57 protein-coding genes and 2 tRNA genes (1 of these 59 running past the window's edge) are annotated in these 57,671 nt (G+C 41.9%); 17 read left to right on the top strand and 42 right to left on the bottom strand.

The window, feature by feature from the left end:
* From BSAG_RS00110 to BSAG_RS00120, 3 genes are all read left to right on the top strand, one after another.
* Positions 1-455: the 3' portion of an enoyl-ACP reductase gene (locus BSAG_RS00110; protein ID WP_004301687.1), read on the top strand. 403 nt of this gene lie to the left of the window's left edge; only the last 455 of its 858 coding nucleotides appear in the window; the start codon falls outside the window, past its left edge; the stop codon is at positions 453-455.
* Between the two features lie 6 nt (positions 456-461).
* Positions 462-1,469 (top strand): hypothetical protein, encoded by a 1,008-nt coding sequence (locus BSAG_RS00115; RefSeq protein ID WP_004315694.1) that lies wholly within the window; start codon positions 462-464, stop codon positions 1,467-1,469.
* 91 nt (positions 1,470-1,560) lie between these two features.
* Entirely contained in the window at positions 1,561-2,265 is a 705-nt protein-coding gene (locus BSAG_RS00120; RefSeq protein WP_004315693.1) for an SAM-dependent methyltransferase, read from the top strand.
* On the opposite strand, the gene BSAG_RS00125 is transcribed toward BSAG_RS00120, so the two are convergent.
* The 3 genes from BSAG_RS00125 to BSAG_RS00135 all read right to left on the bottom strand — a co-directional run bounded on the left by BSAG_RS00125 (position 2,231) and on the right by BSAG_RS00135 (position 6,471).
* A complete protein-coding gene (locus tag BSAG_RS00125) occupies positions 2,231-3,349 on the bottom strand; it encodes a hypothetical protein (RefSeq protein WP_004315692.1) in 1,119 nt (372 codons plus the stop codon). The two genes, BSAG_RS00120 and BSAG_RS00125, sit on opposite strands and share 35 nt — an antisense overlap.
* Positions 3,350-3,412: 63 nt before the next feature.
* Entirely contained in the window at positions 3,413-4,261 is an 849-nt protein-coding gene (lipA, locus tag BSAG_RS00130; protein ID WP_004315691.1) for a lipoyl synthase, read from the bottom strand.
* Positions 4,261-6,471, bottom strand: coding sequence for a S9 family peptidase (locus BSAG_RS00135; protein ID WP_004315690.1), 2,211 nt, complete (start codon positions 6,469-6,471; stop codon positions 4,261-4,263). The genes lipA and BSAG_RS00135 overlap by 1 nt, the downstream gene beginning before the upstream one ends.
* Positions 6,472-6,625: 154 nt before the next feature.
* On the opposite strand from BSAG_RS00135, the gene BSAG_RS00140 reads away from it, so the two are divergent.
* Complete coding sequence (locus BSAG_RS00140) at positions 6,626-6,928, top strand: hypothetical protein (RefSeq protein ID WP_008017215.1); 303 nt, start codon at positions 6,626-6,628, stop codon at positions 6,926-6,928.
* A gap of 61 nt (positions 6,929-6,989) precedes the next feature.
* On the opposite strand, the gene miaA is transcribed toward BSAG_RS00140, so the two are convergent.
* The 20 genes from miaA to BSAG_RS00240 all read right to left on the bottom strand — a co-directional run bounded on the left by miaA (position 6,990) and on the right by BSAG_RS00240 (position 25,166).
* Complete coding sequence (miaA, locus tag BSAG_RS00145; protein ID WP_004315688.1) at positions 6,990-7,886, bottom strand: tRNA (adenosine(37)-N6)-dimethylallyltransferase MiaA; 897 nt, start codon at positions 7,884-7,886, stop codon at positions 6,990-6,992.
* Between the two features lie 121 nt (positions 7,887-8,007).
* A complete protein-coding gene (locus BSAG_RS00150) occupies positions 8,008-8,562 on the bottom strand; it encodes an IS1096 element passenger TnpR family protein (RefSeq protein WP_004308535.1) in 555 nt (184 codons plus the stop codon).
* 21 nt (positions 8,563-8,583) lie between these two features.
* Positions 8,584-9,351: an acyl-ACP--UDP-N-acetylglucosamine O-acyltransferase gene (gene lpxA, locus BSAG_RS00155; RefSeq protein ID WP_004320906.1), complete on the bottom strand. Its 768-nt coding sequence runs from the start codon at positions 9,349-9,351 to the stop codon at positions 8,584-8,586.
* A gap of 18 nt (positions 9,352-9,369) precedes the next feature.
* Positions 9,370-10,755: a bifunctional UDP-3-O-[3-hydroxymyristoyl] N-acetylglucosamine deacetylase/3-hydroxyacyl-ACP dehydratase gene (locus tag BSAG_RS00160; protein ID WP_004301699.1), complete on the bottom strand. Its 1,386-nt coding sequence runs from the start codon at positions 10,753-10,755 to the stop codon at positions 9,370-9,372.
* An 11-nt stretch (positions 10,756-10,766) separates the two neighbouring features.
* The gene (gene lpxD / locus BSAG_RS00165; protein WP_004315687.1) at positions 10,767-11,807 is read right to left on the bottom strand and encodes a UDP-3-O-(3-hydroxymyristoyl)glucosamine N-acyltransferase; all 1,041 of its coding nucleotides are present in this window, start codon (positions 11,805-11,807) and stop codon (positions 10,767-10,769) included.
* A gap of 82 nt (positions 11,808-11,889) precedes the next feature.
* Positions 11,890-13,119 (bottom strand): HD domain-containing protein, encoded by a 1,230-nt coding sequence (locus BSAG_RS00170; RefSeq protein WP_004308539.1) that lies wholly within the window; start codon positions 13,117-13,119, stop codon positions 11,890-11,892.
* 30 nt (positions 13,120-13,149) lie between these two features.
* Positions 13,150-13,974 (bottom strand): orotidine-5'-phosphate decarboxylase, encoded by an 825-nt coding sequence (gene pyrF / locus BSAG_RS00175; protein ID WP_004315686.1) that lies wholly within the window; start codon positions 13,972-13,974, stop codon positions 13,150-13,152.
* Between the two features lie 82 nt (positions 13,975-14,056).
* Positions 14,057-15,169, bottom strand: a complete 1,113-nt coding sequence (gene prfA, locus BSAG_RS00180) for a peptide chain release factor 1 (protein ID WP_004301709.1) — start codon at positions 15,167-15,169, stop codon at positions 14,057-14,059.
* A 3-nt stretch (positions 15,170-15,172) separates the two neighbouring features.
* Positions 15,173-16,339 (bottom strand): AIR synthase-related protein, encoded by a 1,167-nt coding sequence (locus tag BSAG_RS00185; RefSeq protein WP_008997792.1) that lies wholly within the window; start codon positions 16,337-16,339, stop codon positions 15,173-15,175.
* Positions 16,340-16,609: 270 nt separating this feature from the next.
* Positions 16,610-17,191 carry a LemA family protein gene (locus BSAG_RS00190; RefSeq protein WP_004315685.1) on the bottom strand — a complete coding sequence of 194 codons (582 nt, stop codon included), beginning with the start codon at positions 17,189-17,191 and terminating at the stop codon, positions 16,610-16,612.
* A gap of 8 nt (positions 17,192-17,199) precedes the next feature.
* Complete coding sequence (locus tag BSAG_RS00195) at positions 17,200-17,520, bottom strand: type II toxin-antitoxin system RelE/ParE family toxin (protein WP_008645477.1); 321 nt, start codon at positions 17,518-17,520, stop codon at positions 17,200-17,202.
* A complete protein-coding gene (locus tag BSAG_RS00200; protein ID WP_004315684.1) occupies positions 17,517-17,816 on the bottom strand; it encodes a hypothetical protein in 300 nt (99 codons plus the stop codon). The genes BSAG_RS00195 and BSAG_RS00200 overlap by 4 nt, the downstream gene beginning before the upstream one ends.
* 71 nt (positions 17,817-17,887) lie before the next feature.
* Positions 17,888-18,811: a TPM domain-containing protein gene (locus BSAG_RS00205; RefSeq protein ID WP_004315683.1), complete on the bottom strand. Its 924-nt coding sequence runs from the start codon at positions 18,809-18,811 to the stop codon at positions 17,888-17,890.
* A 72-nt stretch (positions 18,812-18,883) separates the two neighbouring features.
* The gene (locus tag BSAG_RS00210) at positions 18,884-19,834 is read right to left on the bottom strand and encodes an alpha/beta hydrolase (RefSeq protein WP_008017214.1); all 951 of its coding nucleotides are present in this window, start codon (positions 19,832-19,834) and stop codon (positions 18,884-18,886) included.
* Between the two features lie 19 nt (positions 19,835-19,853).
* Positions 19,854-20,600: a shikimate dehydrogenase family protein gene (locus tag BSAG_RS00215; RefSeq protein WP_004315681.1), complete on the bottom strand. Its 747-nt coding sequence runs from the start codon at positions 20,598-20,600 to the stop codon at positions 19,854-19,856.
* A gap of 39 nt (positions 20,601-20,639) precedes the next feature.
* On the bottom strand, positions 20,640-21,377 hold the full coding sequence (gene ubiE, locus BSAG_RS00220; protein WP_004315680.1) for a bifunctional demethylmenaquinone methyltransferase/2-methoxy-6-polyprenyl-1,4-benzoquinol methylase UbiE: 738 nt from the start codon (positions 21,375-21,377) through the stop codon (positions 20,640-20,642).
* Between the two features lie 161 nt (positions 21,378-21,538).
* The gene (locus BSAG_RS00225) at positions 21,539-22,483 is read right to left on the bottom strand and encodes a phosphoribosylaminoimidazolesuccinocarboxamide synthase (RefSeq protein ID WP_004315679.1); all 945 of its coding nucleotides are present in this window, start codon (positions 22,481-22,483) and stop codon (positions 21,539-21,541) included.
* Positions 22,484-22,496: 13 nt separating this feature from the next.
* The gene (locus BSAG_RS00230; RefSeq protein WP_004315678.1) at positions 22,497-23,444 is read right to left on the bottom strand and encodes a PhoH family protein; all 948 of its coding nucleotides are present in this window, start codon (positions 23,442-23,444) and stop codon (positions 22,497-22,499) included.
* A gap of 101 nt (positions 23,445-23,545) precedes the next feature.
* Entirely contained in the window at positions 23,546-24,223 is a 678-nt protein-coding gene (locus BSAG_RS00235; RefSeq protein ID WP_008020814.1) for a DUF5715 family protein, read from the bottom strand.
* An 82-nt stretch (positions 24,224-24,305) separates the two neighbouring features.
* The gene (locus BSAG_RS00240; RefSeq protein WP_004315676.1) at positions 24,306-25,166 is read right to left on the bottom strand and encodes a hypothetical protein; all 861 of its coding nucleotides are present in this window, start codon (positions 25,164-25,166) and stop codon (positions 24,306-24,308) included.
* A gap of 191 nt (positions 25,167-25,357) precedes the next feature.
* Between BSAG_RS00240 and BSAG_RS00245 the strand changes: the two genes are divergently transcribed.
* The 4 genes from BSAG_RS00245 (at position 25,358) to tnpC (ending at position 28,505) form a co-directional block, all read left to right on the top strand.
* On the top strand, positions 25,358-25,795 hold the full coding sequence (locus tag BSAG_RS00245) for a DUF6078 family protein (RefSeq protein WP_008020821.1): 438 nt from the start codon (positions 25,358-25,360) through the stop codon (positions 25,793-25,795).
* Between the two features lie 286 nt (positions 25,796-26,081).
* A complete protein-coding gene (locus tag BSAG_RS00250) occupies positions 26,082-26,471 on the top strand; it encodes a hypothetical protein (RefSeq protein WP_008771132.1) in 390 nt (129 codons plus the stop codon).
* Entirely contained in the window at positions 26,459-26,809 is a 351-nt protein-coding gene (tnpB, locus tag BSAG_RS00255; RefSeq protein ID WP_004315673.1) for an IS66 family insertion sequence element accessory protein TnpB, read from the top strand. The genes BSAG_RS00250 and tnpB overlap by 13 nt, the downstream gene beginning before the upstream one ends.
* Positions 26,810-26,903: 94 nt before the next feature.
* Positions 26,904-28,505, top strand: a complete 1,602-nt coding sequence (gene tnpC, locus BSAG_RS00260; RefSeq protein ID WP_004315672.1) for an IS66 family transposase — start codon at positions 26,904-26,906, stop codon at positions 28,503-28,505.
* A 457-nt stretch (positions 28,506-28,962) separates the two neighbouring features.
* On the opposite strand, the gene BSAG_RS00265 is transcribed toward tnpC, so the two are convergent.
* The 3 genes from BSAG_RS00265 to BSAG_RS00275 all read right to left on the bottom strand — a co-directional run bounded on the left by BSAG_RS00265 (position 28,963) and on the right by BSAG_RS00275 (position 32,421).
* Positions 28,963-30,093 carry an AAA family ATPase gene (locus BSAG_RS00265; RefSeq protein ID WP_004314175.1) on the bottom strand — a complete coding sequence of 377 codons (1,131 nt, stop codon included), beginning with the start codon at positions 30,091-30,093 and terminating at the stop codon, positions 28,963-28,965.
* 157 nt (positions 30,094-30,250) lie between these two features.
* Complete coding sequence (locus BSAG_RS00270) at positions 30,251-31,903, bottom strand: flotillin family protein (RefSeq protein ID WP_008645467.1); 1,653 nt, start codon at positions 31,901-31,903, stop codon at positions 30,251-30,253.
* Between the two features lie 20 nt (positions 31,904-31,923).
* Positions 31,924-32,421, bottom strand: a complete 498-nt coding sequence (locus BSAG_RS00275; protein ID WP_004314172.1) for a hypothetical protein — start codon at positions 32,419-32,421, stop codon at positions 31,924-31,926.
* Between the two features lie 128 nt (positions 32,422-32,549).
* On the opposite strand from BSAG_RS00275, the gene truA reads away from it, so the two are divergent.
* From truA to BSAG_RS00290, 3 genes are read left to right on the top strand one after another with little or no spacing between them, the layout of a single operon-like run.
* Positions 32,550-33,299 carry a tRNA pseudouridine(38-40) synthase TruA gene (truA, locus tag BSAG_RS00280; protein WP_004312668.1) on the top strand — a complete coding sequence of 250 codons (750 nt, stop codon included), beginning with the start codon at positions 32,550-32,552 and terminating at the stop codon, positions 33,297-33,299.
* 18 nt (positions 33,300-33,317) lie between these two features.
* Positions 33,318-34,220 carry a DMT family transporter gene (locus BSAG_RS00285; protein WP_004312667.1) on the top strand — a complete coding sequence of 301 codons (903 nt, stop codon included), beginning with the start codon at positions 33,318-33,320 and terminating at the stop codon, positions 34,218-34,220.
* Positions 34,221-34,265: 45 nt separating this feature from the next.
* Entirely contained in the window at positions 34,266-34,916 is a 651-nt protein-coding gene (locus BSAG_RS00290; RefSeq protein WP_004312666.1) for a DUF3256 family protein, read from the top strand.
* Positions 34,917-34,947: 31 nt separating this feature from the next.
* On the opposite strand, the gene BSAG_RS00295 is transcribed toward BSAG_RS00290, so the two are convergent.
* The 8 genes from BSAG_RS00295 to BSAG_RS00330 all read right to left on the bottom strand — a co-directional run bounded on the left by BSAG_RS00295 (position 34,948) and on the right by BSAG_RS00330 (position 44,659).
* Complete coding sequence (locus BSAG_RS00295; protein ID WP_004312665.1) at positions 34,948-36,036, bottom strand: phosphotransferase enzyme family protein; 1,089 nt, start codon at positions 36,034-36,036, stop codon at positions 34,948-34,950.
* Between the two features lie 30 nt (positions 36,037-36,066).
* Positions 36,067-39,408 (bottom strand): glycoside hydrolase family 2 TIM barrel-domain containing protein, encoded by a 3,342-nt coding sequence (locus BSAG_RS00300; protein ID WP_004312664.1) that lies wholly within the window; start codon positions 39,406-39,408, stop codon positions 36,067-36,069.
* A gap of 72 nt (positions 39,409-39,480) precedes the next feature.
* Positions 39,481-40,371, bottom strand: a complete 891-nt coding sequence (locus BSAG_RS00305) for a YitT family protein (protein WP_004312663.1) — start codon at positions 40,369-40,371, stop codon at positions 39,481-39,483.
* A gap of 114 nt (positions 40,372-40,485) precedes the next feature.
* Positions 40,486-41,895 carry a Gfo/Idh/MocA family protein gene (locus BSAG_RS00310; protein WP_008771134.1) on the bottom strand — a complete coding sequence of 470 codons (1,410 nt, stop codon included), beginning with the start codon at positions 41,893-41,895 and terminating at the stop codon, positions 40,486-40,488.
* A gap of 1,220 nt (positions 41,896-43,115) precedes the next feature.
* A tRNA-Gly gene (locus tag BSAG_RS00315) sits at positions 43,116-43,188 on the bottom strand.
* Between the two features lie 8 nt (positions 43,189-43,196).
* Positions 43,197-43,279 (bottom strand) — tRNA-Tyr (locus BSAG_RS00320).
* A gap of 51 nt (positions 43,280-43,330) precedes the next feature.
* Positions 43,331-43,825, bottom strand: a complete 495-nt coding sequence (gene ribH, locus BSAG_RS00325; RefSeq protein ID WP_004301766.1) for a 6,7-dimethyl-8-ribityllumazine synthase — start codon at positions 43,823-43,825, stop codon at positions 43,331-43,333.
* Positions 43,826-43,975: 150 nt separating this feature from the next.
* Positions 43,976-44,659: a tetratricopeptide repeat protein gene (locus BSAG_RS00330; protein ID WP_004316163.1), complete on the bottom strand. Its 684-nt coding sequence runs from the start codon at positions 44,657-44,659 to the stop codon at positions 43,976-43,978.
* Between the two features lie 160 nt (positions 44,660-44,819).
* On the opposite strand from BSAG_RS00330, the gene recF reads away from it, so the two are divergent.
* Both recF and BSAG_RS00340 read left to right on the top strand, forming a co-directional pair.
* The gene (gene recF / locus BSAG_RS00335) at positions 44,820-45,938 is read left to right on the top strand and encodes a DNA replication/repair protein RecF (protein WP_008771136.1); all 1,119 of its coding nucleotides are present in this window, start codon (positions 44,820-44,822) and stop codon (positions 45,936-45,938) included.
* Entirely contained in the window at positions 45,925-46,212 is a 288-nt protein-coding gene (locus tag BSAG_RS00340) for a DUF721 domain-containing protein (protein WP_004316165.1), read from the top strand. Before recF ends, BSAG_RS00340 begins: the two co-directional genes overlap by 14 nt.
* Here BSAG_RS00340 and BSAG_RS00345 read toward each other — a convergent pair.
* The 7 genes from BSAG_RS00345 to gap form a co-directional block, all read right to left on the bottom strand.
* Positions 46,199-46,990 (bottom strand): histidinol-phosphatase, encoded by a 792-nt coding sequence (locus BSAG_RS00345; protein ID WP_008771137.1) that lies wholly within the window; start codon positions 46,988-46,990, stop codon positions 46,199-46,201. The genes BSAG_RS00340 and BSAG_RS00345 overlap by 14 nt on opposite strands.
* Positions 46,935-47,462 (bottom strand): 5-formyltetrahydrofolate cyclo-ligase, encoded by a 528-nt coding sequence (locus BSAG_RS00350; RefSeq protein ID WP_004316167.1) that lies wholly within the window; start codon positions 47,460-47,462, stop codon positions 46,935-46,937. Before BSAG_RS00350 ends, BSAG_RS00345 begins: the two co-directional genes overlap by 56 nt.
* The gene (locus BSAG_RS00355) at positions 47,440-49,191 is read right to left on the bottom strand and encodes a S41 family peptidase (RefSeq protein WP_004316168.1); all 1,752 of its coding nucleotides are present in this window, start codon (positions 49,189-49,191) and stop codon (positions 47,440-47,442) included. Before BSAG_RS00355 ends, BSAG_RS00350 begins: the two co-directional genes overlap by 23 nt.
* A gap of 30 nt (positions 49,192-49,221) precedes the next feature.
* Entirely contained in the window at positions 49,222-49,671 is a 450-nt protein-coding gene (locus BSAG_RS00360) for a dCMP deaminase family protein (RefSeq protein ID WP_004316169.1), read from the bottom strand.
* A 15-nt stretch (positions 49,672-49,686) separates the two neighbouring features.
* The gene (locus tag BSAG_RS00365; RefSeq protein ID WP_004316170.1) at positions 49,687-50,178 is read right to left on the bottom strand and encodes a DUF4847 family protein; all 492 of its coding nucleotides are present in this window, start codon (positions 50,176-50,178) and stop codon (positions 49,687-49,689) included.
* Positions 50,179-50,202: 24 nt separating this feature from the next.
* On the bottom strand, positions 50,203-52,263 hold the full coding sequence (locus BSAG_RS00370) for a M3 family metallopeptidase (protein WP_004316171.1): 2,061 nt from the start codon (positions 52,261-52,263) through the stop codon (positions 50,203-50,205).
* Between the two features lie 173 nt (positions 52,264-52,436).
* Positions 52,437-53,447 carry a type I glyceraldehyde-3-phosphate dehydrogenase gene (gene gap, locus BSAG_RS00375; protein ID WP_004316172.1) on the bottom strand — a complete coding sequence of 337 codons (1,011 nt, stop codon included), beginning with the start codon at positions 53,445-53,447 and terminating at the stop codon, positions 52,437-52,439.
* Positions 53,448-53,589: 142 nt separating this feature from the next.
* On the opposite strand from gap, the gene mscL reads away from it, so the two are divergent.
* Together mscL and guaA are read left to right on the top strand one after the other, a co-directional pair.
* Positions 53,590-54,036 carry a large-conductance mechanosensitive channel protein MscL gene (mscL, locus tag BSAG_RS00380; protein ID WP_004316173.1) on the top strand — a complete coding sequence of 149 codons (447 nt, stop codon included), beginning with the start codon at positions 53,590-53,592 and terminating at the stop codon, positions 54,034-54,036.
* 131 nt (positions 54,037-54,167) lie between these two features.
* Positions 54,168-55,691, top strand: coding sequence for a glutamine-hydrolyzing GMP synthase (gene guaA / locus BSAG_RS00385; protein WP_004316174.1), 1,524 nt, complete (start codon positions 54,168-54,170; stop codon positions 55,689-55,691).
* A 93-nt stretch (positions 55,692-55,784) separates the two neighbouring features.
* On the opposite strand, the gene BSAG_RS00390 is transcribed toward guaA, so the two are convergent.
* A complete protein-coding gene (locus tag BSAG_RS00390) occupies positions 55,785-56,453 on the bottom strand; it encodes a Crp/Fnr family transcriptional regulator (RefSeq protein ID WP_004316175.1) in 669 nt (222 codons plus the stop codon).
* 137 nt (positions 56,454-56,590) lie between these two features.
* On the opposite strand from BSAG_RS00390, the gene BSAG_RS00395 reads away from it, so the two are divergent.
* Together BSAG_RS00395 and BSAG_RS24705 are read left to right on the top strand one after the other, a co-directional pair.
* Positions 56,591-57,190 (top strand): MarC family protein, encoded by a 600-nt coding sequence (locus tag BSAG_RS00395; RefSeq protein WP_004316176.1) that lies wholly within the window; start codon positions 56,591-56,593, stop codon positions 57,188-57,190.
* A 352-nt stretch (positions 57,191-57,542) separates the two neighbouring features.
* The coding region (locus BSAG_RS24705) for an ISAs1 family transposase (RefSeq protein ID WP_008997791.1) at positions 57,543-57,671 on the top strand (129 nt) is incomplete at its 3' end.

Below are 57,671 nucleotides of genomic sequence, written 5' to 3'. Positions count from 1 at the left end.
AATTGAACGCTATTGCTGATTATGGTTCTATCGTTGCTTTGAGCTACGTGGCCGCGCAGCGTACTTTCTACGGCTACAATGATATGGCAGATGCAAAGGCATTGCTGGAATCTATTGCACGTAGCTTTGGTTACATCTACGGACGCGAACATAGCGTACGTGTGAACACTATCTCGCAGTCTCCTACATTTACTACTGCCGGTTCGGGCGTGAAGGGTATGGATAAACTGTTTGATTTCTCCAACCGTATGTCTCCTCTCGGAAATGCTACGGCTGACGAATGTGCCGATTATTGTATCGTGATGTTCTCCGATCTTACCCGTAAGGTAACTATGCAGAACTTATTCCATGACGGTGGATTCTCCAGTGTAGGTATGAGTCTTCGTGCCATGGCTACTTACGAGAAAGGACTCGATGAGTATATGGACGAAAATGGTAACATCATTTACGGATAAAAGATTATGAAACTACGGATCTCTCTTCTTATTATTTTAATTAGTATGCTTTTCGCCTCCTGCGGGATAAGCACGGGAAAGGGTATGGAGCAGAAGGAAGAGGAGATTTCTGTTCTAAGATATGATAAGCTGTTGAGCGAATACGTTCGCTCCAACAGCTTTTCTGCTATGCAGAAGTTGACGATGGACTATCGTATGCCGACGAAAATCCTGATTGAGGATGTATTGTCTATCGGTACGGTGAAAGATGATACCATTTCGCAACGTCTGCAGAAATTCTATTCGGATACGACTTTAGTCCGTTTGCTTAGCGACGTAGAAGCAAAGTATCCTAATCTGGATGAGGTGGAAAAAGGACTTAACAAAGGATTCCGGAAACTGAAGAAGGAAGTGCCTGATACGAAAGTGCCCTTTATCTATTCGCAAGTGTCTGCCTTCAACGAATCTATTATTTTGGTGGATTCTTTATTAGGGATCAGTCTTGATAAATATATGGGGGAAGATTATCCTCTTTATAAGCGTTTCTATTACGATTATCAATGTCGCTCGATGCGTCCGGAACGGATTGTGCCGGATTGTTTTGCTTTTTATCTTTTGAGCCGTTACGGAATGAACTATCATGAGGGTACTTGTTTGATTGACTTGATGATGCACTCCGGAAAAATCAACTACGTCGTGCAAAACTTATTAGGATATAGTGATATCGGCGAAGCGATGGGATATTCTAAGGAGGAAAACGACTGGTGTAAGGAGAATGAAAAGGAGATATGGAATTATATCTGTACCAACGATCATCTGCATGCACGAGACCCGATGGTGATCCGCTATTATATGAAGCCTGCCCCTGCTGTCGATATGTTGGGTGCTCAAGCTCCGGCATTAATCGGAACATGGATGGGAGCAAGAATCATCGCTTCTTATATGAAAAAGCATAAGGACATGAAACTGAAAGATCTCCTGGAGTTTACTGATTATCATGTGATGTTAAGTGAATCCAACTATCTGGCTTCCTAAACTGTTGCATTTTTCAATTTTTAATTAGCGTCGCTCAAAACCTTATTTGATTTTTAATATTAAAGTATAGTCTTAATTCTCAATTTAAAAAGTGGAAACTGCCCTCTATTTGTTGCCCGTGACGTTAGGTGATACGTCTATTGAAAAGGTATTGCCTTCTTATAATAAGGAGATCATTTCTGGTATCCGGTATTTTATAGTCGAAGATGTTCGTTCTGCCCGGCGTTTCCTGAAAAAGGTGGACCGGGAGATTGATATTGATGCATTGACATTTTACCCGTTGAACAAGCATACTTCTCCTGATGATATTTCCGGTTATCTGCAACCTTTGGTGGGTGGAGCTTCAATGGGGGTTATCTCCGAAGCTGGTTGTCCGGCAGTAGCTGACCCGGGAGCGGATGTGGTTGCTATCGCACAACGTAAAAAGCTGAAAGTGGTTCCTTTGGTCGGACCTTCTTCCATTATCCTTTCCGTGATGGCTTCCGGCTTTAACGGACAGAGTTTTGCGTTTCACGGTTATTTGCCGATTGAACCGGGAGAACGTGCCAAGAAACTAAAAGCACTGGAGCAGCGTGTGTATGTTGAAAATCAGACGCAACTTTTCATTGAGACGCCTTACCGGAATCATAAGATGGTAGAGGATATTTTGTTGAATTGCCGTCCTCAAACAAAGCTCTGTATCGCTGCCAATATTACTTGTGAAGGAGAATATATACAGACGCGTACAGTGAAGGACTGGAAAGGACACGTGCCCGATTTATCTAAGATTCCCTGTATTTTTCTCTTATATAAATAACGCCTTTCAGGTGTTCATATTCATCTTCGAAGCAGCTGCTGAAGAAGCCTTTTCCTAAGTTTTCCTCTATCTGTTTGAAATTCCACAGCTTACTGTTTTTAAAGCGGGGGGTACAAAGGATGGAATCATCTTTGATATCGACAATGAATAGATAGATAAGACGGTTGGTCACTTCATTCTCGAAGTGATAAACGATGTTGAATTCAGGTTTGATACCTTTTTCATGAGGAAAAGCATTGTTGATTAAACGAGTGGCGCCTGCTTCCAGAGATTCTCCGTAGCGGAGATAACATTCCATGGGAATATCTGCTTTTCCTCTATCAAGAATGGCTGTTGATGGCCTGTCGCAAAGGAATAACATTCCGTGAGTGGATATGGCTATTCTTATCACCGGATTGATGTATGCGTTTTTGTAATTAACAGCTTCTATTGCAGGTGTTTTCCCGATCACGTCTCCTTTGGTATTCACAATAGGAACATATTCCGTGTGTGACATTAAATGATTGAAGAAACGGATGGCGATCTGATTGAACAGGATACTCATCAGAAAGACAGTAGGAGGTAACACTTTATAGAGTACAAACATGCTCGTCTTGCTCAACGGGTCTTGGAAAACGATGGTAATGCTGATTATAATAAAATGCAATATACCGAAGATCAAAGCGATACGGGCAGATACAACGGCTGCTTCTGCTCCCTGCGCATATAAACGTTTGTTGCAAGAACCTATCTGTTTTAAGAAATGGTTGATAAACCTTTTCTTATGCATGTAAAGACTTAGCATCGGAATGAGAATACTGACTTCCAGCGTAAGTGGAAGTGCACCGGGTGGAACGTAATCACCAGGAATGAGAGCTGCTACGGATAATAGTGCTAACACTCCGGTTGCTATATAGAGGATAAAATTAGGAATTAACAATCCCTTACGTCGATAAGAAAGGTATATACCTATAATACCTATGCCTGTACCGATGTAAATAGCCGTGTCTTGCGTTATAAGTTCACACAATAAAATGGAAATAATAACGGGGATAAAACCCAGCGACATGTTAAATGCGGAAGAAAGTGTTCCTTTATGAGCCATCTCTATATTTATGTTTATTTGTCGGTTCTATCAATAAAACAAATAGGGGATATGTTTTGTTTGCTAACGAATATGTTTCTCTGCATGGTAGGAGGAACGAACAAGGGGAGCGCTTTCTACGATGTTGAATCCTTTCTCTAAACCTACAGTTTTATATTCTGCAAATTGCTGCGGAGTGATGTATGCTGCAACGGGATAATGCCGGTGACTCGGTTGAAGGTATTGGCCTATGGTAAGAATCTGGCAACCGGTTGCTAACAGATCATCCATCAATGTTTCGACTTCCTCCGGGGTCTCACCCAGTCCGACCATAATGCCGCTTTTAGACTTAACTCCCTTCTCGGAAATGTGTTTGATAACTTGCAGACTTGTATCATAATTTGTCGCACTGCGCACTAGCGGACTAATGCGGCGTACGGTTTCCATATTGTGTGAAATAATGTCGGGACGGGCTTCGATTACCAAATCTAACAACTCCATCCTGCCTTGAAAATCAGGAATGAGCACTTCGATTGTTGTTTGTGGATTCAGCCGTTTTATTTCCTGGATGGTACGTGCCCAATGTGTTGCTCCCAAATCCGGCAGATCATCTCTGTCTACGGAAGTGATGACAGCATGATCCAGTTTCATCAGTGCGATGGATTCTGCGACATGGGTAGGTTCGTTTGCATCTAGCGGGTGCGGGCGGCCGGTTTGTGTGTTGCAGAATTTGCAACTGCGCGTGCAGATGTCACCGCCAATCATAAAGGTAGCAGTTCCTTTTCCCCAGCATTCTCCCATATTAGGGCAACGCCCACTGCTGCATATAGTATGCAAGCAGTGGGAGTCGACAATCCGTTTGGTTTCGGTGTATCGTTCGTTGGCACCAATATTAATTTTCAGCCATTCGGGCTTACGTACTCTGTCCGTCATTATAAATTGTTCAAGAAAAAGTTGGTCAACCGTGTGTATAGGTGTTGGCGGGTATTGCCACCATATATTCCATGATTGCGGTTTGTATACACTTGCATATCAAATTGTTTTCCAAGCTGAACCAACTGCTCGGCATATTCCGCACAATTTTGGAAGTGCACATTATCGTCTGCCATGCCATGCACCAACAACAAGTTTCCATGTAGTTTGTCAGCGCGGGTGAAGGCTGATGATTCCTTATATCCTTCCGCGTTCTCTTTCGGAGTACGCATGAAGCGTTCGGTATAAATCGTATCATAGAAACGCCAGTCGGTGGGTGCAGCTACTGCTACTCCTGCTTTGAATACGGGAGTTCCTTCGCTCATGCTCATAAGAGTCATGTATCCGCCGTAGCTCCAGCCCCAGATTCCGATGCGATCTTTATCCACGTATGGCTGTTTGCCGAGATACAAGGCAGTCTCTACCTGATCTTTGGCTTCTTTGACTCCGATTTTCAGATAAGTGCATTTCTCGAAAGCTTCTCCACGACCTCCTGTGCCGCGACCGTCCACGCATACCACGATATAACCGAGGCTTGCCATGTATGTTTCCCAACTGATTCCCCAGGTATCCAATACTTGTTGAGAGCCCGGACCGCTATATTGATACATCAGTACCGGATATTTTTTAGATGCGGAAAAATTAACCGGTTTCATCATCCAGCCGTTCAACTTCACGCCATCTGTGGTTTGGAAAGTGAAGAACTCTTTTTGTGGCACAGCATATCTGGACAATGTTTGTTTCAATCCGTCATTGGTAATAAGCGTTTTGAGTGTTTTGCCCGAATTATCATTCAGTGTAACCAGCATCGGAGTATTCAAGTTGGAGAACTTGTTCATGTAATACTTCATTGATTTACTGAAGAGCGGTGTATTGGTTCCTACCTGTTGGGATAGTTTGAGCTTCTTGCCTTTCTTGTCTATTTTATAGACAGCTTTGCGCAGAGGGCTTTCTTCATTGCTGGTGTAATAGAAAGAACCGTCTTCTTCATCATATCCCAGAAAATCTTTCACCTCAAACTTACCGTTAGTAACTTTTTTAATCAGATTACCTCCCATGCTATACCAATAGAGGTGACTGTAACCGTCACGTTCGCTAAGCAGGCTGAAATATTCCGGATAGAACTGGATATTATCGAAAATATTCTCCTTGATATAATAAGGAGACTCATCACGAAGTATAAGTTTGCAAAGTGTGGAACGAGGATCGGCAAAGTAAAGATCAAAACGGTCTTGATGGCGGTTCAATGTCATGATAGCCAGTTTATTGGCATCCTTTGTGAAACGGATACGCGGAATATATCCGTCTGCATCCAATGGGAGTTTCATTGTACGGGTGACATGTGATTTGATGTCATACGTGCGTACCTCTACTTTCGAATTCGGATATCCGGCTTTCGGATACTTGTATGTATATTCGCCCGGATAATCTTTTAAAGCATCAATGCGGGGTGCTTGTCCGGCAAATACCGGGAAAGAGTAGGAGGGAACTTCCGACTCGTCGAAACGGATAAAAGCAATCAGCGTATTGTCGGCGCTGAATTCCAAAGCACGGTCGAAGCCGAACTCTTCTTCATACACCCAGTCAGGAATACCGTTGATTACTGAATTCTGTTTGCCATCTTCTGTGACCTGGCTTTCGCTGTTGCCGTAAAGCAACTTAACAAGAAATATGTTATTGTTGCGTACAAATGCAATCATGGTACCGTCCGGAGAAAAGACGGGGACCTGTTGAGGTCCACCGTCAGACAGCCGTTCAATAATGTTGTTTGTCGTAACGCCCTTATCATTTCGTTTCAAAGGGTAAATGTAATGTACAGCTGTGTATGAATGCCTGTAAATAGGTGTTGTTTTAGTAGCAATCAGCAATTTCTGACCGTCGGGCGAGAATTGGTAACTGTCGAAGTTCTTGAAGTCACATTCGCGTGTGGTATTTACATCGAAAATCACTTCTACTTTCTCGCCTGTCTTGAAAGAGTATTTAATGATTTGCGTGCCGTCAGCGTTCATCTGTGTGTAGTGTTCGCCATCAGGCATAGGGATTACTCCCTGAATATTTTCCGGGCGGAAACGTCCGGAGGTAATATCTTTTAAATCGAGTGCCTTTTGTCCTTGTGCCATTCCGGTCAGACAGAGAAGGCAGAGTAATAAAGTGATGCTGATCTTTTTCATCTGCGTTTATAATCGGTTTTGGTTTTAATTCGTACTTGCAAAAGTAACAATAAACTTAGATTCAACAAAGCCTGACCGATTTTTATATAGATTTGATAAGGATTATTGGGTGAGATTCAATATCTTTGTGAAAAGGACTTTAAACATTACCACTATGAATTCAAAAAGAAAAGACTTGCAATATGCTTCTGTCTTCTTATTGGCCGTGGCATTGACGTTCCTGATGGGGAAGGGTGATAATCTGTGGTTGGTGTCATGGGGTGACTTGATACCGAGTTTGTTTGTACTGTTCATAGCAGGTGATTGTTTACATAGTTCCCTGCTTCGTATCAAACGTGGCGAAGAGGAGGGAGGAGCCCGGTGGAGTACTTGTTTCACTTTTCTGGTATTCAGCATTATTTTTATGGGCGACTTATTCTTTATCGGCAACTTTGTTGTCAATAAACTGTGGAGTTAAAAGAGATGTAAATGTTTTGTTCCATAGGTGTTTAATAGTGGACTCTTCTTCTTAACTATAATTATAAAGATTGACGGAGGCACGCTAGTATCTCCGTTTCTTGTTCCGGGTGGAACCATTTTATTTCTTCATCTCTTTTGAACCAGGTCATCTGTTTACGCGAATAAATGCGGGAGTTTTGCTTGATTTTGTCTATAGCAAAGGAGAGTTCCCATTCTCCGTCCAGATATTTGAACAGTTCTTTATAGCCTACTGTATTGAGTGAATTGAGGTGACGATAGGGAAGTACGGAACGTACTTCTTCCAATAATCCTTCCTCCATCATCTGGTCTACCCGACGGTTGATACGGTCATAAAGTTCTTCCCGATCACGAGTCAGGCCGACTTTCAGAATACGGAAAGGACGCTGTTTTTTTTGTTGGGTGCGAAAAGAAGTATAAGTGCGTCCGGTCATATAGCAAATCTCCAACGCATGAATCACCCGCTTGGGATTCTTTAGGTCTACAATCCGGTAATATTCCGGATCTAACAAGCGAAGTTCTGCGCAGAGTTGTTCAAGGCCTTCCTCTTCATACTTTTGTAACATGAGTTGACGGGTTTCCGCATCAACGGTAGGAATATCGTCAATTCCCTTACAGATAGCGTCTACATACATCATTGAGCCACCAGTGAGAATCACGACTTCGTGTTGCGTGAATAATTTCTCCAGAATTTCCAGTGCTTCTGTTTCGTATTGGGCAGCGCTGTAATAGTCTGTGAGGTGGAGCGTGCCGACCAGTTGATGGGGGACACGTTTAAGTTGATCGGGAGTCGGAGCTGCCGTACCTATTTTTAATTCGGCATAAAGCTGTCTCGAATCGGCAGATACAATGCTTGTCTGAAATGTTTCTGCCAAGCGCAGGCTCAACTCTGTTTTCCCCACACCTGTAGGACCTATAAGAACAATGAGAGTAGGCATAGATTTTTAAGTATTAAGTATAGAAGTATTAAGTATTAAAGCGTACGGGACTAAAAAAATATTAGGTATTAACTGCCTGACACTACATAGCAATTAATACCTAATACTTGATATTTAATACTTAAAATTTTTCTTCTTCGTATGGGCTGCTAGTGTCACCACCTATGTCAAATCCTTCCTGATCGAAATCTTCCATGTCGAAGTCCTGGTCTCCATAGAAGTTTTCATCCAGATCAAGAGAACCTCCCGCAGCGGTCATTTCTTCAAAATCTACCGTTTGTTTAGGAGCATCTCCTGATTTCTTGGTACATTTGGCACCATTCATATCTTTTCCGGTAATAATTTCGGATAGTTCGATGAAGAAACAACGTTCTGTTATGTAATCGAATACATATAGCAGTTTCTGTTTTTCGTCTTCTACCAGTTCACTGATAGCAGTGTCTTTCATTACCCAGCTATCTATTTCCGGATTGTCGTCCATTTCTTCTAAGGTTACTTCTTTTCCTTTTTCCCAGTCGTCATCGCAGATAAAGAAAGAAGTCATCTGGTCGTTTGCGTACCCTACTGATTTCAGTATTGCTTCATGGAAGTCATAAAAAGTTGCTTCCGGATCAATTTGTATTTCTCTGACAAAATCGTCAACTTCATCAGATATGATAGTAAATCTGTATATCATAATATGACTATTTTGAACTGTTTATTTAATAATACCACGTTCTGAATTACGGATAAAATTGACTATATAGTCAATCTCCGGGCTCTTTTCGAATTCATCTTCTATTTTTTTCAATGCTTCTGTCGTGTTCAAACCACTTTGGTAGATGATACGATATGCATTGTGAATACTTTCGATCACTTCATTGGAGAAGCCACGACGGCGCAAGCCGATGATATTGATTCCGCTGAAAGCGATCGGTTCGCGTCCTGCAATGATGTAAGGAGGAATATCTTTACTGAAACGGCATCCGCCCTGAATCATTACATGACTGCCTACATGACAGAATTGATGCATCAATACATTGGCGCTGACAATCGCGTTATCATCAATGACGATTTCGCCTGCCATCTTGGTAGAGTTACCGATGATACATCCGTTACCAACCAATGCGTCGTGTGCTACGTGTACACCTTCCATCAATAAATTGTTATTTCCCACAATCGTGCGCCCTTTAGCTGCCGTACCACGGTTGATTGTTACATTTTCACGAATCAGATTATTATCTCCGATTTCGGCTGTCGATTCTTCACCGCGAAACTTGAGGTCCTGCGGAATGGCTCCGATAACGGCACCCGGAAAAATCGTGTTTCCGTTACCAATACGTGAACCGTATAAAATATTGGCGTTAGCCATAATTTTATTGTTGTCGCCGATAACTACGTTCTTATCTATAAATACAAAAGGCGCAATTTCTACATTTTCTCCGATCTTAGCTTCGGGATGGATATACGCTAAAGGACTTATCATGCTTTTAAATATCAATTATTACTTATTTTTTACTATTTGTGCCATGAATTCTGCTTCGCAAACAACTTTCTCGCCGACAAACGCATATCCTTTCATGGTAGAAATGCCACGGCGGATAGGTGCCAGCAGTTCTACACGAAAGATGATTGTATCTCCCGGCACTACTTTCTGACGGAATTTCACTCCATCTATTTTCATGAAATAGGTAGAATAACGTTCAGGATCATCTACGGAATTCAAGACGAGCAAGCCTCCGACTTGTGCCATTGCTTCCACTTGAAGTACTCCCGGCATAACGGGCTCCTGTGGAAAATGTCCCTGGAAGAAAGGTTCGTTGGCTGTGATATTTTTAATACCTACAATGTAGTTGGCACCAATTTCAATCACTTTGTCCACCAGTTGGAAAGGATAGCGGTGCGGTAACAATTCGCGGATACGGTTTACATCCATTATTGGTTCACGGTTACAGTCGTAACTTGGTGCCTGTATTTCGTGCAGACGGATTTCTTTCCGCATCTGACGGGCAAATTTATTGTTGATGGTGTGTCCCGGACGGGTAGCGATGATACGACCTTTAATCGGTTTTCCAATTAGAGCGAGGTCACCGATGACATCAAGCAGTTTGTGACGGGCACATTCATTGGGCCAAACTAACGGTTTGTGATTGATATAGCCTAACTGATCGGCATCCATGTGAGGTACTCCCATCACATCTGCCAACTTATCGAAGCTTTCCTGTGACATCTTGCGTTCGTAGATTACGATCGCATTGTCCAGGTCGCCACCTTTAATCAATCCGGCGGAGAGCAACGGCTCTATTTCACGAACAAAGACGAAAGTACGGCTGGCAGCCACTTCGTCTTTGAAATTATGCATATCTTCAAGGGTAGCAAACTGATTCGGGATAATAGTCGAATCGTAAGAAACCAGTACATTCAGACTGAAATTCTCGTCAGGTAGTACAATGATAGAAGAACCAGTCGTTTCATCCCGGAACTCAATTTTAGACTTGATAATATAAAAGTCTTTGACGGCATTTTGTTCTACTGTTCCTACACGTTCTATTTCTTGTACGTAATATTGTGCACTACCATCTAAAATAGGAAATTCCGGTCCGTTAACTTGGATCAGGCAGTTATCAATGCCCAATGCGTAAAGGGCTGCCATACCATGTTCAATGGTGCTTACTTTGACTCCATTTTTCGACAATACAGTACCACGGGTGGTTTCTGTTACATTGTCGGCTACTGCGTCGATAGTTGGTTGTCCTTCTACGTCAATGCGTTGGATTTTATATCCGTGATTGTCCGGAGCTGGATTGAATGTTACAGTGAGATCAAGTCCAGTGTGAAGACCTTTCCCGCTCAGTGAAAAGCTATCTTTCAGCGTTTTTTGTTTCAGCATTGGTTACTTATTTACTTATTTAATAGTTGTTTTAATTCTTCTACTTCTTTGCGCAAGTTACGCAGTTCTTTCTGCATATCCGGCAGGCTTCTTTGTGCAATGGATGATTTGAAATATTGCTTCAGTTCCATAGGAGGAGTTCCGATAAGCTGGCTACCGGACTTGATGTCTCCCGGCACACCTGATTGTGCGCCTAATCCAACTTTATCTCCTATTTTAGCATGTCCTGCAATACCTACCTGGCCACCGATCATACACCATTCACCCACTTTGGTAGAACCGGCAATTCCGGCTTGCGCAGCCATAACGGTATGCGAACCTATTTCATCATTGTGTGCTATTTGTATCAGATTGTCTAACTTGACACCGCTGTGTACTACCGTAGCTCCCATTGTAGCACGGTCTACACACGTATTAGCACCTATATCTACTTTATCTTCCAGAATAACAATTCCGATTTGCGGAATCTTATCATATCCGTTCGGAGTGGGAGCAAAACCAAATCCGTCAGCTCCGATCACTGCACCCGAATGAAGGATACATTCATTACCTATGCGGCAATCATGATAAACATTTACATTGGAGTAAAGCAGGCAACTGTTGCCTATCTTCACGCCGTCTCCAACGAAAGTGTGCGGGTAAATTTGAGTATTATCTCCAATCACGGTATTTTCACCGATATAGGCAAAAGCACCGATGTATACATTCTCACCAATTTTGGCGCTGGGTGCAACGAAAGCTAATGAATCTATCCCTTGTTTCTTAGGCTTGCTCATCTCATAAAGATTGAGCAATTTAGCCAGACTTTCGTATGCATTGTCTACTCTGATAAGAGTAGCTTTAATTTCGTGTTCGGGAGTGAAGTCCTTATTAACCAAGACAATGCTTGATTGTGTTTCGTAGATGTAAGGTGTATATTTGGGATTTGACAGGAAAGAAATTGCTCCGGGCATTCCCTCTTCAATTTTAGCGAATGTGTGTACCGTAGCGTTTTCGTCTCCAATGATTTCCCCTTGGATAAATGCTGCAATTTGCTTAGCCGAGAACTCCATGTCTTTTATTTAAAATTTAATTAGTTCACAAATAACGGATTTTTTTTTCAGATTTCCGTGTTATTGCATGAATATTTTATACTTATCTGTGTAATCTCTGATAGCAGAGATAGTATTTCTTTACCTTTTTGGACAATAATGAGATGTTCAGCATGTCCGATGCTTCGGCAATATTTTTGATAGTGCCGTCTTTGTAGATAATATCAATACTGTCATCTGCCGGGTCATACATATTCTTTTCGATGCTGGGGGTAGAGACAAAATAGTTCGCTTCGGAAAGGGTTATGCCTAGTTGCTGGCTGATGTGCAAAGTTAATTCTTTTTTTCTGTCCTCACTAATAGGTTCCGACGAAATTTCCACTTTAAAGATATTTCGGTTTATCATTCCCGTGCTTAAAGTGGAAAGTACCTTATCTGTGTGGGTGCTCCACACTTTCAAGGCTGTCCATATATCGTTGTCGTCCAGCTGGATGAAATTCTCCAGACAGTCGGGGTTGTTATAGAATTCCGTTGGATTGATATCATTGTAAAGGAAAAAACGTAATGCAGGAGATGCAAACAGTTCCACTCCTTGTGAAGCCAGTTCTTTGGCACGCAAGAGAGTACTAATCAGCATCTTTTCGTATGCCACAGACGTCTTATGCAGGTATACTTGCCAGTACATCAGGCGACGTGCCGTGAGGAAATTCTCGATAGAATAGATCCCTTTGGATTCGACAACCAAACGGTCATCCGCTACATCAAGCATTTTGATAATTCGGGCGGAGCCGATGTTACCTTCCGTTACGCCTGTATAAAAGCTGTCGCGGCGAAGATAATCAAGCCGGTCCATATCCAACTGACCACTTACGAGTTGATGCAGAAAGCGTTTCGGGTATTCGTCCTTGAAGATTTGAATGGCAAGACTCAGCTGGCCGTTCATCTCTTTGTTCATCCGTTCCATCAACATAAGAGAAATCTCTTCGTGCGAGACTCCTTTTACAATCGTGTCTTCCAGTACATGCGAGAAAGGACCGTGTCCTATATCATGCAACAGGATGGCGGCCTGCACGGCTTCCGCTTCACTATCAAAGATAAAATTGCCTTTGGAGGCCAGTTGGGTGATAGCTTCACTCATCAGGTGAAAAGCGCCTAAGGAGTGTTGGAAGCGGGTATGTTGTGCACCGGGGTACACAACAGATGACAATCCTACTTGCTTGATGCGGGTAAGACGCTGTAAAAGGGGATGCCGTACTATATCGTACAGTAACCCCTTTGGAATATTGATGAACCCGAATACGGGGTCGTTAATTATCTTTCTTTCGTAAGGCATTCGTTTTCTTTAGAGATCCTTTTTCCCTTTTCAGAGAATTGCTTTGAGTTGTTCAGCCATTTGTGCTTGTACTTCTTGTGCGGCGGTGCGGGCAGCTTCTGCAAATTTCTCTGTTTTATCTACGTAGATAATACCACGCGACGAGTTAACAATCAATCCGCATGTACTGTTCATACCATATTTGCAAACTTCTTCGAGTGAACCGCCTTGTGCTCCCACGCCTGGTACGAGAAGGAAATGGTTCGGGACAATCTTGCGGATGTCCTCAAAAGCACGTCCTTGAGTAGCACCTACCACATACATCATGCGGTCATCGCCAGCCCATTCCTGTGATTTGCGTAATACTTTCTCGAACAGACGTTCGCCGTTTACGTCTTCTGTCAATTGGAAGTCATGAGATCCTTTGTTGGAAGTCAATGCCAACAGTATAACCCATTTGCCTTCGTAGGTAAGGAACGGAGTAACGCTGTCTTCACCCATGTAGGGGGCTACTGTTACAGAGTCGATATCCAATTCTTCAAAGAATGTGCGGGCATACATTGCAGAAGTATTTCCGATGTCACCACGCTTTGCGTCAGCAATGATGAATTGATCCGGATAGTTATCTTTGATATATTTTACTGTCTTTTCAAATGCGATCCATCCTTTTACACCCATGCTTTCATAGAAAGCCAGATTGGGTTTGTAGGCGATACACAAATCAGCTGTCGCGTCAATGATTGCTTCGTTGAATGCGAAGATCGGATCTTCTTCTTTCAACAGATGTTCCGGGATTTTCTTGATGTCAGTATCAAGTCCTACACAAAGGAATGATTTCTTGCGCTTTATGTTTTCAAATAATTGTTGCTTATCCATCTTGTTATTTACTATTTTGCAATTTACAATTTACTATTTTAAGAAACCGTTCTCAACTCTCAATTCTCAACTCTCCACTTCTCTAAAGTTCGCTTTCTTTCAGGCGTTCTGCATTTTCCGCTACGATCAGATGGTCGATACAATCCTGGATATCCCCGTCCATGAAGGCTGCCAGATTATAGATTGTATAGTTGATGCGGTGGTCGGTGATACGTCCCTGGGGATAGTTGTAAGTTCGTATTTTGGCTGAACGGTCTCCGGTAGATACCATTGTCTTACGTTTGGAGGCAATGTCATCGATATATTTCTGATGTTCTTTGTCGTAGATAAAAGTACGGAGACGGGCCAAGGCGCGTTCTTTGTTTTTCGGCTGGTCGCGTGTCTCGGTACATTCGATAAGGATTTCTTCGGCAATACCGGTGTTCGGGTTCTTCCAGATATAGCGCAGACGTACTCCGGATTCTACCTTGTTTACATTCTGTCCGCCGGCACCGCCGCTTCGGAAAGTGTCCCATTTGATTTCTCCTTCGTTGATGACTACATCGAATTCTTCAGCTTCGGGAAGCACGGCCACGGATGCGGCTGAAGTGTGAACACGTCCTTGCGTTTCCGTCGCAGGAACACGCTGTACGCGGTGTACTCCCGATTCGTATTTTAAAATTCCGTATACATTATCGCCTGTCACACTACAAACAATTTCTTTGAATCCACCGGCTGTCCCTTCGTTCGCATTGGAGACTTCCATTTTCCAACCTTTGGTTTCACAGAATTTGGCATACATACGGAAGAGGTCGCCGGCAAAGATAGCTGCTTCGTCGCCTCCTGCACCTCCGCGGATTTCGAGAATAGCGTTCTTGCTGTCTTGCGGATCGGCAGGGACAAGCATCAGTTTGATTTCTTCTTCCAATACCGGAAGGCGCTCTTGACTATTGTCCATTTCTTCTTTCGCCATTTCGCGCATTTCAGCGTCCGATTCATTGGCAAGGATATTTTTAGCTTCTTCAATATTACCCAGTAATTGGATATATTCTTTCCTTGCTTTCATCAAGTCGTCTAATTCCTTATATTCTTTAGTCAACTTGACATAACGTTTCTGGTCGGCAATCACTGCCGGGTCTGTGATAAGGGTAGATATTTCTTCAAAACGGGCTACGAGTCCGTCTAATTTTTCTAGTATGGTACTATTGTCTGCCATTCTTTAATATCTAAATTCTCCGAATTCGCTCTTAATGATTAATTCTGTTTGCTCGCATGCTTCAACACGTCCTACAATCTGTGCCGGGATACCGAATGACTCGGAGATAGCTATCACTTTTTCTGCATGTTCCGGTGACAGGTAGACTTCAAGACGATGTCCCATATTGAATACCTTGTACATTTCTGCCCAGTCCGTACCGCTTTGTTCCTGGATCGTTTTGAATAAAGGAGGAACAGGGAAAAGATTATCTTTTACTACGCGTACGTTTTCTACAAAATGCAGAACTTTAGTTTGTGCACCACCGGAGCAGTGTACCATTCCGTGGATTTCCGGACGCAATGCATCAAGCAATTTTTTGACTACCGGTGCGTATGTACGAGTAGGAGAGAGTACTAACTTACCTGCATTAATTGGAGAATCTTCCACGCTGTCTGTTAGTTTTAATTTACCGGAATAAACTAACTCTTCAGGAACTGCAGCATCATAGCTTTCCGGATATTTTTCAGCAAGATATTTTCCGAATACGTCGTGGCGGGCACTTGTTAAACCATTACTGCCCATACCGCCATTGTATTCTTTCTCGTAAGTAGCTTGTCCGTAAGAAGCCAGACCAACGATCACGTCACCCGGACGAATATTGGCATTGTCGATAACGTCTGAACGTTTCATGCGGCAAGTTACGGTAGAGTCAACGATGATGGTACGTACCAAATCGCCGACATCAGCAGTTTCACCACCGGTTGCATATACGCCTACACCCATTTCACGGAGTTCGGCCAGCAATTCGTCTGTTCCGTTGATGATGGCGGAGATTACTTCTCCGGGAATCAACAGTTTGTTACGTCCAATAGTAGATGAAACAAGGATATTGTCTACGGCACCTACACAAAGGAGGTCGTCGATATTCATAATCAATGCATCCTGTGCAATACCTTTCCAAACGGATAAGTCACCCGTTTCTTTCCAGTACATATAAGCAAGAGATGATTTGGTTCCGGCACCATCGGCATGCATAATGTTGCAATATTCCGGGTCACCTCCCAATATATCGGGAATAATTTTACAGAATGCTTTCGGGAAGATTCCTTTGTCGATGTTCTTGATGGCGTTGTGCACATCTTCTTTTGATGCGCTTACTCCACGCATCATGTATCGTTGATTACTCATGAGTTATAGAATTATTTTGTATACGGCTGCAAAAGTACAGCTTTTTTTTGGTACAGCCAACTAGGTACTAGTAAATGTTAATCATTAACTTTTATACTTTGGGATATTCTATTGAAAAGGAGAAGAATAATAGAAAATTAAGAGTTAAATTCATAGTTTTCATTACTATGAATTTAACTCTTAATATAGAAGTGTTTTATCTAATGAAAAAATGCCGAGATAAATATCTCAGATGATATCAAGTATCTTTTTGGGTAAATCAAATCTTTTTTAGAATTCTACCTTCGGAGCTTTCTCGCTTCCTTCTTCTGCTTCAAAATATGCTTTCTTATCGAAGCCGAACATTCCTGCAAAGATATTCTTCGGGAAACGGCGGATATTGGTGTTATAAGCTTGTGCAGCATCATTGAAGTTTTTGCGTGCTACATTGATACGATTTTCCGTTCCTTCCAGTTGAGCTTGAAGTTCCAGGAAGTTCTGGTTAGCTTTCAGGTCCGGATAATTCTCGGTGATGGCTAATAACTTGCCCAATGCTGATGTTACAGCACCTTGTGCTTTTTGATATTGCGCCAGCTTTTCCGGTGTCAGGTCGGCAGCATCTACTTTGATTTGAGTAGCCTGGCTACGTGCGGCAACAACTCCTTCCAATGTTTCCTTTTCATGTGTCGCATATCCTTTCACTGTGTTTACCAAGTTAGGAATCAGGTCGGCACGACGTTGATATTGAGTTTCTACATTTGCCCATTGACCACTTACATTCTCGTCCATAGTAACCAGACCGTTATATACACTTACTGCCCATATAACAAGGATAACCACAACGGCTAAGATGATAATAATTGACTTCTTCATGTTTCTAATTATTCTATAGTTTTTGTTAATTTATCAGGGTTTTGACGAACGTCCCAAACTGTCACAATGATTACATCCTTATTAGCATCAACGTAATAAATAAGTTTATAATTAGTGTCTACTACTAATGCTCTGTAACAGAGTGTAACTCTTTCTGAAGTATTTAGAATGTTTCCCGCATTTGGGAAAGTTCTAAGCATCTCTGCTTCTTTGATAAGTTTATTATGTAATTTAGCAGCTATACGTTCGTTTTTTGTATATTGTAATGTTTGTAAATAAACTAATTCTAGCGTTTGCAAAGCCGATTGAGTCCAAACAATATTTGTCATTTCATATAATATTTGAGAACATCCTCATGTGAAACAATTCTTCCTGCCTTGACATCCTCCATACCTCTATTGATTGCGATCTCTAATTCTTCTTGAGTATGTGGTAATAACCATGATTTTTGTTCCAATTCGTTGGAGAATCGAAGCATTTCTTTGAGCTGATTTTCTTCCATTAACATAACTCGTTCCATAATTTTCTGTCTCATGGTGATGGTGTCCATACCGTAAGAACCAGTTGGCTCATGGACAACTTTTTCTTGTTCTTTTTTTTCTTGATATTCTTTATTCTCTTTCATTTTCTTCTGTCTTAGTCATTAGGTAAAGTTACTAATTTATTTCGAAACTAGGGCATTGGATAACATTTATTTTAGAAACGAGAACCGGCACCACCGCCTCCGCCCATTCCTCCGCCAAAGCTGCCTCCACCGAAACCGCCTCCGCCTCCGAAACCACCTCTGCCTCCGCCAAAACCACCAATGAACGGACCGCCTCCGCCGCCGCCCCGGTGATGGTAATCATTGTCATAACTTTGCTGGCGGCGTATGATGGTATGTCCGCAGTTTCTACATGTATAGGTGACATCTTCGGTCTTCACTCCATTAATCCGGGATACGACTCTGCTTCCGCTTCTCTGCAATTGATGTTTACCGCAATTCGGACAGCGACTTTGTTTGCGTGCCGAAAAGAAAGCAAGACCTCCGCCAATGGCGATAAAACAAAGGATAGCAAGAATAAAATCAAAAGAACCACCGTCATTCGAATCGGAGAGAGCATCATTTTCCATCGAACCGTCGAGCCGCTGGCAAGTCGCTTTTAGACCAGCCACCATTCCTGCATCCCAATTCCCATCTTTGAGGTAAGGAATCATATACCTTGTTTGAATCCTTTTGCAGATAGCATCAGGAAGTACTCCTTCCAGGCCATAACCGGTATAGAACTGTATACAGCGTTGATCGGTGACTAATAAAATGACCAATCCATTGTTTTTGCCTTTTTTTCCTACACCCCATTTATTAAGCAGCTGATGACAGAAGTCGAAACAATCTTCTTCTCCAATTGAGGGAACTACGGCAACCACTGTTTCAATTCCTGTTTGTTGTTCCAAGGCATAAAGCATGGAGTCTATACTGTCACAAGCAGCCTGTGAAAGTATTCCTGCCGGGTTGCAAACATATTGCATTTTGTTTTGCAGGTGAACTTTCGGAAGGTTGTCCACCGTGTATACTTTCTCTTGAGCTTGTAGTGGGAACAGAAGAAAAGTTGCTAGTATAAAAGTTAATATTGATTTCATAACGCTTGTTTTATCTTTGCAAATATAGAAACTTTTTCTGTTATGAATCTAAAACTCCTTGTTATAATAGGTTTAATGGATGTATCGTCCGACGAATGCACGGACTCGGTCGGTGTACTCCTGTTTATTCTCTTGGTATGAAACGGCATGAGCGGCTCCCGGCACAATCCATAGTTCCTTGGGCTCCGGTTTGGCTTCGTAAAGCGGGTATACCATCCAGGTAGGCACATACGTGTCTTTGTCCCCGTGGATAAATAACATTGGAAGTTGTGATTTGGCTACCTGTTTCAGTGAAGAAGCTTCTTTGAAATTCCATCCATATTTCTTCTCGCAAAGCCAGCTTGTGGTGTACATGAGTGGAAAAGGAGGAAGATGGAAACTTGTTTTCAACTCGTGTGAGAATTCATCCCATACACTGGTGTAACCGCAATCTTCTACAAAGCATTTGACAAATGGCTTTTGTTCCTCACCAGATACCATCATGGTGGTGGCACCTCCCATTGAAATTCCGTGTACAACCATTTGCGTGCTGTCTCCGAAGATTTCATTGGCGATGTTCATCCATTGCAACACGTCCCAACGGTCTTTCCAGCCCATTTGAATGGCAGGGCCTTCACTTTCTCCCTGATGTTGCAGGTCAGGAAGTAATATATTATATCCTAAATCACGATTATACAGATAACCGATCATAAACATGCGGATAGCATTATCCGTATACCCGTGTACAATGACTGCGGTCTTGCTGGTAGGTTGGGGAGCAGCCACATAATAAGCATGCAGTTGTATTCCGTGCGGGTTAATAATGAAAGTGTCTTTCAGTGCATCCACTTGTTTCAGACTATCCACCCATGGACGCAAGAAAGGGTAGTTTTTATACATAAAAGGATAAGAGTCAGCATCTTTAGACAAAATTTTGCCATTCGGAGTCAATGAGAAGTTTAACATATAAAAACTTCCTCCGATGGTGCAGCCGGTCAATGCCAGCATGATAAAAATGATGCTATATACTACTTTTCTCCTCATAAAAACTTCTCTCTAACCCTTATTTATGCCATATCTCCCAGGCGGCAAATGCCTGAAGCAGGAGCATTTCCAGACCGTTTTTCACAACAGCCCCTTGTGCTTCTCCTTTTTTCATGAACAGCGTAACGTTCGGATTATATAACAAATCGTAGAGCAAATGGTTTGGTGTCAGAAGTTCATAAGGGATATTAGGGCAGAAATCTACCTTAGGAAACATTCCTACGGGGGTACAATTGACAATGACTGTGTATTCTGCCATAATTTCGGGAGTCAGTTCTTCATAAGTCAGCATATCGTCGGCTTTGTGGGTGCGCGATACGAAGATGCTTTCGATACCTAGATTCTTCAGACCGTGGTAGACAGCTTTGGAAGCTCCGCCGGTACCCAAAATCAACGCTTTCTTGTGATGAGGCTGCAACAAGGGCTGGATAGATTGAGTGAATCCAATGATATCGGAGTTGTAACCCACCAACTTGACTTTTCCTTTTGGCTGGCGAATGATTTTAATCACATTGACTGCGCCTATCTTTGCGGTGTCACGATCGAGTTCATCCAGAAAAGGAATCACTTGTTCTTTGTAAGGGATGGTGACATTGAGCCCGCACAGGTTGGGATTCTCTTCGATCACTTCCATGAAGTTATTGATACTGGGAATCTCGAAATTCACATACTCTGCATTGATTCCTTCGGATTTGAACTTCTCATTAAAGTATCCGATAGAAAATGAATGTCGCAGAGGATAGCCGATTAAACCATATTTTTCCATAATATAATAAGGGTTAAATTAATCATTCACAATGAATTGCTATTTTGTTGCGGTATAAAGAGTGCAGATGCCAAAGGTCAGCCGTTTGAAGTTGACTTCGCTAAATCCGGCTCGGGCGATGACTCCTTTCATCACTTCCCCTTGAGGAAATACTTTGATGGTATCCGGCAGATAGCGGTAGGCACTGTTATCTTTGGAGAGCAGTTTGCCCAATAATGGAATGACGACTTTAGAGTAGATGGAAAATAACTGTTTCATCGGGAAACGGTCCGGAGTGGTAAGTTCCAGAATCACAAGATGACCGCCCGGTTTCAATACACGGCACATTTCGGAGAGTCCTTTGTCGAGGTCTTCGAAGTTGCGGATACCGAAAGCTACGGTGATGGCGTCAAAATCATTGTCGGCAAAAGAGAGTGAAGTACAGTCCTCCCGGGCAAAAGAGATCTTGTCCGACAGTCCTTCCTTTTTTACTTTTTCACGTCCCACATTCATCATGCCTTCCGAGATGTCCGTCCCGATCAGTTCGGCAGGCTGTAGTTTGCGGCAGGCGAGGATAGCAAAATCTCCTGTGCCGGTAGCTACGTCCATCATACGCTGCGGTTGGAAAGGGCGTAACCAGGCAATCGCTTTTTTGCGCCAGCTGCGGTCGATACCTAAAGATAAGGTATGGTTCAGCTTATCGTATGCATGCGCGATGTTGTCGAACATTCGTTCCACTTGCTCGGTCTTTTTTCCTTCTTCGTCGTAAGGCTTGATATGTTGTTGTGGGTAGTCCATTCTTTTTAATTGATAGTTGATAAATGATAGTTGGAAGATGATAGTTGATAAATGATAGTTGGCGGATAATAATTAAGGTTGAAGTTATATGCGATGAATTGCATACGAACTGTCATTCATTATCTGTCAACTATCATTTATTATCTGTCATTTGTTGACTATCAACGATTCAAGAACGTTTCAACGTTTTTGAATATACGTTCAGCGATGTTGGTGGTATCTTCTTTCACAAACTTCTCACCGGTGATGTTTTCGAACAATTCGATGTAACGGTCACTGATGCTTTGTACGATAGCCGGAGTCATTTCAGGCACTTTCTGACCGTCTTTGCCCTGGAAACCGTTTTCCATCAACCATTCGCGAACGAACTCTTTAGAAAGTTGTTTCTGTGGTTCGCCTTTTTCGAAACGTTCCTGATAACCTTCAGCATAGAAATAACGGCTTGAATCCGGAGTGTGGATTTCATCCATCAGGTAGATAGTACCGTTGTGCTTGCCGAATTCGTATTTTGTATCTACGAGAATCAGTCCGCGTTCTGCTGCGATTTCAGTACCGCGTTTGAAAAGGGCTAATGTATATTTTTCGAGGATTTCATACTCTTCTGGAGTAGCCAATCCCTGTTTCAGGATTTCTTCTTTAGAGATGTCTTCGTCGTGTAATCCCATTTCTGCTTTCGTAGTCGGAGTGACGATCGGTTCGGGGAATTTTTGGTTTTCGCGCATTCCGTCCGGCAATTTCACGCCGCATATTTCGCGTACACCGCTTTTGTAAGCCCGCCATGCGCTACCGCACAGGTAACCACGTACAATCATTTCCACCGGAAAACCTTCACACAACACACCCACTGTTACCATTGGGTCCGGAGTAGCCATTTTCCAGTTCGGACAGATGTCAGTAGTGGCATCGAGGAATTTAGCTGCAATCTGGTTCAGCATTTGTCCTTTGTAAGGAATACCTTCAGGTAGTACTACGTCAAAGGCCGAAATACGGTCGGTTGCTACCATGACGAGTTTTTCGCCGTTGATGTTGTACACATCGCGCACTTTTCCGTGGTACACACTTTTCTGTCCCGGAAAGTTGAAATCTGTTTTTGTTAATGCTTTCATAATGATATATATATTAAAATTTCGCTTCTTTATCGAACTTTTCGTAAGCATCCACGATACGTTCCACCAGTTTATGGCGTACAATATCTTTCTTATTCAGTTCAACAAAACTGATCCCTTTCACTCCCTTCAAGATGCGGAGGGCTTGCACCAATCCTGACGTTTGTGAAGCGGGAAGGTCAATCTGTGTCATGTCTCCCGTCACAATCATCTTGGTGTTCATACCCATACGGGTGAGGAACATTTTGATTTGTTGTGCGGTAGTATTCTGGGCTTCGTCCAATATGACGACTGCATCATTCAGCGTACGTCCGCGCATAAAGGCTAACGGGGCAATCTGGATAATGTTCAATTCCATGTATTCCTTTAACTTGGCGGCAGGTATCATATCCTGCAAGGCGTCATATAAAGGTTGCAGGTATGGATCGATCTTATCTTTCATGTCGCCGGGCAGGAAACCGAGCTTTTCTCCGGCTTCTACGGCGGGGCGGCTAAGAATGATTTTTTTGATTTCTTTGTTTTTCAATGCACGCACGGCAAGGGCAATAGCGGTGTATGTTTTTCCCGAACCTGCCGGACCGATGGCGAATACCATATCATTCTTGGCGAATCCTTCTACCAGTTTCAACTGGTTTTCGCTTCGGGGGATGATAGGCTTGCCCGTGACGCTGAACACAATCACGTTTCCTGTCTGTTCCGCTTGCGGAGCATTTCCTTTTATAATGTCAATGATGACTTCTTCTTTCAGTGAATTATATTCGGCGCAGTACTTTTCAAGTTTGGTGATATTTTCCTCGAAGGCACACATTTCCTCCTCGTCGCCCAGCACTTTGATGACATTGCCTCGGGCAACTATGCGTAGCTTTGGATATAAAGCTTTAATTAACTGTATGTTGGCGTTGTTTACACCGTAAAAAATAACCGGATCAATGTCCTCAAGAACAATCAGCTTCTCTATCATTAAGTTGTATTAAAGAAAAATTTCTGCAAATTTAATCAAACGTTTTGGATTCTCTGATTGTTTGGAGGTGAATTTTATTGCATTTTATACTCATCTCCCGATTATCTGGCGGTGATGTGGAAACATCCTTGCTTCAATTCATATTTGATGTAGCATTTTTCAGCTTGTCGCAGGTCTCTTAAAACCTCGGACAAGACAAGTTTCAGTGTATCGGCACTTACATCCTGTAACGGTCTTCCATCCTTGTCTTCTACCTTTTTGAAACGTTTCCAACTGACATCAAAGGTGGCTCCAAAGCAGTGTGCCGAGTTGGCGGAAGCATTTCCGTTGCGACGGCGGAGGCGTTTCACATCGTTTTCGGTACGCAGTACGGAAGTAATAATTACCTGGTTGGGGTTTAGACCTTTGGCTGCCAATGAATCGAGGAAATTGGAACCGATTGTATCGAGCAGTGCACTGGCACGCGGTACGAGATAGGGGATAGAGTGTGTCAGTGAATCTACTACATAAAACTCATTGTCGGTAATATGAGTTAGCTTTTCTTTCATATCTTCTGCTGCTTCCCGGTCTGCCAATGGACGGATACCTATCTTTTTGGCTACTTCCAGATGTGCGTCATTCAAATCAGGGAAAGAACGTTTATAGCTGACGACGCCACGAATATTGCGTGGCTCATTCAGTTTCAGCGACATGTCTTTCTTTTTGCAGCCCGAAGTAAGCGTTGTAAGCCCAATAACTAGTAAAAATAGCGGTAATATGCGAAGCTTATAAATAGTCATTTTATATTTTTTGCTCGCAAATATACGCTATTTTTTCATACGTTCCATGCTTTGCATTATTTTCAATTCCATACTTTTGAGGTTATTCCAAAATATTCTCTGGTATTTCAGGATAGGTATTTAATATACCTATTATGGTATAATCTGTATTGTCAATTGTTGTTTTTAGTGTGGGTACTATTGTATGTTCGCTTCTGGTAAGAGCTTTTTCTACAAGTTCTTTCCAATCTACACCTAGAAATCTTGATATAAGATTTAGGACAGCATTTGCACTCGTAACCCCATCGTATAGCTCAAATCTTAATTTGTGAGGGGTGGGGGGAACTGATGCATCCGTGAAATTTTCTTGTTCGTCAGATGTATAATTTAATGTTAAATAAGGTATGGCGTATGTAGGAGACGAGTTGCCGGAACCGCTTTCTAACTTGGTGAAAAAGTCGTATGTTCCTTTTGCTATTGGAGTGTGAGATAGTTCGTCTCTAAACTCAATATAACGGAAAAAATAGCATTCTTTAGCTTCATTGTTAATCAGATAAACTACAGTGCCATTGGAAAGTGCCGGATGATTACTTTTTTCTATAGCGTACGCCAAATAGCTGTCTGTTATTTTAATTCTTAAATCAACTGTTTCGTTGGTGATATTATCTTTTACTTTCACCTTTGTTTCTCCTTTCTTTTTTGGGGTGACCCTTAAGCTTCCCATTCCTATCGAACTGGACAAATCTACATCTATATTTAAAATGTCAGTTTTTTCTACAGTTACGGTGTAGTCCCTGTTTCCACCTGTGATGGTGATATTGGTTGTTCCTAACAAAGGTCGTTCGTAATACTCTTTTTCGAAGGATAAAGAATATATCTTTTTTTCATCGTTATTTCCACAGCTAAAAAAGATAATTGTATAGAGAAATGACAGTAGTGCTCCAGGTAAATGTTTTGTCTTCATGATTATTCTGTTTTATAGTTTTGCAGGAGAGATATAGTTTTATAAGTTCCTGTATTGATGTTGGAGGCAAATATAAAGATTTTATCAATGTGTTGAAGTAAATAGTGTATTTATTTCTTGTCCTCCAGCTATTTTCATACATTTGTAGCGGTTTATAAAAATAGGCCACTTTTCCACTAAACATAACACACATGAAAACAGATTTCGATTACAATTCTATGCCCGTTAGCTTCGCTCATTGCTTGAATGGACATTGTTTGCGTGCGGACAAATGTCTGCGACGACAAGTAACTCTCCGAATGCCGAAAGAGCGGGCTGCTGTAATGGTTATTAATCCCGAACATGTCACCTCCGATGGTGAAGACTGTACTTACTTTATTGATGAAAAGCCGGTGTTGTTTGCACGGGGAATGAAACATTTGCTGGATCGGGTGCCGCTTGCTGATGCCACCGTTATCAAGCGACAGATGATAGCCTACTTCGGCAAAACGATCTATTATCGTTGTTGCAATAAAGAACGGTTGATTAAACCAAAGGAACAAAAGTATATACAAGAACTTTTTCGAAAGAGGGGAGTTACAGAAACGCCTCAATATGATGAATATATCGAATACTATGATCTTGGGTAAGTATATCCGTTAGTTCCGGTAATCCCATATATTGTGGGAAAGTATTCTCTTATATTATGGGAATTTATTCCCTCAAAATGAGGGAATAAATTCTCTCCAGCTAGGGAATCTTTTCCCACAATATGTGGGACTACCGGGGGCTGTAATACCCTGATAATAGTTGGCTGCCTTTTTTTTATCTTCGGGTTGGGTTGACATTTATTATGTAGTAAGCGTCTCGGTGATGCCATATTTTCTATCTTAATTTTTCCTTTTAGCTTTGCGTCATAATAAAAAACCACATCTTATGACTGCACATGACTTGTACACCCGTACCTTATCGGATTATAAATCCTGTTTATGTTCTTCTCCTGCCTTAACTCTTCGTAGTTATTGCCGTGAACGACATGTAAACTACCATGGTATGTGTCTTTGGCTTTCCCGTCACGGCATCAGTATCCGTGAGTTGCGTCCCTCCTCTTCCGTCACCACCGCTAAAGAGCCTGCATCCTCTTTCAGCCGTTTGCTTCCGGTCTGCTCTTCCCCTTCCTCCTCTCCGGATATGCTTTACGGGGTTACCATCACTTTCCCTGACGGAGTGACTGTCTCTATCAAGCAAGGCAGCTCTTTTAGCGTCAGCCGTTTTATCGACCGTTATAACAGTAAAATTCAGGAGGAAGAGTCATGTTTGCTTTAACCGATGGCATGCATTATTATCTGTGCCAGCATTATGTTGATATGCGTAAAGGCATGACCGGACTTTACCGGCTTGTCAAGTCCGACATGTCCCTTTCTCCCGTTTCGGGTGATGTATTTGTGTTTTTCTCCCGCAAACGTGACATGGTTAAAATTTTGCGGTGGGATACGGACGGTTTTATTCTCTATCAGAAACGACTGGAAGAAGGTACCTTTGAGGTTCCCCGTTTTAATCCCGATACAGGGTCTTATGAGCTCTCATGGAAGACTTTTCTTTTGATAATGCAGGGCGTCTCGCTCCGGTCTGCCAAATGCAGGAAACGGTTCCGGTTGAAGTGATACACTGATGTAATAATCTATATATCAATATATTACATTACAAATACTTCGCTGATTTATTTGTCTTCCGGTTCTTTTTTCTTATCTTTGACACATGCAAAAGGACCGGCTCATAGAACTTCTGGAGGATCAAATCAGATCTTTAAAAGAACAGCTTGAAGCGGCTGCCAGGCGTGAGGAGCATGGGCAGCTGCTTATCTGCGAATTGACGATGCAGGTCCGGCAATTAACCGAAAGTGTCCATTCATTAGAAGAGGCGTTGACCTTGAAAAATGGTAAACTGAAAAAACAGGAGAACATCAGTCGTGGCTTAGGCAAACTTATAAACAACGAGTCTGAAAAGCAGGTACCGGGTAAAGCGGAGGCGGTCCGGCAGACGGCTCCCTCCCGTCCATGCCCTTCTCCCAAAGAGCGGGGAAACAATAAATCCAAACGCAAGGAGCATTTTGAACTGGAAGAGAAGGTAATCGAAGTCAATCCCGAACATCCCCTTTTCAGCATATCCCTTGCCAAATTCATGGGATACCGTGATTCTATCCGTTATGTCTACACTCCTCCGAAATTTGAAAAGCTTGTCTACCGGCAAAACATTTATAGCTTAAACGGAACAGTCTTCTGCGGTTCCGCTCCCCAGGCACCTTTCCTTAACTCAAACTACGACGGATCTTTTGTAGCGGGTTTATGCCAGTTGCGCTATATCTACTCTATGAGTGTGGAGCGGATTATCGGCTTCTTCCGTGAAAGCGGATTTGAGCTTGAAAAGCCCACCGCGCATCACCTGCTGGGCAGAGCGGCCGAAGTGTTGGAAAACCTTTACAGGGCGTTGAGAATGGCCGTGCTTGAAGACTCTTATCTTTGTTGTGATGAAAGTTACCACAAAGTCCTTGTGGAAGAGAAGAACAGTAGAGGCAAAGGGGTAAGGCAGGGGTATATCTGGGCGGCCGTCGCGGTCAAGCAGAAATTGATACTGTACCTCTACGAGAATGGCTCCCGTAGCGGGAAGGTGCTTTTTGACCTTCTTTCCGAATATGAGGGGACAGTACAAAGTGACGCATACAGTCCGTATAGAAAATTGGAAAGTGACGCCTATCCGGGAATTAAAAGAATCGCCTGCCTGCAGCATGTCAAAAGGAAGTTCCTTGAGGTACAGGAGGAACCGGAAGCACAAAAGATCGTTGAACTGACGAACAAGCTGTATCAAAAAGAACATGAACACTGTGTTGGTCGACAGGGATGGACAGACAAAGATAACCTCAGGCACCGGAAAAGGTATGCGCCGCAGATACTCAGCGAAATAAAAAGGGAACTGCTCAGGATAAAGAGTAAGCCTGACTTGCTTCCCAAAAGTGAGATGGCGGGAGCGGTTGACTATATGCTCTCGCAATGGGAGGCCATTAAGGGCATCTTTACTGAAGGATATTACTACTTGGACAATAATTTGGTCGAGCGGTACAACCGATATATATCACTGTCCAGAAGAAATTCCCTTTTCTTTGGAAGCCATAAGGGGGCGGAAAGAGGTGCCTTATTTTATTCGCTGGCCTGTTCATGCAGAATGCAGGGAATAAATACCTTCGAATATATCACGGAGGTAATCAATAAAGCGGCAAAGCTACCACCAAATACGGACATAAAGGTATATAGAAATTTATTGCCGGACAAATGGAAAGAAAATAGAAGTAGGATTGAAACATAAAGAGGAGATGCTACTTCTATTTTTTGAGGGGGGGGACGGCATCGCCGAGACGCTTACATTATGTAGGTATTATATAGCAGTTCCGGTATGAGAAATGCATGATGAAAGTATGAGAAATACCGGTTTTTTATGACATTTCAGGCAAAATACTATGAGAAACACCTTTTTAAAAAGTATTTCTCATAGTGCTATTGCTTTGAATTACAGATAATTATCATGTGAAGTATGAGAACATGAGAAATGATTTCGCGAAATCATTTGGTTCTTAATCAAATTCCGTGCTACTTATTTATGTTCAATAACCTTATTCATGGCTATTCCGGGGTACTTTAAGATGCATATAGCTTGGATAATTTATTTGCTATTTCTAATATGCCGATATCCCTTTATCCATCAACCTTTCAATGAGCTTTACTAGCACGGAATTTGAAGAAGAACCAATCATTTCTAGTGCGTATTAGATTACTGCATCTTTCAGCCATTTTCCGAAAAAACGGTCATAGACAATATACCCATCTGGTGTATTATATATCAGTTCTTTATTCAGTAAGGATTTTAGTGCCACGTTAACGCTGCTGGGCGTTTTTAAATGATGCTTTTTGATGAAGTCATTGGCATTTATGCTTTTTATACAGCCTTCTGTGGCAATAGCTTTCAATAAATCTACTTGATTGTTGGTTAGTAGAGTCAGGTTACTTTGATATATGGTTTCCTGTTCATCTAAAATGTCGTTTATACATCTATCTACCAGTCGGTTATCAATGGGGTTGATTTTCTTTTCATACAATCGGTTGAGTATACTTTGGACGTACCATGTGTGTCCGTTTTCAAGTTGGTACAAATAAGAAAATGTTTCTAGTGTCAACTCTCTTTTTTCCTTAGCAAAGAATGAGTGTGCGAACGAATAATAATTCTCCAGTGGGATTTCCGTTAATACAATGATTTGGGTACTTTGATAAAAAGGACGTTTTGCAGAAGTAAACATTTCTTCCATTACATGCTTTTTACTTCCGGAAAAGATAAAATGTACATTGGGCATGAATTGGATATGAGAGCGGAGCAATGCTTCTACACCTTTTTCCGGATATTCTGTAATTTGTTGGAATTCATCAATGGCAAGATAACACTGTTTCTTTGAGGCTACCATATAATTGAGTATTTCTTTCAATGTTTGTTCAGCGTGGGTAGGAGCAAAGTCTAATGTTACGGTAGGCATACCACTTCTTTCGTCAGCGCTGATAATAGGACGGCAAGATTTGAAGAAAGCAGTCATTTGCCGGAGTATGTTTTGGGACAGAGTATCTAATTCTCCAAGTACATTTTGAGCAAGTAACTGGATGAATGCTTTTAAATCACGTGTGGAGTAAATGTCCATATAAAAATAGGCAGCATTCGGATTATTTTCCCGCTTCATTTGATAGAATACATTTTTGATGAGTCCCGTCTTTCCCATGCGTCGGGGGGATATTAAGGTCAGGTTACGTTCATTTAGTAAAGCTGAAATCATTTTATCAGTTTCTTTCTCCCGATCGCAAAAGTATTCGGGACTGTTGTAACCGTATACAAGGAATGGATTGTATGGCTTCATGACTTATTACATATTTTACGTTACATGTTTTATGTAACACAAAGAACGTAATAAATCTGGAATATTCAAAGATTTATTTGAATTATATAAAAAACAAACGCTGATGAGAACAAGTAATCATTCTTTTCTCATCAGCGTATATTATGTCGGATTACAACTATTTCTTATCTTTTTTCTCGTCAGCTTTAGTTGCAGGCTTTTCCTCCGTTTTGCTTTCCGGATTAATAATACCTTTCACAGTTTCACCGATAGGAAGCTTGTCCAATACGCCAAGGCTCGGAGCTACTGTCTTTACTAATGTATTCAGGAAATTGCTAGTTCCACCGTTTCCTCCGTCGAATACAGTGATATTTCCCAAGTTCATGTGTTCGAACGCCTTTACCTGTTCGCCGGCGATTTCCTTCCATTGGTCTACCATCTTATATTGGATAGCGATAGCCGGATTCGATTCGGCTGCTCTTACCATTGCTTCGAAACCTTCCGCTTCAGCAAGTAATGACCGTTTCTTACCTTCCGCTTCTGCTTCCAGTTTCATTTGGATAGCTTTTGCTTCCGCTTCGGCTTGTGCTAAAGTAGCCTTTGCACGTGCTTCCGCTTCGCGGGTAATCTTTTCAGCGATGGCATTTGCCTGAAGGATGGCTTCCTGTCTGGCGATTTCCGCAGGAACAATCTTTTCAGCCTTCAATGAAGATTCCACTTTCCGTGCCTTAGCTTCTTCCACTTCCTTTTGCGCAATTTCGCGTGCCGTTTGTACGGCAGCTTCCGATTTTGCGGCAGCTTCACCTGCTTGCTTATCGGCATTGGCTTGTGTTACAGCTAGTTCCGCATTGGAAAGTGCTACCTCTTTCTGTGCGTCATTTCGTCCGATGGCAGCTTTCTTGGCAGCTTCCGCCTGTTTGATTTCCATATCCGAGTTTAGTTCGGCAACACGGCTTTCTTTTTCTGTATTTGCCTGCTCGATACGGATATTCTTTTCAGCTTCAGCCTTTGCTACTTGTGATTCTTTTTCTGCATTGGCAATGGCTACTTGCGAGATTCTGTCCTTATCCGCATTTGCAACGGAGATTTCCTGTTGTTTCTTTGTTTCTGCAATAGCAATATCCTGATCTTTGCGGGTTTCTGCTACTTTCGTTTCACGTTCCTTTATCTGATTGGCAATTTTGATAGCACCTAGCTTTTCCTGTTCTTCGATGTTAGCCTGTGCTTCGTTCAGTGCTTTACTTTCAGCTTCCTTACCTAAGTTGACAATGTAGTTGGCAGCGTCGCGAATATCACTGATGTTGATGTTCATCAGATACAAACCGAATTTGCGAAGTTCGGTATCGATGTTATCTTTCACTTTAGCCAGGAACTTATCTCGGTCTGAATTTAATTCTTCGATAGTCATATCGGCGATCACCATACGCATCTGACCATATACAACATCAGTAATTAAGTTCTGCTTGTCATCCATTGTTAATCCCAGCATACGTTCAGCAGCATTTTGCATCACTTCAGGATCGGTGCTGATAGCTACAGTAATTGTAGTCGGCACATCTACACGAATGTTTTGAGCGGATAATGCACCGGTCAGTTTACATTCGATCTGCATTGGTTTCATGGATAAGAATTCATATCCCTGAATAATCGGCCATACAAAAGCCGCACCACCATGATATAGTTTTGCAGACTTCTTATCTCCTCCCGTTTTACCATATACAACGAGGACTTCATCACTCTTACATTTGCGGTAACGCGAAAGGATACCAATAAAAGTGAGTAGGATGACTGCCACTAATATAGCAGCCATGATTAACATTTCTTGTGTCATAAAATTGTGTATTTGAATAATTATTGAATGAATAGCGTTCCGTCTTTATAGCTGGTGATCATTGTTCTGTCGCCAGTCTGATATGCTTTTCCGGATTCGGAGATGACGTCTACTTCGCGCATGGCTCCGTCCCGGGTGGTCTGTACAGTATATTTGCTGTCGCTTTGTTTGAAATAGATCACACATTCCCGTCCCACAAGCTGATCGGTCTGCTCGTTGTGGTTCACTTGTTGCAGTTGATAAGCTTTTTTATAGAGGAACCAGACGGCGAAAACAAAGAAAAGCCCTACTAGAATACCGATGACGTAACTTTGCATTTCCGTGTTTCCCGCTAGATACATGTACCAGCCGAATCCAATTCCGAAATGGGTAAGTCCTTTAAAAGAAACTACACTACTGATATCAGCATCCACGTCTACATCTGCATCTATATCTCCGAAAAAGATGGATAATACGAATTGGATAAGAAAGATGCCTGTCGTGACGAGGGCGATGATGAGGAAAATGGTACTACTCATAATTGTGGGGTATTAGTAAATCATGATTATTTTGTCCTGTAAATATACAGGTTTATGTGAATTATACAAAGATAAATGAGATAAAATGATTAATTTTGCGCGCGAAAACCCTAAAATGAGGAATTAGCGTGCAAAGGTATTTTATTTATTTGGCTTACGACGGGACCAACTATCATGGTTGGCAAATTCAACCGAATGGGATTAGTGTGCAGGAATGCCTGATGAAAGCATTGTCTACCTTTCTGCGTCGCGAAATTGAAGTAATAGGGGCAGGCCGGACAGATGCCGGGGTACATGCTTCCCTGATGGTTGCTCATTTTGACTTCGATGAGCTGTTGGATGAAGTATCTGTTGCCGATAAATTAAATCGTCTACTGCCTCCGGACATTTCCGTTTACCGGGTTTGCCGTGTCAATCCGGATGCGCATGCCCGCTTTGATGCGACTGCGCGAACTTACAAGTATTATGTAACGACATCGAAATATCCTTTTAACCGGCAATATCGTTGGCGAGTTTATAATCAGTTGGATTATGCACTCATGAACGAAGCTGCACGTACCCTTTTCGAGTATACTGACTTTACGAGCTTCAGCAAACTTCATACGGATGTAAAGACCAATATCTGCCATATCACTCATGCCGAATGGACGCAGGAAGATGATGCTACTTGGGTGTTTACCATCCGTGCCGACCGTTTCCTGCGAAATATGGTGCGAGCTATCGTAGGTACGCTGATTGAAGTGGGACGAGGGAAACTTACTGTTGAAGGCTTCCGGCGGGTTATCGAACAACAAGACCGTTGCAAAGCCGGGACATCTGCTCCGGGGCAAGCCCTGTTTCTGGTAAATGTGGAATATCCCGAAAGTATATTTGAATAATAAATAATAAATATTCTCATGTGGTTATTATTAGCATTTCTCTCGGCTACTTTGCTGGGCTTTTATGATGTATTCAAGAAGAAATCGTTGAAAGATAATGCGGTACTTCCCGTTTTGTTTCTAAATACATTTTTTTCCAGTCTCATCTTTCTGCCGTTTATCCTGATATCCGTATATAAACCGGACCTGTTGGGAGGAACGATATTTAATGTTCCCGTTGTTGGTTGGGAACAGCATAAATATATCATCATCAAGTCGTTCATCGTGTTGTCTTCGTGGATATTCGGATATTTCGGAATGAAACATCTGCCTTTAACCATAGTAGGACCTATCAACGCCACTCGTCCGGTGATGGTGCTCGTGGGAGCGATGCTGGTATTTGGCGAACGGTTGAATCTCTATCAATGGATCGGGGTAATGCTGGCCATTGTTTCTTTCTTTATGTTAAGTCGTTCGGGGAAGAAAGAAGGAATTGATTTTAAACATAACAAATGGATATTCTTTATCGTACTGGCTGCCATTACAGGCGCTATCAGCGGATTGTATGATAAATATCTGATGAAGTCTCTGAATCCGATGCTGGTACAATCCTGGTATAATGTTTATCAGGTATTTATTATGTGTCCTATTCTGTTATTGCTTTGGTGCCCTAAAAGAAAGTCTACCACCCCGTTTCGCTGGGACTGGACGATTATCCTGATTTCTATCTTCCTTTCGGCTGCCGATTTCGTTTACTTTTACGCATTGAGCTATGACGATTCCATGATTTCCATTGTTTCGATGGTCCGTCGGGGAAGTGTAGTAGTCTCTTTCACTTTCGGTGCACTTCTCTTCCGTGAAAAGAATTTAAAAAGCAAAGCGATTGACCTTATACTGGTGTTAATCGGAATGATATTCTTATATTTGGGGTCTAAAAATTAAAACAGTTACACAAAATCTGTTTGTCGCAGGTTAAATAAGATAGATATGAAAATAAATAAACTTGTAATCACTATATTCTTTTCTGCTGTCGGGCTCTTTGCTTCGACCGTTCTTTGGGCACAAGAAGCCAAAACACTGTTTGTGAATATGCCGGATTCTCTAAGCCCGTTACTAACCAAAGTAAACCGGGAAGATTGTATTGACTTCTTGGAAAGTAAGATGAAAGCGCAAGTAGAGAATCGTTTCGGCAAAAAGTCGGAGATGACTGATCTAAGTAAAGATTATATCCGTATGCAGATGTCTTCTCAATCTACCTGGCAAATGAAAGTGTTGGCTTTGAATGACTCGACGAATGTGATCTGTACAGTCTCTACAGCTTGTGCACCTGCCTGCGACAGCAGTATCCGTTTCTATACAGATGACTGGAAACCGCTTACAGCATCTCTTTTTATTACCCTTCCTGTGATGGGCGACTTTCTGAATACGCCGGATTCAGCAGGTGTTTATGAGTTTGACGAGGCACGCCGTTCGGCAGATATATTATTGATGAAAGCCGATTTTAATAAAGAAAATACAGAATTGACTGTTACATTGGCTACTCCTGATTATATGTCAACAGAAACGGCAGAGAAACTGAAACCGTTTCTCCGCCGTCCGATTGTTTATCATTGGAAGAATGGAACCTTTACCAAATAGATAATTCTCCATTCTCTTTTTTCCTCTATTCTCAACTCTTTAAGCATTCGTTGATGAATGCGATCATTTCCGGTGTGTTGGCTTCCACACTTTGAAGCAGTTTGAATTGTGCTTTAGTACGAACCAAATTATGTTCCGGATATTTGATTTTATAATAAGTATCTCCATTGATATAGTCTGCCAAGAACCGTACACACTGCATGTATGGGAATAAAGCGGCTGCATAAGGAAGATTCTCAATCTCAATTGGAGTCAGGAATGATTTGGCTCCTTTCAGATAGCCTTTGGTAAACGCTTTGAATATTTCCATATTGAAGTTTACACGATCAAGGTCTTTATCGTCCTCATCACCCGTGTTGGCGCCTGTACGAAGGAAATCGCCATAATCGGAGAAGACAAAGCTGGGCATTACCGTATCCAGGTCGATGACACAAAGCACTTTGCCATCCTCGTCGAACATCATGTTATTCACTTTCGTATCGCAGTGGCAAACACGTTTGGGGAGTTTTCCTTCACGATATAAACGTTCTGCTTTACACATTTCATCTGCACGCTTCTCTATTTCGTCCAGATAGTATTTCACTTCCGATACCCGTCCGGCAGCATCTTTCGCAACAGCTTCACGTAGTTGTTTGAGGCGGAACTCCATATTGTGGAAGTCAGGTATGGTTTCACCCAATGTTTCCGGAATATCGGCCAACATAGCCTGGAAGTTACCAAAAGCTTCTCCAGCATAATTTGAATATTCGGGATTCACTGTCTCATACGTTTTGGCGCGTGGGATGAATACCATCACACGCCAGTAGCTATCACCGTCGAACCAATATGCTTTACCCTCTTCTGTTTCGAGGAAACTCAAAACCTTGCGTTCTATATCCGCTTCTCCTGCCTCCGTTAGTTTCTTGCGAATATGATTGGTGACAGCGGTAATATTGGATTGAAGCATCTCTACATTCTGAAAAATGGCATGATTGATGCGTTGCAAAACGTAGTCGGGAGCATCTGCTTCTTTGGTGTTTACTTTGTAAGTGTCGTTAATAAGTCCTGTACCCAAAGGTTTGATTTCTTCTATCGTACCTTGGACTTTAAAATTAGCTACAATGCTAGATAAATCTTTCATGGGTTTTTTCTTTAAAAATTTATACTAAGGTTATCGATAATCGTATTTAGCCGCCTCGTTGGCCTGATTAGCCGAGCGAACAGGTACTAATGTGAATCCCCAATGGTAATCACGATTAGCCGGGATTTGGTGGAAAGGTTCCGGGCGTGCACCCCAACTGTCATATCCGCCTACACCTTGTTGCTTCATGTCCACACAAACCTCTACGAAATCTCTTGGAACGATGTCGTTTACATGATGCATTCTCCGCAATACATTACGGGCGGCATTCTCATCATGATTGGCTACTTCTTCCCGGCTAAAGTTATTCCATTGGTAAGGGTGGGGCAGAGCCTCTTCAGAGTCAAAGTCTTCGATAGAGTTGCGCAAGGCATTGAAACCGATCGTACTGTCGGCTACTAAAACCAGGCCGTTTCCTTTGACGGGAGATAAAGCGATCCAACGGGTATCTGTGTGATGTCCGTTTTCCTGTGGACGTACATAGTTGAAGTACATTTTATCTGCTGTTGTCTTATATACGCCAACAAGAGTTCCATGATTACGGTCGATATAGTTCTCTTCCGGACCACGGCCAAAGTATTGTACATTGTTCATCTGTGCCGGCAAGCGGAAACGAACACCGATACGGGGAACTTCCAGTTTGGAAGCGGCCTTGCGGGCAGCGTCACTTCCGGGAGTAAACGTAGCCATGCGGGTAGCTTCGGAAACTTCAGTTTCTGTTGCCTGCATATCTGTTGACGTGAATTTGGCATTTACATTGACTACTCCGTTCGGATAGATTTTGTATGTGACAACATACAAGTTGCCGGCAGCCAATAAGTAGGTCACATGTAAGGAAACTACCTTATTTTCTGTTGTCATGGTTGCATCCGTTACGTGGAAGTTTTTGCTTGATTGCTTCCATACCTGTAAACGTTTAGGAGCGCCATTACCATAATCATTATCATTAGGAGCACGCCAGAAGTTAGGCTGAATACCAAATCCGTCTTTGAAATATTCTGTGCCGTCCACTTTATACGAGGTAACTAATCCGCTATTCTTGTTGAATACAAAATTCACTTTGGAAGAAGAAACGATTAGCTCATCTCCTTGAGTCGTTGTTTTCAGTGCCGGACCGTTTGCTTTATAAATAGCTTTCTCTGCCTGGATAGGAAGCTGGAACTGGTCGTATGCTATTTCATATCCTGTTGGAATCAACGGTTCAGGTTCTGTGGTTGTCACGCTGAAGTTTACAAAATATTCCACTCCCGATTGGGCTTTCAAGCCGTTTACCGGTACGGTGAATTCTTTGGATGCCTGCGGAGCAATATCCAAAGATACTTTTCCACCTTTTATAGTCTTTCCGTTAGCGAGTACGCTATAGTGAATCTGATACTTTTTCAGATTGGTGAAATAGAAACGGTTGGTGATTTTGAATATACCGGCAGCGGCATCTACTGCCTCAAAGCCTACATTCTGATGTACATATTTCACTTCAGCCATTGCCGGATGCGGACCACGATCCGGATTGACAAGACCGTTGCAGAGGAAGTTGCCATCGCTCGGCGCGTCTACACCGAAGTCACCTCCGTAAGCCCAGTATTCTCTTCCATTCTCATCTTTCTGGAGAAGACCTTGGTCTACCCAGTCCCAGATATATCCACCCTGGAGGTTCGGATATTTGTAAATCGCCTGCCATTGTCCCCACAGGTTTCCGGTGGAGTTTCCCATTGCGTGCGCATATTCGGAAGGAGCTACAGGACGGTCGCTGCCGTTCTTTCCTGTATTTTCCAGCCAGTCGGCACCCGGATATTGCGGAACATACATATCGGAGTTCCATTCCCATTGAGCACGCTCATAGTTGACCGGGCGATTCATCAGCTCTTTGTCAGCCTCTTTCAGCCACAAGTAAGTCTGATAGAAATTATATCCGTTTCCGGCTTCATTTCCCAACGACCAGAAGGTGACGCTCGGATAGTTCTTGTTACGTTCGAACATATTGATGGTACGGTCCATGTGTGGTTTCAGCCATTCGGGATTGTTACCCAATGAACCACCCTTCCGAAGATCGTAATACAATCCGTGGCTTTCGATATTGGCTTCATCGTATACATAAAGACCGTATTCATCGCAAAGTTCGTAGAAACGGCGGTCTTGCGGATAGTGGCAGAGGCGTACGCTGTTCAGGTTATGTTGCTTCATAAGCTCGAAGTCACGACGCATTAACTCTTCTGTTACATAATGACCTGTTGACGGGTTGTGTTCGTGGATATTTACCCCTTTCAGTTTCAGTGGCTGACCATTGATGAACAGGCAAACGTATGGCTTTCCGTTAGCAGCTTTTTGTTCGATAGGTTTGATCTCAATACGGCGGAATCCTACATTAAAAGGAATAATCTCATTTATTTTGCCATTCTCTTTGACGGTCATCAGCAGTTTGTACAGATTCGGATGTTCGGATGTCCATGTATTGACATCTGCCAGCTTCTGATCGAAAGAAAGTGTACGTACTTCGTCCGATGGGATATAGGCGGTCTTCTCTTCAGTAGAGATTACTTTTCCCTGTGCATCCAATAGCTCATAAACTAATGTAAGATTAGTTGCTGCCTTCTCGTGATTTCTCAAATCGACATTCAAGCTGAAGATTCCATTCTTGTAGCTGTCATCCAGGGTAGACTTCACCCGGAAATCTTTGAGGGCTGCTTTAGGTTGTGAATACAGATAAACATCGCGTTCAATACCGCTCATGCGCCAGAAGTCCTGACATTCCAGATAGGAACCAGTGCTCCAACGGAAGATTTTAACGGTAAGCACGTTTTTGCCGGGCTTCACATAGTTGTTAATAAGAAACTCTGCCGGATTTTTGGAGTCTTCGCTATATCCAACTTCTTGCCCGTTGATATATACATATACGCCGGACTTGGCTCCTGCCAGATGCAGGTAGATATCCCGTCCGTCCCAATCTGTCGGAATATCAATATCCCGACGGTAAACTCCCACCGGATTCGCTTCGGGAAGAGCCGGAGGTTGCGGATTGCGCGGCTTGAATTCATAACCATGATTGGTGTAGATGGCTATTCCGTGTCCTTGTACTTCCCAGTTACCGGGTACCTGAATATCATTCCACGAATCTGTATTCGTATTCGGGTCAGTAATGTTGTCGGGAAGCTTTTTGTAAGAGTCTACAAAGTAGAATTTCCAGGTTCCGTTCAGCAAGCGGTAATACTTGCTTCGTTCGAACTTGCCACTCAAGGCATCAGCGCGATTGTTGTATGTCATAAAAGAAGTGCGTGGATACTCTTTGTTGACTTCAACTACTTGCACATCCTGCCAATAGGGTTTCACGGCTTTTTCAGCCATTACATTAAATGTTGTCAGGGAAAATATTCCCATGAAAATGCTTGTTAATAAATTGGGGGTTGGTCGAAATTTCATGTTTCTCAATATTGGTTTTTCATTTCTTTTTTATTTTACTTTGATATGATCGAATCCTTCTCCATAAACTCCGATGACAGCACTTTGTGACACAAATGCATTCGGGTCTATATCTTTAATCAACCGGAAGATGATAGGCGATTCCCTCTTCTTGGCTAATACGAACATCATCTTTACTTCTCGTCCTGTATAAAAGCCGGTTGCATTGATAATCGTAACTCCCCGGTGTGGATATTCGTTGATATGCCGTCCTATTTCTTCATATTTATTGGATATGATAAAGAACTGTACGGATTGGCGGGCACTATTCACTACCTGGTCGAGAACGAAGCTACAAATATAAAGAGTTACAAATCCATACACCACTTTTTCCCAGTCTTTTAAGACAAAATAACTGGAAGAAATAATAATCATATCGCAGATGAGTACGACTCTTCCTAATGTGATGTCTCGGTATTTGTTGATGATGGCTGCGATAATATCCGTGCCTCCTGTGCTTCCGTTTGCCGAAAAAGCAACCCCTATACCACCTCCACAGAAGGATGCTCCAATGACACATGCCATAAAGGGCTGGTCGTGAAGGAGTCCGAAACCTGCTGTCAGCTTTTGAATGACGGACAGAAAGAAGGTGAGGGTAAATACTCCAAAAATAGTTTTAATGCAAAACTTCATCCCCAGCAATTTGAGGGCCAGTAGCAGTAAAAAGAAGTTGATGCTGAAGTACGTATACTGTACGGGAAACCCCGTAGCCCAATATACAATAGAAGCAATACCCGGTACTCCCCCGGTAGTGATATCGTTCGGAAGTAGAAAAACGGTCCAACCGATGCCATACAAAATCATGCCGATGGCAATCATTACATAATCTCTGGCTTCACGGATAATGCTTTGCTTAGAAGGTTTTGGAATAGCTGTTTTCATAAAAGTGATTATGATAATCTATAAAATGTTCAAACACGAACCCATGAATAATCCGGCTTTGGGGGAGAAGCCGGATTGGTTCATTATGTTCGTGCTAAAAGGATATATTCAGTTTTATTTTGCAAAAGCGTGACGATAGCCTTGTACTTTATTCCATCCGCCGCGAGTGAAATCGGGAACTTCTACCGGAGCAGAATTGTTTTCGATGGAAAGTCTGGTAAGTTCGGCCATGCAACACCACTCTGCCAGGTCATAAACGTCCATATCTAATGGTAATCCATTTTGCAGGCAATATGCCAGACGGTAGTCCATGATAAAGTCCATACCACCGTGGCCGCCTACTTTCTTGGCAGTTTCTTCCAACTCTATGTGAATCGGATCTTTATATTTGTCCATCAAGGCTTTCTTTACATTTTCGGATACAGAGCCATGTGCATTCAGATTTTCATGATTAGGCACATCTTTAGAATCAACTTGTGTAGGTCGCAGGCAATATTCTTCAATCGGATATTTGCTTGCATAACCATCGGCTCCCACTATCTGGTACATGCGGCTGTATGGGCGGGGTGTCATTACATTGTGCTGGATCAGCATCGTTTTGCCATTTTCTGTGCGAATCAAGGTCGAAGTCTGGTCACCATTCTGGAAGTCGGTCACTTCTTCTCCTGTTTGTTTTTTAATGTAAGCCGGTCCGTTGACAGCTTTCGTATCCATAGATACCAATGTTTTCATACGGTCGCCACGGTGGATGTTAAGTACCTGACAAGCGGGGCCCATACCGTGAGTCGCATATACGTCACCGCGATGCAGGTGATTATAATCCATTCGCCAGTTGTTCCAGTATTCAGGCCAGAAATCTTCCAGGTTGTGGATATATGAACCTTCTACATGAAGCACTTCTCCGAATACGCCCTGTTGTGCCATATTTAAAGAAGTCAGTTCAAAGAAGTCATATACACAGTTTTCGAGCTGCATACAATGCTTGCGGGTCTTTTCAGAAGTGTTGATTAACTGCCAGATTTCATCCAATGTCATAGCGGCAGGAACTTCGATGGCTACATGCTTGCCATGTTCCATGGCATAGACACCCATTGCAGCATGATGCTTCCAGTCTGTAGCTATGTATACAAGATCAATATCATCCCGTTCGCAAAGTTTTTTCCATGCATCTTCCTCTCCGCTGTAAGAAGCAGCTACAGGGAGTCCGGCATTCTTCAAAATTTCTTGTGATTTTTCAACACGTTCGGGAAGCAGGTCGCATAACGCTACAATCTTAGTTCCCGGAATATGAGTCCAGCGTGCTACGGCGCCGGGACCACGCATTCCTAAGCCGATGAAACCGACACGTACGGTATCAATTTTAGGAGTAACGAGTTGGATTACATCTTCTTGTCCGGCAGGGCGGGCAGGAGTTTCTACTTTGATAGGAGTAAAGGCTTCCGGAGCCTTTGGTTGTTGAGTACAACTGGTGTGCCAAGTTAACAAAGCCAAGCCGATAGCAGTGGCTGTGAGTAGTTTCTTCATCATATTTTAAGTTTTTAATAGGGGTTATTCGCTGTTTTTCATTTACGTGTCAAAAATAGTAATTAATTAGCCAATTATTTATATTTATAACTGATATTTTCATCATAAACTTCTATTATGAGGTAGAAAATGATTCAAACTTTTTCTACCTGATTTTGTATAGTCTTGTGTATCGACAAATACATATAAAAGACAGGCCGTTAGAAGGTCTTTCCTAAAAAGAAGTGGTCTTTTTAGAATTGCTTAACGTTTACTACTTTTGTTTTGATTAACTACATAAGCCGGTAATCCATTATAGTTCATTTCTGTACGGAAATGAGCTAAATGATAATTTTGCGGAGTACCCTGAAAGGGCTTAATTATATAGCGTAGGGCAACGCCCTACGTAAAAACGACAATCTGAATTTGCGCCCTGAAAGGGCATAATTGTATACAGTTCCGCCCTTTCAGGGCTTGTGGCTGGTGTGTTTTTTTCGTAGGGCGTTGCCCTACGCTATATAATTAAGCCCTTTCAGGGCACCCCAATAAATATATAATTGTAAGGCTTTCAGCCTAACTGCAAAATTCCCATTTAATTAAGAACAGCATAGAAACGAGTTAAACGGTGCGCTAATGAATGGGTCAAGGGTGAGGGGTGGTGAGGGTAGATTTATAACTTTCGTATTTTTTTTATAGATAAAAAAGGAGATAGTATAGAAAATAATAAAATAAAAGGTTATAAATCTACCCTCACCATCCCTCACCTTTGACCCATATTTTATAATAAAAAGATAACGGGGAATCTTAAAAACTCAATCATCTTTTTCAGATTTACCACAACGTTTCCAAAATGCTTCATTATTTTATTCAAAACTGCATAGTTTGGAATCAATTGCCACTAATGATTTTATTAGTTATTTTTAAGCAATCGTTTACCTATTGATAGTTATTCATTGCCTAAGTAGTTTTCGTTTAACTATAGTCAAGCGATAGTTCAACATATGTCAAGCGTTCGTTCAACAACTGTCAAACGATAACTCGTTAGGCAATTGAAAGAATAATATAAGCAAGAGAAAGAAATAAAAGCTGCATATTGACGAGTTATTGTCAGCGGTAGTATCTTGGGATCATTTCCGTACCGGAATGAATTAATTTTTAGGGATATGCCGCCGTTTCATAATCTTAGCGGTCTAAAGTAAAACAAAAAAAAGAGAATCTAATTTCTCAGATTCTCTTTGGAGAGCGGAAGACGGGGCTCAAACCCGCGACCCTCAGCTTGGAAGGCTAATGCTCTATCAACTGAGCTACTTCCGCAATTTTTGTGGGCAAAGATGGATTCGAACCACCGAAGTCGAAAGACAGCAGATTTACAGTCTGCCCCATTTGGCCACTCTGGTATTTGCCCTTTTTTTGCTTTTGAGGAGGTTTGTTTCTCAATTGCGGTGCAAAGATACAACTATTTATTTAAACTCCAAACAAAATCGATCATTTTTATTGCAGTAATTGCACATTCGTCTCCTTTGTTACCCAGTTTGCCACCGGCACGATCCTCTGCTTGCTCCATTGTATTTGTGGTAATTAATCCGTAAATAACTGGTATATCGCCAGTTGCGTTTAATTCGGTAATTCCCTGGGTTGCTCCCATACAAACATAATCAAAATGTGGAGTATCTCCTTTAATTACGCAACCAATTGCAATAATTGCATCAAGATCGCAATTTTCCATCATTTGATTGGCGCCAAAAGTTAGTTCGAAACTTCCCGGTACAGTTTTTACTAGAATATTTTCGTCTTTTGCTCCATGTTTTTTTAATGTATCGACTGCGCCTTTCAGTAAAGCACCGGTAATATTGAAGTTCCATTCGGATACGACAATGCCAAATTTCATTGCTTCTGCATTCGGAACGGAATTGAAATCATATTCGGATAAATTATGGTAAGCTGTTGCCATAGTAAATTAAAAGTTGAGAATTATAAAATGAAGTTTGAGAGTATGGGAAATTAAGAAGAAAGGCACGGATTTCACGGATTCCACGGTTTTAATAGATAATCCGCTTAATCCGGTGTAATCCGTGCCTCGATCTCCTTATATAATAAGGTATTATTTTTTCATCAATTTAGCCTGTTCGATATATTTGTCGATGTCCATAGCTTGATAAGACTGGAAGTATTTATCCTTGATCTTAGTGTAAGCGTTTACTGCATCGTCATATTTTCCTTGTTTTACCAGGATTTCTCCGGCTTGTATCAGGAAAATCGGGCTTAATGTGTTGTTGTCAGCTTTGTCTGCTGCCGACAGTAAAGTAGAGGCAGCTTTGTCCAGTTGGCCAAGTTGTGCATAGCAGTTACCTGCAGCACCCAAGATTGCCGGAGCAACCATTTGGTCTTTTCCATTGAAGCTATCCAGCATCTTCACTGCTTCTTCATATTTGCCAAGTTGTGCGTAGCAAATACCAGCATAAGCTTTTGCTAAATTAGCTGCTTTTGTTCCGCTGTACTCATCAGCTACTTTCAGGAAACCTGTGTAACCGATGCTGTCACCGTTTAAAGCCTGTTCAAAAGCATCCTGTTCAAAGTATTCCTGTCCTTTGAAAAGAGCTGCTTGTGCTTTTTCTTCACGTGGTTCAGCATAGAGGTTTTTGTACATGATAAAACCTGCTACAATAATAATCACAGCAACAACACCGCCAATAATTGCGTTTTTGTACTTGATAAGAAATGCTTCCGATTGTGTCAGTGCATCTTCTACGTTCAGATGTTCGTTCTGATTCTTTTGTTCTGCCATTTTATATGATTCTTTTTGTTATTATTCACAGTTTGATATTTCGACTCGCAAAAGTAGTTTTTTTATATCTACAAATGAAATTTAGAAGCATCTTTTTTTGTTTTACACCCGAAAACCACGAAAATCTTGCTACTTTTGTGAACAAATTAACGTGTACACAATGATACTGAAACGAATATCTATATTAAATTATAAGAATCTGGAAGAGGTGGAGCTGGGATTCTCTGCCAAACTGAATTGTTTTTTTGGACTGAATGGGATGGGGAAGACGAATCTGCTGGATGCAGTGTATTTCTTATCCTTCTGTAAAAGTTCCGGCAATCCGATTGATTCGCAGAATATTCGTCATGAACAAGACTTCTTTGTCATCCAGGGTTTCTATGAAGCGGAGGACGGAACTCCTGAAGAGATTTATTGTGGAATGAAACGCCGTTCGAAGAAACAATTTAAGCGGAATAAGAAAGAATATAGCCGCTTCTCAGATCACATCGGCTTCCTGCCTTTGGTGATGGTTTCACCTGCCGATTCTGAATTGATAGCCGGAGGGAGTGATGAACGTCGCCGGTTTATGGATGTAGTGATTTCGCAGTATGATAAAGAATATCTTGAAGCACTGATACGGTATAATAAAGCATTAGTGCAGCGTAACACATTGCTGAAGAGTGAGTTCCCGGTGGAGGAAGAATTGTTTCTTGTATGGGAGGAAATGATGTCTCAAGCCGGTGAAATCGTTTTCCGGAAGCGTGAAGCGTTTATCCGGGAGTTTATTCCTATTTTCCAATCTTTCTATTCTTTTATTTCTCAGGATAAAGAGGCTGTGGGATTATCTTATGAGTCTCATGCACGGGATGCTTCTTTGTTGGAAGTGTTGAAGCAGAGCAGGGAGCGGGATAAGATAATGGGGTTCTCTTTGCGGGGGATTCATAAGGATGAGTTAAATATGCTGTTGGGCGAATTTCCGATAAAGAAAGAAGGCTCGCAGGGACAGAATAAAACATATCTGGTGGCGTTAAAACTGGCACAGTTTGATTTCTTGAAACGTACGGGCAGAACTGTTCCTTTATTATTATTAGATGATATTTTTGATAAACTGGATGCTTCCCGCGTAGAGCAAATAGTGAAGTTAGTGGGCGGAGACAATTTCGGGCAGATATTTATAACGGATACGAACCGGGGGCATCTGGACCGTATTTTACATAAGGTAGGTAGTGATTATAAGATATTTCGTGTAGAAGAGGGTACAATTCAAGAAATGGAGGCTGACGATGAAGCGCAATGATGCCGAACAAATAGGAAAACTGATTCAACAGTTTCTTCGTCAGGAGAGTTTGGAGTCTCCGCTGAACGAACAAAGACTGTTGGATGCCTGGCCTCAAGTCTTAGGACCGGCGGCGGCTTATACCAGCAATCTTTATATTCGTAATCAGACATTGTATGTGCATCTTACTTCTGCTGCTCTCCGGCAGGAGTTGATGATGGGGCGTGAGGTATTGGTGCGCACACTCAATCAGAGAGTCGGTGCTATGGTTATTACAAACATTATTTTTCGTTGAGGAAAGGGATTCTGTCTATAACCTTTATACCCAGCTTGCGAAGTGTTTCGGTTGCACGGCTGTAATAAAAAGGATTTTCCAGATATTGATTATTGTGAGCATCTACACCGATGATAGCGGTGCAACCTTCATGGGCGGCTACTTTCCAGAAATCCGGGTAAGGAATGGTGGTGATTCCATGAATGTCATTATACTCTTCATAACCAAGATTATATTCCAACGGTAGGTTTAACCGTGCTGCTGTCCGGCAGATATGTCTGCTGACCAGTTTGCAATGATGATCGAATTCCGGGTAGGAACGCATGAATAAATCCGGATGGGCAAGGTAGGCAAATAGTCCGCTTTCCATCCCTTCAATAGCACTCTCTTCGTAGAGCTCGAGCATGTCTACCGAATCTGTATTCCGGCCAAAATAGGGAAACTTCTCATCTGTATGAAAATGGTGATTTCCGAAGATGATGTAATCCAGCTTATATTCTTTGATGATTCCTTTTAACCAGTGTATATATTCAGGAAAGTATTCACATTCCAATCCTATTTTTATACTGATTTGATTCTTGTATTTTTCTTGTAGCGAACGGAGGCTTTCCACATAGCCCGGCAACTCTTCAGGGAGCATGCGGATGTCGGAGATATAATTGGTGTGGTATTTCCACGGAGTGTGGTCTGAAAAGCCTATTTCTTGATAGCCGCCTTTGATGGCACTTAAAACAAATTCTTCGTCACTCCCTGTCGCATGATGGCAGCGGGTGGTATGGGTGTGATAATTCGTCTTCATTGATTGTTATAATTATATCCATGCGGACGTCGAATGATTCCGCAGGAACTTCTTCTACTAATTGAAATGGGAAACAAATCCCAGCTTTGTAAGCTGTTGGTATGCGTGGCAAGAGGCGGTCGTAGTATCCTTTTCCTCGTCCCAAACGATTACCTTTTGCGTCGAATGCTACTCCGGGAACGACGATGAAATCGATGGCTGCATAGTCTGTGAATGCTTCCCCGGTTGGTTCTTCTATACCATAGACACCGCAAATTGACATATTTTCAGGCCCGGTATATATCCGAAGCTCCAAATCATCGCCTACCACTACGGGGAGCAAGATTCGTTTCTTATTGCTCCATTTTCGGATAAACTCATGTGTGTCTACTTCGTCATTTAGCGAATGGTACAGTAGTACGGTATTGGCCGCCCTGAAAGCCGGGTGGGCTTCAAGGGCGGTCAGTATGTTAGCTGATTGCAGCTTTCGCATAGTCGAATCCGCGTGCTGGGTCTTCAGTAATGCTATACGCTTGCGCAGTTCTTTTTTTCTTTCCATCTTTTTTGTCCTTCGTCACTTCTTCCTCTTCAACGGCTACCGGAGCTTTTGGGAAAGCTTCTCCTTTTTCGAGTATCTCAATGCCTTTAATGACGGTAGCATCTGTCTTGTTAAAATATTGAAGATAAGCTTCCAGTCCAAGCATATTGTAGATGATGTTACCAAAGAGGTTCTTCTCCAAAAGTTTGTATGACTTCTGAATGAGGATATTTCTTCTTTTCACTCCTTTGCTGTCGGCAAAACGGACAAACTGTTCTACCAATCCCTGATGACGAAGATAATTCAGCAATTCTTCCTCTGTTTCATATTGGCTAAGTTTCTTCCGGTTATTGTCGGTGTACTGGAATGTGAATTGAATAGTCAGTCCCCGGTTGATAACAGTAGAAAGATAAGAGGTGACTCCCGTTGTATCTTGCGGTACGAATATATCCGGCATGATACCACCACCGCCATAAACAGTACGTCCCAGGCTGGTGTTATAGCGTTCGCTCTCATTCTGCTTGATACTGTCGCGTGAGAAAAATTCCCCATGTTCGTAACGGGTATATAAATCCAGTTCGTAGTTACGATCTTTACCGCTTTCGTATGGGCGTTGGATGCAGCGTCCGGATGGAGTGTAGTAGCGGGCGATTGTCAGGCGGATAGCCGAACCATCACTGAAGTCGATCGGTTGTTGCACAAGCCCCTTACCAAAGGAACGGCGTCCTACAACTGTACCCCGGTCGTTATCCTGAATAGCTCCGGTGAAGATTTCACTGGCAGAAGCAGAACCTTCGTCAATCAATACGACGAGTGGCATTTTCTGACAGCTACCTGTACCGTTGGCGAATTCTTCTGCACGTGGATATTTACGGCCTTGAGTGTATACGATTAATTTGCCTTCGGGCAGGAACTCATTCACCATGCGAATGGCAGCTTCCATATATCCTCCGGTGTTACCGCGGAGGTCAATGATTAGACCTTTGCATTTTTTATGGTTGAGTTGTGCCAGTGCATTCAATAATTCTACATGGCTGGTACGTCCGAATTTGCTGACTTTCACGTAACCAATGTCATCGTTTAGCATATAAGCTGCATCAACGGTATTTTGAGGAATGTCTCCACGGGTAATGTTGAAATGCAATAAGTCTTTTTCTCCTGTTCGTTTGATACCTAATTTCACTTGTGAACCTTTCGGACCTTTCAGAGTGCGCATAGCCCGTTCGTTGGTTACTTTCTTACCGACAAACAAACTGTCGTCCACGGTAACAATACGGTCGCCCGCCATCAATCCTATCTTTTCAGAAGGGCCACCCTGAACGACTGCATTCACATGAATGGTGTCGTTCTGTATGGTAAACTGGATACCGATTCCGCTAAAGCTACCTTCCAGTTCCGAGTTGACTTCTTCGAGATTTTGGGCTGGGATATAAGTTGAATGTGGATCTAATTCGGCCAGAATCTGCGGCATGGCTTTTTCCACTAAATCGGTCATGTTTACGGTGTCGACATATTGATCGTCTACAATGCGTAACAATGCGTTTAGCTTATTGGAGGAGCCGTTGATAATACCCAAACGGTTGCCGGCAAAATGCTTGGCATAAAATGTACCGATAAGAATCCCGACTACCACGCTGACTGCTATGATGACAGGTGTAAAACGTGAAGAGTTTTTTGTACTCATGTCTATTCCTTTTTTAAAACGTTCGTCTTCTTATTTATCTGGAGAGGAATGGTTATCTAATTCTGTGTAGATAACTTCGATTCCCGCCCGTTTTAATAACTCAATTCCATCTTCCAGGCGGTAATGTTCGGAGTAAACTACCCGTTTGATCCCTGCCTGTATGATTAACTTCGCACATTCGATGCAAGGAGAGGCGGTGACGTACATGGTAGCACCGTCGCTACTGTTGTTTGAACGTGCTATTTTGGTAATGGCATTTGCTTCCGCATGCAGAACGTATGGTTTTGTCAGATTGTTTTCATCTTCGCATACATTCTCAAAACCGGAAGGCGTTCCGTTATATCCGTCGGAGATAATCATTTTATCTTTAACAATTAAAGCTCCTACTTTACGGCGTTGGCAATAGGAATTTTCAGCCCATATACTGGCCATGCGTATATAACGTTTGTCAAGTTCTAATTGTTTCTTTTCAATGTCCATGTTGTTAATTATTTGCTATCTTTGTACATGAAATGCCAATACGTATGTTTGCTGGCTTCCGGCCGGATTATAATATAAGAATAATCCATTGTCATCCCCTATGTATGAAGAGGCATTGTTTAGCCCTTTTATAAATTCTTTAGCTAAATCATCATTCTCATTGACATTGGTAACGCTAGCATGAAATTCATTATTCTTTCCATTAGCACTCCAGGTGCCTGTAAGATCTGCAGTGATAATTCTCCCTTTGACAGCACCATTAGAAATTCTGTTATCTTCTTCGGTTCCTGTGAAAGTTATTGTATAGGATTCTTGATTTTCATTCAATATTTTGATGCTTTTCTCACTAAAACCATTCATCCACCCGCCTTTATCCTTTAGATTGATGTAGGTCAGTTTCCATGTCTTTCCGGTGAATATACCTTGCAAATCGTCCGAATCATTACATCCTGAAAATAAAGGAAGCAATAAAAGCAATCCTACTATTTGAAATATACTTCTCTTCATATTTTATATCTAATAACTTAATACTTACTTTCTTATTCCATTTCTGATTAATAAAGCATCAATACTTGGTTCCTGCCCGCGGAAACGTTTATAAAGTACCATCGGATGTTCCGTTCCTCCTTTCGACAGGATATTATTGCGGAACGAGTCTGCAACTTCCTGATTGAATATTCCTTTTTGCTTGAACAATGAGAAAGCGTCAGCATCCAGTACTTCCGCCCATTTATAACTATAGTATCCGGCAGCATATCCACCAGCAAAGATATGGGAGAACTGCGTACTCATGCAAGCTTCCGGCACAACCGGCAATATTTGTGCATCCTTCCAGGCTTCCTGTTCATAAGCTTTCACGTCTCCTTCAAAAGGAGTGTCGCGAGTATACCACGCCATATCAAGTAAACCGAAACTTAGTTGCCGCAGACAAGCATAAGCAATATTAAAATTAGAAGCGTCTACAAGACGTTCTATTAATTCATCCGGTAAAACTTCTCCTGTCTGATAATGACGGGCAAATGTATTGAGGAAATCTTTCTCTATGGCGAAGTTCTCCATAATCTGCGAAGGAAGCTCCACAAAGTCCCAATAGACATTGGTTCCGCTTAAACTTCTGTAAGTGGAATTGGCAAACATACCATGCAGGCTATGTCCGAACTCATGCAAGAATGTTTCTACTTCATTGAATGTTAATAAAGCAGGCTTATTCTCGGTTGGCTTGGTAAAGTTCATCACAACGGATACATGCGGACGGCTGTTTTCGCCAGTCTTTTTATCTATCCATTGGTCTTTGTAACTTGTCATCCAAGCTCCGGCGCGCTTACCTAAACGCGGGTGGAAGTCAGTATATAGGACGGCTAAGAATTTTCCGTCTTTATCAAACACTTCAAAGGCTTCCACTTCTTTATGGTAAACCGGAATTTCTGTATTTTTCCGGAAAGTAATTCCATATAACTTTTCAGCTAGTCCAAACACTCCTTTCTTCACTTGTTCCAATTCAAAGTAAGGACGGAGCATTTCTTCATTGATATTGAATTTTTTGTCTTTCAGTTTGTTTGAGTAATAACTCCAGTCCCAAGGCATTACAACGAAATCATCTCCCTGCTCTTCGCGGGCCAGTTCTTGGATTTCTTTGTATTCTTGTTGTGCGGTAGGAGCGTATGCTTCCAGCAGTTGGTTGAGCAGCTTGTATACAGACTCACTGTTTTCAGCCATTCTTTTCTTTAGCGTATATTCCGCATAATCTTTGTATCCCAATAGCTGGGCTATTTTCATACGTGTATTAGCTATCTTTTTTACGATATCGATATTATTGAATTCGTTATCGTGCGTACATTTTGTATTGTAAGCCATATACAATTTCTGGCGTAAATCACGATTGTCGGAATACGTCATGAAAGGAACGTAGCTTGGAGCATGAAGTGTGAACGCCCATCCTTCTTTTTCTTCGCTCTTGGCTGTTTCAGCAGCAGCTTCTATGATAATTTCGGGTAATCCGGCGAGACTTTCCTTTTTTGTCAACAGCATCTGATAGGCATTTGTTTCTTTCAGGTTGTTTTCACTGAAAGTAAGCGTCAGTTTACTCAACTCGTTAGTCAGGCGGCGGTATTCTTCCCGCGCTTCTCCTTCCAAATTGGCACCATGACGAACAAAACTGTTGTATGCATTTTCCAGTAACTGTTTTTGTTCCTGTGTCGGTTGCAAAGTCTCTTTTTGGTTATACACTTCTTTCACACGTGCGAATAACTTTTCATTCAGTGTGATATTATTGCTGTGTTCACTAAGCAACGGCATAATCTTTTGAGCGAGTTCTTGCAGATCGTCATTCGTTTCTGCGCTCAACATATTACCGAAGACGGCAACTACTTTATCCAGTAATTCCCCTGATGCTTCGAAAGCTTCTATCGTATTGCTAAAATCAGCCTTTTCCGGATTCTGTATGATAGCCTCTATTTCAGCATTTTGCAGCTTGATTCCTTCGAGGATAGCAGGCTCATAATGTTCAGTTTCAATCCGGTCGAACGGCACGGTTCCGTGCGGCGTATGGTATTGCCCGTAGAAAGGATTCTGGGCGTTTGTTATATTGCTCATAGTGCAAACTAGTATCAATGTTATTAATAATCTCTCCATAGAAGTACAAAGCTACTAAAATTGTCGCTTATTCAACGGATAACACGTTGCTTTTTAACAATATATAAAATGAAATGTATAAAAAAACCGCTACGGTTTCCCGCAGCGGTTTTCTATATGGTTCAAGCTTCTAATTAAGCGTTAACTGATGCCATGTGAGCGATCAAGTCAAGAACTTTGTTAGAGTAACCGATTTCGTTGTCATACCAAGATACAACTTTAACGAAAGTATCAGTCAAAGCGATACCTGCTTTAGCGTCGAAGATAGAAGTACGAGCGTCACCTAAGAAGTCAGAAGAAACTACTGCATCTTCAGTGTAACCCAGGATACCTTTCAATTCGCCTTCAGAAGCTTCTTTCATTGCAGCGCAGATTTCAGCGTAAGTAGCCGGTTTAGCCAAGTTAACTGTCAAGTCAACTACAGATACGTCCAAAGTCGGAACACGCATAGACATACCAGTCAATTTGCCGTTCAATGCAGGGATTACTTTACCTACAGCTTTAGCAGCACCAGTAGAAGAAGGTATGATGTTGCCAGAAGCAGCACGACCACCTCTCCAGTCTTTCATAGAAGGACCGTCAACTGTTTTCTGAGTAGCAGTTGTAGAGTGAACTGTAGTCATCAAACCGTCAAGGATGCCGAACTTGTCGTTCAATACTTTAGCGATAGGAGCCAAACAGTTAGTAGTACAAGAAGCGTTAGATACAAATTGAGTACCTTTTACGTATGTCTTTTCGTTTACACCGCAAACGAACATCGGAGTGTCATCTTTAGAAGGAGCTGACATTACAACATATTTTGCACCAGCTTCGATGTGAGCCTGAGCTTTGTCTTTGCTCAAGAACAAACCTGTAGATTCAACAACGTATTCTGCACCTACTTCGTTCCATTTCAAGTCAGCCGGATTTCTTTCAGCTGTGATACGGATAGCTTGACCGTTAACGATCAATTTGCTGTTTTCAACATCTGCTTCGATAGTACCGTCGAATTGACCGTGCATTGTATCATACTTCAGCATGTAAGCCAAGTAATCAACCGGGCAAAGGTCATTGATACCTACGATTTGAATATCGTTTCTTGTCATTGCAGCGCGGAAAACGAAACGTCCGATACGTCCGAATCCATTAATACCTACTTTAATCATTTTGTTTAAACTTTTAAGGGTTTTATAATATTTGTTCAAATATCTCTCTACCTCCGCACTTGTTTTATTTTCAAATGCGGTGCAAAATTACAAAAATGTTTTTATATTCGCGCATTAAATTCACATTAAATATTGAAAAAAGATGGGAAAGAGTACATTTTTACAGGACTTTAAGGCGTTTGCCATGAAAGGTAACGTCATAGACATGGCTGTCGGTGTTGTTATTGGTGGTGCGTTTGGAAAAATCGTATCATCATTGGTTGCTAATGTTATTATGCCTCCGATTGGTTTACTGGTTGGCGGTGTGAACTTTACGGATTTGAAATGGGTGATGAAAGCGGCAGAGATCGGTGCTGACGGTAAGGAGATAGCTCCGGCTGTGACATTGGATTATGGCCAGTTTCTGCAGGCCACCTTTGATTTTCTGATTATCGCTTTTGCTATATTTTTATTTATACGTTTGATTACGAAACTGACAACTAAAAAACAGGCAGAAGTAGCGGCTGCTCCTCCAACTCCTCCTGCGCCAACGAAAGAAGAAGTTTTGTTGACGGAGATACGTGATTTGCTGAAAGAAAAAAATAATTGATTCTAATTAAAATGAAGGAGATTTCAGGTGTAAACTTGTGAATCTCCTTTATTTTTCTCTTCATTATTAATATAGATTGCGTACTTTTTTCTACTTTTGCAACTCAATTTATTCAAAATCCAACCATTGATATGCAGGAAAAAATAATAATTCTTGATTTCGGTTCGCAGACAACACAGCTTATAGGCCGCCGTGTACGTGAATTGGATACGTATTGTGAAATCGTTCCTTATAACAAGTTTCCTAAAGAAGACCCGACTATTAAAGGAGTCATTCTCTCCGGAAGCCCTTTTTCGGTTTACGATAAAGATGCTTTCAAAGTAGATTTGAGTGAAATTCGTGGTAAATATCCGATATTGGGTATTTGTTATGGTGCACAGTATCTGTCATACACCAATGGCGGAAAAGTGGAACCGGCCGGAACGCGTGAGTATGGACGTGCTCATTTGGCTTCTTTCTGCAAAGATAATGTACTGTTTAAAGGAGTGCGTGAGGAGTCGCAGGTGTGGATGAGTCATGGAGATACGATTACTGCTATTCCTGATAATTTCAAGAAAATAGCTTCAACAGATAAAGTAGAGATTGCTGCTTATCAGATAGAAGGGGAGCAGGTATGGGGTGTCCAGTTCCATCCGGAAGTATTCCATAGTGAAGACGGAACTCAAATCCTGAAGAACTTTGTGGTAGATGTTTGCGGCTGCAAGCAAGATTGGTCGCCGGCTTCTTTTATTGAGAGCACGGTTGCCGAACTGAAAGAACAGTTGGGTGATGATAAGGTTGTTCTCGGTTTGAGTGGTGGAGTCGATTCATCGGTTGCGGCAGTGCTGCTGAATAAAGCTATTGGCAAGAACTTGACTTGTATCTTTGTAGATCATGGTATGCTGCGTAAGAATGAGTTCAAGAATGTGATGAAGGACTACGAATGTCTCGGCCTGAATGTGATTGGCGTTGATGCCAGCGAAAAGTTCTTTACGGAACTGGCTGGTGTGGCCGAACCGGAAGCTAAACGCAAGATTATAGGTAAGGGTTTCATCGATGTGTTCGATGTAGAAGCTCATAAGATCAAAGACGTGAAATGGCTGGCTCAAGGTACAATCTATCCGGATTGCATCGAGTCATTGTCTATCACGGGTACAGTGATAAAGAGCCATCATAATGTAGGTGGACTTCCTGAAAAGATGAATCTGAAATTGTGTGAGCCACTTCGTTTGTTGTTTAAGGATGAAGTTCGTCGGGTAGGTCGTGAGTTGGGTATGCCGGAACATCTGATTACCCGCCATCCGTTCCCGGGACCGGGGCTGGCAGTGCGTATTCTGGGTGATATTACTCCTGAAAAAGTACGTATTCTGCAGGATGCTGATGATATCTTTATTCAGGGATTGCGTGACTGGGGATTGTATGATAAAGTATGGCAGGCAGGAGTTATCTTGTTGCCAGTACAGTCTGTAGGCGTGATGGGAGATGAACGTACGTACGAAAGAGCAGTTGCTTTACGTGCTGTGACATCTACAGATGCCATGACAGCCGACTGGGCGCATCTGCCTTATGAATTTATGGGTAAGGTATCGAATGATATTATTAATAAGGTGAAGGGAGTGAACCGTGTAACCTATGATATCAGTTCTAAACCACCAGCAACCATTGAGTGGGAATAATAACACTTTATAATCTAAAAATAGCCTCAATAGGAATTCCTGTTGAGGCTATTTTATGATGAATAGGTCTTTTTATAATGAGCCAGTCCGTATCTATTCGCTTACCAGCTTCTGTGCATCCGGAATAAGAATCTCTTTCCGGCGTAATTCTAATAATCCTTTGTCTTGTAGCTCATTGAGTGCTTTTGAAGTATTCAGCCGGGTGTCATCTAAGTAGCGGGCAAGATCGTCCATCTTCATTTTGAATATCTTTTCTCCCTGAATCTTTTCACAATGCAACAGAAAAAAGCGAATGATTTTCTCTGTTAAATCCTGTGTCGGCTCTTCCCATAAGCGGGAGTAAAGATTTTGTGCCCGGTTACTTACGATATTCATATAGTTGAGCCGGAATATTTCATATTTGAACAGATCGCTAAGTACAAATGCTTTGCTGATACTGACAGTATGCGCTTCTGTATGTGCCACATAAGCAGAAGTGTAATGAGTGTTCATGCCAAACAGCGACTGTGGTTCCAGCAGGTAAGGTGCTTCCATCTGTTCAATGACGGTGTATATATTTTCTTTGGAATTTGTGACAATAGAAACCTCGCCTTTTAACAGGAAGCAGAGTTGTTTACACGGACTACCACTCTCAATGATAGTTTCTCCTACTTTATGCTTGATAAAGTGTAGCTTGACCTTATCCAGAATACTTGTGAAATCTTCATGACAAAGACCTTGAAATAAAGGCAATTGGAGCAAAGTGTCGAACATTGTTTCCATATGTTGTAATCTCTTGTTAATCGTACAAATTTACTCATAATACAACACGGCTGTCAATATCTGACCCTTCTTTTTGTTTTTTTTATTGTTTGAATGTATAAAAATAGAGTATATTTGCAGAAAAAAAGGAGGAAATTATGTTTGCAGGCTTCAATTGGCAACAGATGGTTAGTGCGTTTATCGTACTTTTTGCCGTGATAGACATTATCGGCTCTATACCTATTATAATTAACCTGAAAGAAAAGGGGAAAGATGTGAATGCAATGAAAGCTACCGTCATCTCTTTTGTTTTGTTGATCGGATTTTTCTATGCGGGAGATATGATGCTGAAACTCTTCCATGTAGATATCGAATCGTTTGCAGTTGCCGGTGCGTTTGTTATCTTCCTCATGTCTTTGGAGATGATTTTGGATATTGAGATTTTCAAAAATCAGGGTCCTATCAAAGAAGCTACTTTGGTGCCGCTTGTCTTTCCTTTGTTGGCAGGTGCCGGAGCTTTTACTACTTTGCTTTCTCTTCGGGCGGAATATGCCAGTGTTAATATCATTATAGCTTTAGTATTGAACATGATTTGGGTTTACTTTGTAGTGAGTATGACTGGTCGTGTAGAACGTTTCTTGGGAAAAGGTGGTATCTATATTATTCGTAAGTTTTTTGGTATCATCTTATTGGCTATTTCTGTAAGGTTGTTTACGGCCAATATAACGTTATTGATTGAAGCGTTGCATCGGTCTTGATTAATAATCTAATCTTTACTTGTTTTCTACTTGTTATTTTTGTATATTTGACGATTTTACTTATACTTTTCACTAGGGTGAGAAGAGCTTGTCATCGAGGTGAAAAGGGCTTCTCATTCGGGTGATAATGTCTCATCATTTTAGTGAGAGGTTACTGATGTTGGTAATAAACTACAAGGATGTTGGTGAGAAATGGTGAGGATGTCGGTGTCCTTCAGGGTCGACGCATTATATTTTTTACTATCTTACAACTTGTATTTTATTTTTATATTATTGACTATTAGTGTATTATCTATTGTATATGTCGATTATTTTCCTTATCTTTATAAGATATTATAAAACATAAACTAACATGAAAATTGGCATAATTGACCTTTGTAAACAAATAGAAGATCCTAGGATGAACCGCAAAAAAGTACATAAAATGGAAACTATTATCTATATATCCATTGCTGCTGTAATCTGTGGCGCCCAGTCTTGG

Origin of the sequence: Bacteroides sp. D1 (assembly GCF_000157095.2) — a bacterium.
Taxonomy (GTDB): Bacteria; Bacteroidota; Bacteroidia; order Bacteroidales; family Bacteroidaceae; genus Bacteroides; species Bacteroides xylanisolvens.
The sequence above is the reverse complement of the archived record's forward strand: the minus strand, read 5'-3'. Positions and strand labels throughout refer to the sequence as shown.

Excerpts from the sequence above, each read along its gene's own strand:
- BSAG_RS00115 (WP_004315694.1), top strand. The coding sequence starts at position 462 with ATGAAACTACGGATCTCTCTTCTTATTATTTTAATTAGTATGCTTTTC.
- BSAG_RS00125 (WP_004315692.1), bottom strand. The coding sequence starts at position 3,349 with ATGGCTCATAAAGGAACACTTTCTTCCGCATTTAACATGTCGCTGGGT.
- lipA (WP_004315691.1), bottom strand. The coding sequence starts at position 4,261 with ATGACGGACAGAGTACGTAAGCCCGAATGGCTGAAAATTAATATTGGT.
- BSAG_RS00135 (WP_004315690.1), bottom strand. The coding sequence starts at position 6,471 with ATGAAAAAGATCAGCATCACTTTATTACTCTGCCTTCTCTGTCTGACC.
- BSAG_RS00140 (WP_008017215.1), top strand. The coding sequence starts at position 6,626 with ATGAATTCAAAAAGAAAAGACTTGCAATATGCTTCTGTCTTCTTATTG.
- miaA (WP_004315688.1), bottom strand. The coding sequence starts at position 7,886 with ATGCCTACTCTCATTGTTCTTATAGGTCCTACAGGTGTGGGGAAAACA.
- BSAG_RS00150 (WP_004308535.1), bottom strand. The coding sequence starts at position 8,562 with ATGATATACAGATTTACTATCATATCTGATGAAGTTGACGATTTTGTC.
- lpxA (WP_004320906.1), bottom strand. The coding sequence starts at position 9,351 with ATGATAAGTCCTTTAGCGTATATCCATCCCGAAGCTAAGATCGGAGAA.
- BSAG_RS00160 (WP_004301699.1), bottom strand. The coding sequence starts at position 10,755 with ATGCTGAAACAAAAAACGCTGAAAGATAGCTTTTCACTGAGCGGGAAA.
- lpxD (WP_004315687.1), bottom strand. The coding sequence starts at position 11,807 with ATGGAGTTCTCGGCTAAGCAAATTGCAGCATTTATCCAAGGGGAAATC.
- BSAG_RS00170 (WP_004308539.1), bottom strand. The coding sequence starts at position 13,119 with ATGCCTTACGAAAGAAAGATAATTAACGACCCCGTATTCGGGTTCATC.
- pyrF (WP_004315686.1), bottom strand. The coding sequence starts at position 13,974 with ATGGATAAGCAACAATTATTTGAAAACATAAAGCGCAAGAAATCATTC.
- prfA (WP_004301709.1), bottom strand. The coding sequence starts at position 15,169 with ATGGCAGACAATAGTACCATACTAGAAAAATTAGACGGACTCGTAGCC.
- BSAG_RS00185 (WP_008997792.1), bottom strand. The coding sequence starts at position 16,339 with ATGAGTAATCAACGATACATGATGCGTGGAGTAAGCGCATCAAAAGAA.
- BSAG_RS00190 (WP_004315685.1), bottom strand. The coding sequence starts at position 17,191 with ATGAAGAAGTCAATTATTATCATCTTAGCCGTTGTGGTTATCCTTGTT.
- BSAG_RS00195 (WP_008645477.1), bottom strand. The coding sequence starts at position 17,520 with ATGACAAATATTGTTTGGACTCAATCGGCTTTGCAAACGCTAGAATTA.
- BSAG_RS00200 (WP_004315684.1), bottom strand. The coding sequence starts at position 17,816 with ATGAAAGAGAATAAAGAATATCAAGAAAAAAAAGAACAAGAAAAAGTT.
- BSAG_RS00205 (WP_004315683.1), bottom strand. The coding sequence starts at position 18,811 with ATGAAATCAATATTAACTTTTATACTAGCAACTTTTCTTCTGTTCCCA.
- BSAG_RS00210 (WP_008017214.1), bottom strand. The coding sequence starts at position 19,834 with ATGAGGAGAAAAGTAGTATATAGCATCATTTTTATCATGCTGGCATTG.
- BSAG_RS00215 (WP_004315681.1), bottom strand. The coding sequence starts at position 20,600 with ATGGAAAAATATGGTTTAATCGGCTATCCTCTGCGACATTCATTTTCT.
- ubiE (WP_004315680.1), bottom strand. The coding sequence starts at position 21,377 with ATGGACTACCCACAACAACATATCAAGCCTTACGACGAAGAAGGAAAA.
- BSAG_RS00225 (WP_004315679.1), bottom strand. The coding sequence starts at position 22,483 with ATGAAAGCATTAACAAAAACAGATTTCAACTTTCCGGGACAGAAAAGT.
- BSAG_RS00230 (WP_004315678.1), bottom strand. The coding sequence starts at position 23,444 with ATGATAGAGAAGCTGATTGTTCTTGAGGACATTGATCCGGTTATTTTT.
- BSAG_RS00235 (WP_008020814.1), bottom strand. The coding sequence starts at position 24,223 with ATGACTATTTATAAGCTTCGCATATTACCGCTATTTTTACTAGTTATT.
- BSAG_RS00240 (WP_004315676.1), bottom strand. The coding sequence starts at position 25,166 with ATGAAGACAAAACATTTACCTGGAGCACTACTGTCATTTCTCTATACA.
- BSAG_RS00245 (WP_008020821.1), top strand. The coding sequence starts at position 25,358 with ATGAAAACAGATTTCGATTACAATTCTATGCCCGTTAGCTTCGCTCAT.
- BSAG_RS00250 (WP_008771132.1), top strand. The coding sequence starts at position 26,082 with ATGACTGCACATGACTTGTACACCCGTACCTTATCGGATTATAAATCC.
- tnpB (WP_004315673.1), top strand. The coding sequence starts at position 26,459 with ATGTTTGCTTTAACCGATGGCATGCATTATTATCTGTGCCAGCATTAT.
- tnpC (WP_004315672.1), top strand. The coding sequence starts at position 26,904 with ATGCAAAAGGACCGGCTCATAGAACTTCTGGAGGATCAAATCAGATCT.
- BSAG_RS00265 (WP_004314175.1), bottom strand. The coding sequence starts at position 30,093 with ATGAAGCCATACAATCCATTCCTTGTATACGGTTACAACAGTCCCGAA.
- BSAG_RS00270 (WP_008645467.1), bottom strand. The coding sequence starts at position 31,903 with ATGACACAAGAAATGTTAATCATGGCTGCTATATTAGTGGCAGTCATC.
- BSAG_RS00275 (WP_004314172.1), bottom strand. The coding sequence starts at position 32,421 with ATGAGTAGTACCATTTTCCTCATCATCGCCCTCGTCACGACAGGCATC.
- BSAG_RS00285 (WP_004312667.1), top strand. The coding sequence starts at position 33,318 with ATGTGGTTATTATTAGCATTTCTCTCGGCTACTTTGCTGGGCTTTTAT.
- BSAG_RS00290 (WP_004312666.1), top strand. The coding sequence starts at position 34,266 with ATGAAAATAAATAAACTTGTAATCACTATATTCTTTTCTGCTGTCGGG.
- BSAG_RS00295 (WP_004312665.1), bottom strand. The coding sequence starts at position 36,036 with ATGAAAGATTTATCTAGCATTGTAGCTAATTTTAAAGTCCAAGGTACG.
- BSAG_RS00300 (WP_004312664.1), bottom strand. The coding sequence starts at position 39,408 with ATGGGAATATTTTCCCTGACAACATTTAATGTAATGGCTGAAAAAGCC.
- BSAG_RS00305 (WP_004312663.1), bottom strand. The coding sequence starts at position 40,371 with ATGAAAACAGCTATTCCAAAACCTTCTAAGCAAAGCATTATCCGTGAA.
- BSAG_RS00310 (WP_008771134.1), bottom strand. The coding sequence starts at position 41,895 with ATGAAGAAACTACTCACAGCCACTGCTATCGGCTTGGCTTTGTTAACT.
- ribH (WP_004301766.1), bottom strand. The coding sequence starts at position 43,825 with ATGGCAACAGCTTACCATAATTTATCCGAATATGATTTCAATTCCGTT.
- BSAG_RS00330 (WP_004316163.1), bottom strand. The coding sequence starts at position 44,659 with ATGGCAGAACAAAAGAATCAGAACGAACATCTGAACGTAGAAGATGCA.
- recF (WP_008771136.1), top strand. The coding sequence starts at position 44,820 with ATGATACTGAAACGAATATCTATATTAAATTATAAGAATCTGGAAGAG.
- BSAG_RS00340 (WP_004316165.1), top strand. The coding sequence starts at position 45,925 with ATGAAGCGCAATGATGCCGAACAAATAGGAAAACTGATTCAACAGTTT.
- BSAG_RS00345 (WP_008771137.1), bottom strand. The coding sequence starts at position 46,990 with ATGAAGACGAATTATCACACCCATACCACCCGCTGCCATCATGCGACA.
- BSAG_RS00350 (WP_004316167.1), bottom strand. The coding sequence starts at position 47,462 with ATGCGAAAGCTGCAATCAGCTAACATACTGACCGCCCTTGAAGCCCAC.
- BSAG_RS00355 (WP_004316168.1), bottom strand. The coding sequence starts at position 49,191 with ATGAGTACAAAAAACTCTTCACGTTTTACACCTGTCATCATAGCAGTC.
- BSAG_RS00360 (WP_004316169.1), bottom strand. The coding sequence starts at position 49,671 with ATGGACATTGAAAAGAAACAATTAGAACTTGACAAACGTTATATACGC.
- BSAG_RS00365 (WP_004316170.1), bottom strand. The coding sequence starts at position 50,178 with ATGAAGAGAAGTATATTTCAAATAGTAGGATTGCTTTTATTGCTTCCT.
- BSAG_RS00370 (WP_004316171.1), bottom strand. The coding sequence starts at position 52,263 with ATGAGCAATATAACAAACGCCCAGAATCCTTTCTACGGGCAATACCAT.
- gap (WP_004316172.1), bottom strand. The coding sequence starts at position 53,447 with ATGATTAAAGTAGGTATTAATGGATTCGGACGTATCGGACGTTTCGTT.
- mscL (WP_004316173.1), top strand. The coding sequence starts at position 53,590 with ATGGGAAAGAGTACATTTTTACAGGACTTTAAGGCGTTTGCCATGAAA.
- guaA (WP_004316174.1), top strand. The coding sequence starts at position 54,168 with ATGCAGGAAAAAATAATAATTCTTGATTTCGGTTCGCAGACAACACAG.
- BSAG_RS00390 (WP_004316175.1), bottom strand. The coding sequence starts at position 56,453 with ATGGAAACAATGTTCGACACTTTGCTCCAATTGCCTTTATTTCAAGGT.
- BSAG_RS00395 (WP_004316176.1), top strand. The coding sequence starts at position 56,591 with ATGTTTGCAGGCTTCAATTGGCAACAGATGGTTAGTGCGTTTATCGTA.